Source organism: Mesorhizobium sp. M0244, from assembly GCF_040321795.1.
Lineage (GTDB): Bacteria > Pseudomonadota > Alphaproteobacteria > Rhizobiales > Rhizobiaceae > Mesorhizobium.
This window is the reverse complement of record NZ_JAMYSE010000037.1, coordinates 1-55,231: the sequence shown is the minus strand read 5'-3', so window position 1 is coordinate 55,231 and position 55,231 is coordinate 1. Positions and strand designations below refer to the sequence as shown.

54 protein-coding genes, 2 tRNA genes and 1 pseudogene (1 of these 57 cut by a window edge) are annotated in these 55,231 nt (G+C 62.6%); 26 read left to right on the top strand and 31 right to left on the bottom strand.

Features of this window, described 5'->3' with window-relative positions; translation table 11 throughout:
- A protein-coding gene (locus NKJ08_RS21245; RefSeq protein ID WP_352528797.1) for a TfoX/Sxy family protein crosses the window boundary here: on the bottom strand, window positions 1-311 show its 5' portion. Its footprint begins 13 nt before the window's first position; only the first 311 of its 324 coding nucleotides appear in the window; it begins with the start codon at window positions 309-311; its stop codon lies off the left edge, out of view.
- A 90-nt stretch (window positions 312-401) separates the two neighbouring features.
- On the opposite strand from NKJ08_RS21245, the gene NKJ08_RS21240 reads away from it, so the two are divergent.
- Complete coding sequence (locus NKJ08_RS21240) at window positions 402-899, top strand: GFA family protein (protein ID WP_352528795.1); 498 nt, start codon at window positions 402-404, stop codon at window positions 897-899.
- 162 nt (window positions 900-1,061) lie between these two features.
- On the opposite strand, the gene sufA is transcribed toward NKJ08_RS21240, so the two are convergent.
- The 7 genes from sufA to NKJ08_RS21205 all read right to left on the bottom strand — a co-directional run bounded on the left by sufA (window position 1,062) and on the right by NKJ08_RS21205 (window position 8,325).
- Window positions 1,062-1,442: a Fe-S cluster assembly scaffold SufA gene (gene sufA / locus NKJ08_RS21235; protein WP_006206001.1), complete on the bottom strand. Its 381-nt coding sequence runs from the start codon at window positions 1,440-1,442 to the stop codon at window positions 1,062-1,064.
- Between the two features lie 110 nt (window positions 1,443-1,552).
- The gene (locus NKJ08_RS21230; protein ID WP_352474719.1) at window positions 1,553-1,945 is read right to left on the bottom strand and encodes an SUF system Fe-S cluster assembly protein; all 393 of its coding nucleotides are present in this window, start codon (window positions 1,943-1,945) and stop codon (window positions 1,553-1,555) included.
- Between the two features lie 5 nt (window positions 1,946-1,950).
- On the bottom strand, window positions 1,951-3,192 hold the full coding sequence (locus NKJ08_RS21225) for a cysteine desulfurase (protein ID WP_352528793.1): 1,242 nt from the start codon (window positions 3,190-3,192) through the stop codon (window positions 1,951-1,953).
- Window positions 3,193-3,361: 169 nt separating this feature from the next.
- Window positions 3,362-4,630 carry a Fe-S cluster assembly protein SufD gene (gene sufD / locus NKJ08_RS21220; protein ID WP_352528791.1) on the bottom strand — a complete coding sequence of 423 codons (1,269 nt, stop codon included), beginning with the start codon at window positions 4,628-4,630 and terminating at the stop codon, window positions 3,362-3,364.
- Between the two features lie 25 nt (window positions 4,631-4,655).
- Window positions 4,656-5,411, bottom strand: coding sequence for a Fe-S cluster assembly ATPase SufC (gene sufC, locus NKJ08_RS21215; protein ID WP_352528789.1), 756 nt, complete (start codon window positions 5,409-5,411; stop codon window positions 4,656-4,658).
- Window positions 5,412-5,440: 29 nt separating this feature from the next.
- Window positions 5,441-6,958: a Fe-S cluster assembly protein SufB gene (gene sufB, locus NKJ08_RS21210; protein WP_352528787.1), complete on the bottom strand. Its 1,518-nt coding sequence runs from the start codon at window positions 6,956-6,958 to the stop codon at window positions 5,441-5,443.
- 188 nt (window positions 6,959-7,146) lie between these two features.
- Entirely contained in the window at window positions 7,147-8,325 is a 1,179-nt protein-coding gene (locus NKJ08_RS21205) for a cysteine desulfurase family protein (RefSeq protein ID WP_352783182.1), read from the bottom strand.
- 255 nt (window positions 8,326-8,580) lie between these two features.
- On the opposite strand from NKJ08_RS21205, the gene NKJ08_RS21200 reads away from it, so the two are divergent.
- Together NKJ08_RS21200 and NKJ08_RS21195 are read left to right on the top strand one after the other, a co-directional pair.
- Window positions 8,581-9,255 (top strand): alpha/beta hydrolase, encoded by a 675-nt coding sequence (locus NKJ08_RS21200; protein WP_023717356.1) that lies wholly within the window; start codon window positions 8,581-8,583, stop codon window positions 9,253-9,255.
- 12 nt (window positions 9,256-9,267) lie between these two features.
- Window positions 9,268-9,936, top strand: a complete 669-nt coding sequence (locus tag NKJ08_RS21195) for an FMN-binding negative transcriptional regulator (protein WP_352777540.1) — start codon at window positions 9,268-9,270, stop codon at window positions 9,934-9,936.
- A 41-nt stretch (window positions 9,937-9,977) separates the two neighbouring features.
- Here the strand turns inward: NKJ08_RS21195 and NKJ08_RS21190 are convergent, their stop codons facing one another.
- On the bottom strand, window positions 9,978-10,310 hold the full coding sequence (locus tag NKJ08_RS21190) for a lipid-A-disaccharide synthase N-terminal domain-containing protein (RefSeq protein ID WP_023717355.1): 333 nt from the start codon (window positions 10,308-10,310) through the stop codon (window positions 9,978-9,980).
- The gene (locus NKJ08_RS21185) at window positions 10,303-11,031 is read right to left on the bottom strand and encodes a glycosyltransferase family 2 protein (protein WP_352777537.1); all 729 of its coding nucleotides are present in this window, start codon (window positions 11,029-11,031) and stop codon (window positions 10,303-10,305) included. Before NKJ08_RS21185 ends, NKJ08_RS21190 begins: the two co-directional genes overlap by 8 nt.
- Before the next feature lie 289 nt (window positions 11,032-11,320).
- Here NKJ08_RS21185 and tyrS point away from each other — a divergent pair, with 289 nt between their 5' ends.
- Complete coding sequence (gene tyrS, locus NKJ08_RS21180) at window positions 11,321-12,574, top strand: tyrosine--tRNA ligase (RefSeq protein WP_352777535.1); 1,254 nt, start codon at window positions 11,321-11,323, stop codon at window positions 12,572-12,574.
- Window positions 12,575-12,671: 97 nt separating this feature from the next.
- On the opposite strand, the gene NKJ08_RS21175 is transcribed toward tyrS, so the two are convergent.
- A complete protein-coding gene (locus NKJ08_RS21175; protein WP_352783178.1) occupies window positions 12,672-16,049 on the bottom strand; it encodes a hypothetical protein in 3,378 nt (1,125 codons plus the stop codon).
- Window positions 16,050-16,145: 96 nt separating this feature from the next.
- Here NKJ08_RS21175 and NKJ08_RS21170 point away from each other — a divergent pair, with 96 nt between their 5' ends.
- From NKJ08_RS21170 to NKJ08_RS21105, 14 genes are all read left to right on the top strand, one after another.
- On the top strand, window positions 16,146-16,613 hold the full coding sequence (locus tag NKJ08_RS21170) for a peroxiredoxin (protein WP_352528774.1): 468 nt from the start codon (window positions 16,146-16,148) through the stop codon (window positions 16,611-16,613).
- A 139-nt stretch (window positions 16,614-16,752) separates the two neighbouring features.
- The gene (locus NKJ08_RS21165; RefSeq protein WP_352528772.1) at window positions 16,753-18,048 is read left to right on the top strand and encodes a M23 family metallopeptidase; all 1,296 of its coding nucleotides are present in this window, start codon (window positions 16,753-16,755) and stop codon (window positions 18,046-18,048) included.
- A gap of 196 nt (window positions 18,049-18,244) precedes the next feature.
- Window positions 18,245-19,681, top strand: coding sequence for an FAD-binding oxidoreductase (locus NKJ08_RS21160; RefSeq protein ID WP_352777532.1), 1,437 nt, complete (start codon window positions 18,245-18,247; stop codon window positions 19,679-19,681).
- Window positions 19,678-20,418 (top strand): FadR/GntR family transcriptional regulator, encoded by a 741-nt coding sequence (locus tag NKJ08_RS21155; protein WP_352783173.1) that lies wholly within the window; start codon window positions 19,678-19,680, stop codon window positions 20,416-20,418. Before NKJ08_RS21160 ends, NKJ08_RS21155 begins: the two co-directional genes overlap by 4 nt.
- A 2-nt stretch (window positions 20,419-20,420) precedes the next feature.
- Window positions 20,421-20,858: a VOC family protein gene (locus NKJ08_RS21150; protein WP_352528766.1), complete on the top strand. Its 438-nt coding sequence runs from the start codon at window positions 20,421-20,423 to the stop codon at window positions 20,856-20,858.
- Between the two features lie 92 nt (window positions 20,859-20,950).
- A complete protein-coding gene (locus NKJ08_RS21145) occupies window positions 20,951-21,979 on the top strand; it encodes an ABC transporter substrate-binding protein (RefSeq protein ID WP_352528809.1) in 1,029 nt (342 codons plus the stop codon).
- A complete protein-coding gene (locus NKJ08_RS21140) occupies window positions 21,979-22,752 on the top strand; it encodes an ABC transporter ATP-binding protein (protein ID WP_352528764.1) in 774 nt (257 codons plus the stop codon). The genes NKJ08_RS21145 and NKJ08_RS21140 overlap by 1 nt, the downstream gene beginning before the upstream one ends.
- Window positions 22,749-23,504 (top strand): ABC transporter permease, encoded by a 756-nt coding sequence (locus tag NKJ08_RS21135; RefSeq protein ID WP_352783170.1) that lies wholly within the window; start codon window positions 22,749-22,751, stop codon window positions 23,502-23,504. Before NKJ08_RS21140 ends, NKJ08_RS21135 begins: the two co-directional genes overlap by 4 nt.
- Window positions 23,505-23,621: 117 nt before the next feature.
- Complete coding sequence (locus NKJ08_RS21130; RefSeq protein ID WP_352783167.1) at window positions 23,622-24,788, top strand: ROK family transcriptional regulator; 1,167 nt, start codon at window positions 23,622-23,624, stop codon at window positions 24,786-24,788.
- Window positions 24,785-25,549, top strand: coding sequence for an ATP-binding cassette domain-containing protein (locus tag NKJ08_RS21125; protein ID WP_352528759.1), 765 nt, complete (start codon window positions 24,785-24,787; stop codon window positions 25,547-25,549). Before NKJ08_RS21130 ends, NKJ08_RS21125 begins: the two co-directional genes overlap by 4 nt.
- Window positions 25,550-25,588: 39 nt before the next feature.
- Entirely contained in the window at window positions 25,589-26,629 is a 1,041-nt protein-coding gene (locus NKJ08_RS21120) for a sugar ABC transporter substrate-binding protein (RefSeq protein ID WP_352783165.1), read from the top strand.
- A 163-nt stretch (window positions 26,630-26,792) separates the two neighbouring features.
- Entirely contained in the window at window positions 26,793-27,788 is a 996-nt protein-coding gene (locus NKJ08_RS21115) for an ABC transporter permease (protein WP_254817612.1), read from the top strand.
- Entirely contained in the window at window positions 27,785-28,570 is a 786-nt protein-coding gene (locus tag NKJ08_RS21110) for an SDR family oxidoreductase (protein WP_352528755.1), read from the top strand. Before NKJ08_RS21115 ends, NKJ08_RS21110 begins: the two co-directional genes overlap by 4 nt.
- Entirely contained in the window at window positions 28,567-29,223 is a 657-nt protein-coding gene (locus NKJ08_RS21105; RefSeq protein ID WP_352528753.1) for a GNAT family N-acetyltransferase, read from the top strand. Before NKJ08_RS21110 ends, NKJ08_RS21105 begins: the two co-directional genes overlap by 4 nt.
- 179 nt (window positions 29,224-29,402) lie before the next feature.
- Here NKJ08_RS21105 and NKJ08_RS21100 read toward each other — a convergent pair whose 3' ends face one another.
- Window positions 29,403-29,774, bottom strand: coding sequence for a hypothetical protein (locus tag NKJ08_RS21100; protein ID WP_352783162.1), 372 nt, complete (start codon window positions 29,772-29,774; stop codon window positions 29,403-29,405).
- A gap of 360 nt (window positions 29,775-30,134) precedes the next feature.
- Window positions 30,135-30,210 (bottom strand) — tRNA-Val (locus NKJ08_RS21095).
- A gap of 216 nt (window positions 30,211-30,426) precedes the next feature.
- On the opposite strand from NKJ08_RS21095, the gene NKJ08_RS21090 reads away from it, so the two are divergent.
- Window positions 30,427-30,503: transfer RNA gene (locus tag NKJ08_RS21090), tRNA-Asp, on the top strand.
- 205 nt (window positions 30,504-30,708) lie between these two features.
- Here NKJ08_RS21090 and rbsK read toward each other — a convergent pair.
- From rbsK to NKJ08_RS21075, 3 genes are read right to left on the bottom strand one after another with little or no spacing between them, the layout of a single operon-like run.
- A complete protein-coding gene (gene rbsK, locus NKJ08_RS21085; protein WP_352528749.1) occupies window positions 30,709-31,635 on the bottom strand; it encodes a ribokinase in 927 nt (308 codons plus the stop codon).
- A 4-nt stretch (window positions 31,636-31,639) separates the two neighbouring features.
- The gene (locus tag NKJ08_RS21080) at window positions 31,640-32,092 is read right to left on the bottom strand and encodes an RbsD/FucU family protein (RefSeq protein ID WP_352528747.1); all 453 of its coding nucleotides are present in this window, start codon (window positions 32,090-32,092) and stop codon (window positions 31,640-31,642) included.
- Window positions 32,093-32,124: 32 nt separating this feature from the next.
- On the bottom strand, window positions 32,125-33,183 hold the full coding sequence (locus tag NKJ08_RS21075; protein ID WP_352495328.1) for an ABC transporter ATP-binding protein: 1,059 nt from the start codon (window positions 33,181-33,183) through the stop codon (window positions 32,125-32,127).
- Between the two features lie 291 nt (window positions 33,184-33,474).
- On the opposite strand from NKJ08_RS21075, the gene NKJ08_RS21070 reads away from it, so the two are divergent.
- From NKJ08_RS21070 to NKJ08_RS21060, 3 genes are all read left to right on the top strand, one after another.
- Window positions 33,475-35,139, top strand: coding sequence for an ABC transporter substrate-binding protein (locus tag NKJ08_RS21070; protein WP_352528745.1), 1,665 nt, complete (start codon window positions 33,475-33,477; stop codon window positions 35,137-35,139).
- A gap of 126 nt (window positions 35,140-35,265) precedes the next feature.
- The gene (locus NKJ08_RS21065) at window positions 35,266-36,387 is read left to right on the top strand and encodes a carbohydrate ABC transporter permease (protein WP_352528807.1); all 1,122 of its coding nucleotides are present in this window, start codon (window positions 35,266-35,268) and stop codon (window positions 36,385-36,387) included.
- 13 nt (window positions 36,388-36,400) lie between these two features.
- Entirely contained in the window at window positions 36,401-37,318 is a 918-nt protein-coding gene (locus tag NKJ08_RS21060) for a carbohydrate ABC transporter permease (protein ID WP_352783158.1), read from the top strand.
- A 47-nt stretch (window positions 37,319-37,365) separates the two neighbouring features.
- On the opposite strand, the gene NKJ08_RS21055 is transcribed toward NKJ08_RS21060, so the two are convergent.
- On the bottom strand, window positions 37,366-38,109 hold the full coding sequence (locus tag NKJ08_RS21055) for a creatininase family protein (RefSeq protein ID WP_352528741.1): 744 nt from the start codon (window positions 38,107-38,109) through the stop codon (window positions 37,366-37,368).
- 5 nt (window positions 38,110-38,114) lie between these two features.
- Window positions 38,115-38,681 carry a 6-phospho-3-hexuloisomerase gene (gene hxlB / locus NKJ08_RS21050; protein ID WP_352528739.1) on the bottom strand — a complete coding sequence of 189 codons (567 nt, stop codon included), beginning with the start codon at window positions 38,679-38,681 and terminating at the stop codon, window positions 38,115-38,117.
- A gap of 184 nt (window positions 38,682-38,865) precedes the next feature.
- On the opposite strand from hxlB, the gene NKJ08_RS21045 reads away from it, so the two are divergent.
- On the top strand, window positions 38,866-39,888 hold the full coding sequence (locus tag NKJ08_RS21045; protein WP_352528737.1) for an aldo/keto reductase: 1,023 nt from the start codon (window positions 38,866-38,868) through the stop codon (window positions 39,886-39,888).
- A gap of 88 nt (window positions 39,889-39,976) precedes the next feature.
- Here NKJ08_RS21045 and NKJ08_RS21040 read toward each other — a convergent pair whose 3' ends face one another.
- From NKJ08_RS21040 to clpP, 4 genes are all read right to left on the bottom strand, one after another.
- Window positions 39,977-40,249, bottom strand: a complete 273-nt coding sequence (locus tag NKJ08_RS21040) for an HU family DNA-binding protein (RefSeq protein ID WP_023674657.1) — start codon at window positions 40,247-40,249, stop codon at window positions 39,977-39,979.
- Between the two features lie 195 nt (window positions 40,250-40,444).
- On the bottom strand, window positions 40,445-42,856 hold the full coding sequence (lon, locus tag NKJ08_RS21035) for an endopeptidase La (protein WP_352528805.1): 2,412 nt from the start codon (window positions 42,854-42,856) through the stop codon (window positions 40,445-40,447).
- 281 nt (window positions 42,857-43,137) lie between these two features.
- A complete protein-coding gene (gene clpX, locus NKJ08_RS21030; RefSeq protein WP_352528735.1) occupies window positions 43,138-44,412 on the bottom strand; it encodes an ATP-dependent Clp protease ATP-binding subunit ClpX in 1,275 nt (424 codons plus the stop codon).
- A 305-nt stretch (window positions 44,413-44,717) separates the two neighbouring features.
- Window positions 44,718-45,347 carry an ATP-dependent Clp endopeptidase proteolytic subunit ClpP gene (clpP, locus tag NKJ08_RS21025; RefSeq protein WP_352528733.1) on the bottom strand — a complete coding sequence of 210 codons (630 nt, stop codon included), beginning with the start codon at window positions 45,345-45,347 and terminating at the stop codon, window positions 44,718-44,720.
- Between the two features lie 346 nt (window positions 45,348-45,693).
- Between clpP and NKJ08_RS21020 the strand changes: the two genes are divergently transcribed.
- The gene (locus NKJ08_RS21020) at window positions 45,694-46,284 is read left to right on the top strand and encodes a hypothetical protein (RefSeq protein WP_352528731.1); all 591 of its coding nucleotides are present in this window, start codon (window positions 45,694-45,696) and stop codon (window positions 46,282-46,284) included.
- A gap of 4 nt (window positions 46,285-46,288) precedes the next feature.
- On the opposite strand, the gene NKJ08_RS21015 is transcribed toward NKJ08_RS21020, so the two are convergent.
- Window positions 46,289-47,392: an NAD(P)/FAD-dependent oxidoreductase gene (locus tag NKJ08_RS21015; protein WP_352528729.1), complete on the bottom strand. Its 1,104-nt coding sequence runs from the start codon at window positions 47,390-47,392 to the stop codon at window positions 46,289-46,291.
- A gap of 97 nt (window positions 47,393-47,489) precedes the next feature.
- Here NKJ08_RS21015 and NKJ08_RS21010 point away from each other — a divergent pair, with 97 nt between their 5' ends.
- Window positions 47,490-48,737, top strand: a complete 1,248-nt coding sequence (locus NKJ08_RS21010; RefSeq protein ID WP_352783152.1) for a cytochrome P450 — start codon at window positions 47,490-47,492, stop codon at window positions 48,735-48,737.
- A 164-nt stretch (window positions 48,738-48,901) separates the two neighbouring features.
- Here the strand turns inward: NKJ08_RS21010 and NKJ08_RS21005 are convergent.
- The 3 genes and pseudogenes from NKJ08_RS21005 to NKJ08_RS20995 form a co-directional block, all read right to left on the bottom strand.
- Window positions 48,902-49,801: pseudogene (locus NKJ08_RS21005) on the bottom strand (LysR family transcriptional regulator).
- A 142-nt stretch (window positions 49,802-49,943) separates the two neighbouring features.
- Window positions 49,944-50,177, bottom strand: a complete 234-nt coding sequence (locus NKJ08_RS21000) for a hypothetical protein (protein ID WP_352528725.1) — start codon at window positions 50,175-50,177, stop codon at window positions 49,944-49,946.
- 96 nt (window positions 50,178-50,273) lie between these two features.
- Entirely contained in the window at window positions 50,274-50,873 is a 600-nt protein-coding gene (locus NKJ08_RS20995) for a hypothetical protein (protein WP_352528723.1), read from the bottom strand.
- Window positions 50,874-50,931: 58 nt separating this feature from the next.
- On the opposite strand from NKJ08_RS20995, the gene NKJ08_RS20990 reads away from it, so the two are divergent.
- Window positions 50,932-51,384, top strand: a complete 453-nt coding sequence (locus tag NKJ08_RS20990) for an LVIVD repeat-containing protein (protein ID WP_352777514.1) — start codon at window positions 50,932-50,934, stop codon at window positions 51,382-51,384.
- Window positions 51,385-51,542: 158 nt separating this feature from the next.
- Here NKJ08_RS20990 and NKJ08_RS20985 read toward each other — a convergent pair whose 3' ends face one another.
- The 5 genes from NKJ08_RS20985 to NKJ08_RS20965 all read right to left on the bottom strand — a co-directional run bounded on the left by NKJ08_RS20985 (window position 51,543) and on the right by NKJ08_RS20965 (window position 55,181).
- On the bottom strand, window positions 51,543-51,899 hold the full coding sequence (locus NKJ08_RS20985) for a cupin domain-containing protein (RefSeq protein WP_352528719.1): 357 nt from the start codon (window positions 51,897-51,899) through the stop codon (window positions 51,543-51,545).
- A complete protein-coding gene (locus tag NKJ08_RS20980) occupies window positions 51,899-53,179 on the bottom strand; it encodes an O-acetylhomoserine aminocarboxypropyltransferase (protein WP_352528717.1) in 1,281 nt (426 codons plus the stop codon). The genes NKJ08_RS20985 and NKJ08_RS20980 overlap by 1 nt, the downstream gene beginning before the upstream one ends.
- Window positions 53,180-53,329: 150 nt before the next feature.
- Entirely contained in the window at window positions 53,330-53,851 is a 522-nt protein-coding gene (locus tag NKJ08_RS20975) for a CoA-binding protein (RefSeq protein WP_352528715.1), read from the bottom strand.
- 76 nt (window positions 53,852-53,927) lie between these two features.
- Window positions 53,928-54,350 (bottom strand): VOC family protein, encoded by a 423-nt coding sequence (locus NKJ08_RS20970; protein ID WP_352528713.1) that lies wholly within the window; start codon window positions 54,348-54,350, stop codon window positions 53,928-53,930.
- Between the two features lie 9 nt (window positions 54,351-54,359).
- Entirely contained in the window at window positions 54,360-55,181 is an 822-nt protein-coding gene (locus NKJ08_RS20965; protein WP_352528711.1) for an enoyl-CoA hydratase, read from the bottom strand.
- Between the last annotated feature and the right edge of the window lie 50 nt (window positions 55,182-55,231).

The following is a 55,231-nucleotide window of genomic DNA, read 5'->3' as shown; positions in this document are numbered from 1 at the left end:
CGCCGTCCCGCCTCATAGGCCCGGCGCGCCCAGATCGCCATCTCATCGGGATCGTCGAAAGCGCTTTCTGGAACGCTCCAATAGGGCATCGATACGAGCTTGCCATGGCGCGAGCCGGTATAGGTCCATTGCCGGCAACCGGCCGCTTCGAAATCCGGGGCGCTTTCGGCGTCGGCCTTCAGCATCAATTCGCCGCGGATGACGATGGCGACGATGACGCCGTCGAAGTAGATGCCTTTACCGCCGAACAGCTTGCGGATGCTGACCGGCCCGAGGCCTTCGAAAAGCTCTTCTATGCGCTCGTTGTCCATGCGGCGATCATGTCATCGGGATTTCCCCTTGTCATCGCCGCAACCGGCACCATCCTGACAAGTTCAGAATCAATTTCGTCGGAGTTTTTCATGCCGCTTCTGCTCAAGGGATCCTGCCGGTGCAATGCCGTGCGTTTCGAGGTGGAGAGCCACACGCCGGTGCCGTTCATGCTGTGCTACTGCTCGATCTGCCGCAAGCAGCAGGGCGGCGGCGGTTTTGCCATCAATCTCGGCGCCGATTACGAGACGCTGAAAATCGAGGGCAAGCGCCATCTCGGCGTCTACCGGGCTGAGATCGAGGACGACGAGCACCCGCAACGCGAGATCTCGTCAGGCCAGCGGAATTTCTGCAGGAAATGCGGGGCAGCACTCTGGCTCTACGACCCGACCTGGCCGGAGCTGGTGCACCCCTTCGCCTCGGCGATCGACACAGACCTGCCAAAGCCGCCGGAGAAGGTTCATCTGATGCTGAAATACAAGGCGAACTGGGTCGAGCCCGATATCGGCAAGGGCGACAAGGTCTTCGACGTCTATCCCGAGGAATCAATCGCCGACTGGCACAAGAGGACGGGGATGTGGGTGGATTAGGGTTCTTCGGCAGTCCCCCTCATCCGGCCCTTGGGCCACCTTCTCCCCGGAGGGGAGAAGAGACTGGCTCGACCGACCTCTTCTCCCCTCCGGGGAGAAGGTGGCCGCGAAGCGGCCGGATGAGGGGGTCTCGCGAAAGCCTACTTAAAGAAAAGAAAATTCTCAGGCTGAAGCGCGCGCCTCGGCCAGTGCCTTCAAATCAGCCGGCTTCAATTCGACCGATTCACCGCAGCCGCAGGCCGAGCTCTGGTTCGGGTTGCGGAAGGTGAAGCCGGTGCGCAGTGTCGTCTGCTCGAAATCCATCTCGGTGCCGAACAGGAAAAGTGCCGCCTCCGGCGCGACATAGACATGCGCGCCGTCGCGCTCGATATGGTCGTCCTTGGTGTTGGGCTCGGTCACCAGATCGACCGTATATTCCATACCAGCACAGCCGCCCTTCTTGATGCCCAGGCGAATGCCATGTGCATTCTCACGGGTCGCGACGATCTCGCGAACCCGGTCGGCGGCCTTTTCGGTCATGGTGATGACGGCGAAGCGTCCCATCTTTTTCTTTCTCCATTCCTTGCAGGTTCAAGGCCTGCCGAATGATTCTCACCTAAAATGGTGAAGTTTCCTGCCCGGCGCAAGTCCGCCGATCTTTGTCCGGTCGGATGCTAATACCACCCAACCGCCACCTGCGCCTCTTCCGACATGCGGTCCGGCGACCAGGGTGGGTCGAAGGTCATGTTGACCTCGACGCCGGAGACGCCTTCGACGGCGCCGACGGCGTTTTCCACCCAGCCAGGCATTTCGCCAGCCACCGGGCAGCCCGGCGCGGTCAGCGTCATGTCGATCTTGACCGAGCGGTCGTCCTCGATGTCGATCTTGTAGACGAGGCCGAGCTCGTAGATGTCGGCCGGGATTTCCGGGTCATAGACCGTTTTCAGCGCCGAGACGATGTCGTCGGTCAGCCGCGCCAATTCGTCGGCGGGGATTGTCGATCCGGAAACCGCCGCATTGGTCGTCGCTTCCGAATTTGTCTCGGCGGTGTGGCTGGCATCGTCCATGATCGTCACCCGAAGAACTTTCGCGCTTTTTCCAGCGCATCGGCCAAAGCATCGACTTCGGCCCTGGTATTATACATGCCGAACGATGCCCTGCATGTGGATGTTACGCCGAAGCGTTTCAACAGCGGCTGGGCGCAATGGGTGCCGGCGCGGACCGCCACTCCCTGCCGGTCGATGACCATCGACACGTCATGGGCATGGATGCCCTGCAGCTCGAAGGAAATGATAGCGCCCTTGCCGGGGGCATCGCCGAAGATGCGCAGCGAGTTGATGGCGCGCAGCCGCTGATGCGCATAGTCCTTCAAATCGGCCTCGTGCGCGGCGATGCGCTCGCGGCCGATCTTTTCCATATATTCCAGCGCTGCACCAAGCCCGATCGCCTGCACGATCGGCGGCGTGCCGGCCTCGAAGCGGTGTGGCGGATCGTTGTAGGTGACGATGTCTTGCGTCACCTCCTCGATCATCTCGCCGCCACCCATGAACGGGCGCATGCGCTCCAGAATGTCCTTCTTGCCGTAGAGCACGCCGATGCCCGATGGGCCATAGACCTTGTGGCCGGTGAAGACGAAGAAATCGCAGTCGAGATCCTGCACGTCGATCGGCATATGCACGGCGCTCTGGCTGCCGTCGACCAGCACCGGTATGCCGCGCGCATGGGCGATGCGCACGATCTCCTTGATTGGAGTCACCGTGCCGAGTGCATTCGACATGTGGGTGATGGCGACGAGCTTGGTGCGGTCGGTCAGCCGCTTCTCGAACTCCTCGATGTGGAAGACGCCGAGATCGTCGACCGGCACCCAGACCAGCTTGGCGCCCTGCCGCTCGCGGATGAAATGCCAGGGCACGATGTTGGAATGATGCTCCATGATCGACAGGACGATTTCATCGCCCTCGCCGATGTTCGGCATGCCGAAACCGTAGGCGACGGTGTTGATCGCCGCCGTGGTGTTCGAGGTGAAGACGATGTTGTCGGTATCAGGCGCGTTGAGGAAACGGCGCACCGTCTCGCGCGCCTTTTCATACGCGTCGGTTGCCGCATTCGACAGGAAATGCAGGCCACGGTGGACATTGGCGTATTCCTGGGAATAGGCGTGCTGAATGGCGTCGAGCACCGCCTGCGGCTTCTGCGCCGAGGCGCCATTGTCGAGATAAACGAGAGGTTTGCCGTAGACTTGCCGCGACAGGATCGGGAAGTCGCGGCGGATCGCCTCGACGTCATAGGGGATGTTTTCGACTTTCTGGTCCACAGCAATCAACCTTCCAATGTGGCTCTCCCTCACCCGACCTCCGCTTCGCTACGGCCACCCTCTCCCCGCTGGGGAGAGGAGATCGCCAGCGTCGCCGCCTGTCTCTTCTCCCCTTGGGGAGAAGGTGGCCGCGAAGCGGCCGGATGAGGGGGCCTCGCCCTATGCCGCTCTACCCGTGCGCCACGAACCAGTTGTCGAGCCTCGCCTCCAGCGCCTCGACGATGGCTTCGTCGTCCAGTTCCTCGATCACTTCGGCGACGAAGGCCTTGACCAGCAGGCCACGCGCCGTCTTCTCGTCGATGCCGCGCGCCATCAGGTAGAACAGATGGCTGTGGTCGATCTCGGTGACGGTCGCGCCATGGCCGCAGACGACGTCGTCGGCAAAGATTTCCAGCTCGGGCTTGGTCGAGAACTCGCCGTCATCCGACAGAAGCAGCGTATTGCAGGCCATCTTGGCGTTGGTCTTCTGCGCATATTGATGGACGTTGATGCGGCCCTGGAAGGCGCCGCGCGCCTTGCCGGTCACTACGTTGCGGATCACTTCCGTCGAGGCGGTGTGCGGTACGGCGTGGTCGAGCACCATGGTGACGTCGGTATGGGTGTCGCCGGCCAACAGGTTGATGCCGCGCAAGGTGAATTCGGCGCCTTCGCCGGTCGTCTTCACAACGACTTCCTGGCGCACAAGCTTGCCGCCGGCATTCATGACGAACAGCGTCAGCTTCGAATTCTTGCCGAGATGCGCCTTGAACTGGGCAAGGTGCGTTGCCGTATCCGGCTGCTCCTGCACGATCAGCCAGGTCACTTCGGCGCCCTCGTCAAGCAGAAGCTGGCTGACCGAACTGACCAGCGCCGCCCCCTCGCCAGCCTGGCGCTCGACGATAACAGCCTTGGCGCCGGTGCCGACGCGGACGTCCAGGCGCACATGCGTCTGTCCACCGGCCTGCAAATTCTGCAATTCGAGCGGCTTATCCAGTTGGGCACCGTCGGCGATGTCGACGAAATAGCCGTCGGCAACAAAGGCGGTGTTGAGCGCGCCGATGGCGTCGTCGCTGCCATAAGAATCGAGCCCAGGTGCTGCGCTGCCGTCGGTCAGCTTTTCCGACAGGCGCTGCACGGCAACGCCATCGATGCTAGCGAGCTTCGCGCTCGAAACGCCGTTCAGCACCGGCAAAACGCTGGAGCCTTCGACGATCGGCGCAATGGCTTTCGCGACCGCTGCCGGATCGAAGTCCGGCACCGAAGTCAGCAGACGACGCAGGTCCGTATAATGCCAGGATTCGATGCGCCGCGTCGGCAGGCCGCTCTTGATCGCCTCGATGGCGTCGTCGCGCTTCAGCATCACCGCGCCGTCGCCCGGCAGCAGCGACAGCCGCTCGCCGAAGGCGTCGATCAGCGCCGTTTCGGCTAATGTTCGCTGGGGTGTCGTGTGCATATTCATCAGTTTCGTCCTGCCTTCCGGCATCTCACGCGGCTTGCCCGATCACGCCGGCATAGCCATTGGCCTCGAGATCGAGCGCCAGCGACTTGTCGCCCGACTTGATCACCTGGCCCCTGTAGAGCACGTGCACGGTATCAGGCACGATGTATTGGAGCAGGCGCTGGTAGTGGGTGATGACGACGATGGCGCGGTCCGGCGAGCGCAGCGTGTTGACGCCGTCCGCGACGATCTTCAGCGCATCAATATCGAGACCGGAATCCGTCTCGTCGAGCACGCAGAGCTTTGGCTCCAGCAGCTTCATCTGCAGAATCTCGGCGCGCTTTTTCTCGCCGCCGGAAAAGCCGACATTGAGCGGCCGCTTCAGCATCGCCATGTCCATGTTGAGCGAGGCGGCCGCCTCCTTCACGCGCTTGAGGAATTCCGGGATTTTCAGCGGTTCCTGGCCGCGCGCCTTGCGCTGCTCGTTCATCGCAACTTTCAGGAATTCCATCGTCGCCACGCCCGGTATCTCCATCGGATACTGGAAGGCGAGAAAGATGCCGGCGGTAGCGCGCTCGGCCGGATCCATGTCGAGGATCGACTGGCCGTTATAGAGGATGTCGCCCTCGGTGACCTCATAGTCCTCGCGCCCGGCGAGGATGTAGGACAGCGTCGATTTCCCCGAGCCGTTCGGGCCCATGATGGCGGCGACCTCGCCGGCCCTGACCGTCAGGTTCAGGCCGCGGATGATCTCGGTGCCGTCATCGACGATGCGGGCATGCAGGTTTCTGATTTCAAGCATTCTTCTTTTTCCTGAAAATTCTATTCCGGTCAGCCGACCGAGCCCTCAAGCGATATCCCGATCAGCTTCTGCGCCTCGACCGCGAACTCCATCGGCAGCTGCTGGATGACGTCCTTGACGAAGCCGTTGACGATCAGCGCGATCGCCTCTTCCTCGGGGATGCCGCGCTGCATGACGTAGAATTTCTGGTCCTCGGAAATCTTCGACGTCGTCGCTTCGTGCTCGAACTGGGCCGTCGAATTCTTGGCTTCCATGTAGGGCACGGTGTGTGCGCCGCACTGGTCGCCGATCAGCAGCGAGTCGCAATTGGTGAAGTTGCGGGCGTTGGTCGCCTTGCGGTGCGCCGAAACTTGGCCGCGATAGGTGTTCTGCGAAAAGCCGGCGGCAATGCCCTTGGAGATGATGCGGCTCGACGTGTTCTTGCCGAGATGGATCATCTTGGTGCCGCTGTCGACCTGCTGATAACCGTTCGACACCGCGATCGAATAGAACTCGCCGCTGGAATCGTCGCCGCGCAGGATGCAGCTCGGATATTTCCAGGTGATGGCCGAGCCGGTCTCGACCTGCGTCCACGAAATCTTCGAGCGATGGCCGCGGCAGTCGCCGCGCTTGGTGACGAAATTGTAGATGCCGCCCTTGCCTTCGGCGTCGCCGGGATACCAGTTCTGCACCGTCGAATATTTGATCTCGGCATCGTCGAGCGCGACCAGCTCGACCACCGCGGCGTGAAGCTGGTTCTCGTCGCGCTGCGGCGCCGTACAACCTTCGAGATAGGAGACGTAAGCACCCTCCTCGGCGATGATCAGCGTGCGCTCGAACTGGCCGGTGTTCTTCTCGTTCATGCGGAAATAGGTCGACAGTTCCATCGGGCAGCGCACGCCCTTGGGCACGAAGACGAAGGAGCCGTCGGTGAACACGGCCGAATTCAGCGTCGCGTAGAAATTGTCGGAGGTCGGCACGACCGAGCCGAGATATTTCTTCACCAGCTCCGGATGCTCGCGGATCGCTTCCGAGATCGAGCAAAAGATGACGCCGGCCTGCGCCAGCTCCTTCTTGAAGGTGGTGACGACGGAGACGGAATCGAACACCGCATCGACGGCGACGCGGCCTGACTTGTAGACGTTGTCGCTGGCTTCCTCGAGCTCCGACGCATCGGTCTTCTGCACGCCGGCAAGGATTTCCTGTTCCCTGAGCGGAATGCCGAGCTTCTCGTAGACCTTCAGCAGTTCGGGATCGACCTCGCTGAGCGAAGTCGGCCCCGGCGTGCTCTTGGGCGCGGCGTAATAGTAGAGATCCTGGAAATCGATTTTGGGATAATGGACGCGCGCCCATTTCGGCTCATCCAGCGTCAGCCAGCGGCGATAGGCTTCCAGGCGCCATTCCAGCATCCAGGACGGCTCGTCCTTCTTCGCCGAAATGAAGCGGATAATGTCTTCGCTCAGGCCCTTGGGGGCCTTGTCCATCGCGATTTCGGTCTGGAATCCGTATTTATACTGGTCGACATCGATCTTTCGAACTCGATCGATCGTCTCCTGCACAGCAGGCATCAGCGTTCTCCATCCACGCCGGGGTCAAGGCCCGGCAGTTTTCAAACTATGGCACCGCAAACGTGCACCCATCAGGCACCCGAGGCGGCGTAAGTTTCATATAGTGCGTTCATGCCGGAAATTCACCCGGCCAAATGCGAACGCACGGCTCTACCAGGCCGCAAGGCCCTACATTTCGTCTGCCGCGCTCAGGCGGCTCGTTCCCTGCTTGCCTTTTCCTTACCGGCTTGCCGCGCGACGATCGTCGCCAGCGCCGCGCGAAACAGCTCGATATCTTCGGCGCTGGTCGCGTGGCCGATGGACACGCGCAACGCGCCAAGGCTGTCACCATAACCCATGGCTTTCAGCACATGGCTCGGGCCGACCTTGCCCGACGAACAGGCCGATCCGGCCGACAGCGCCACGCCGGCCAGGTCGAAGGCGATCTGCGCCGTCTCGGCCTTGATGCCGGCAATAGCGAAGAACGTGGTGTTGGCAAGCCTTGCAGCGCTGGTCCCGAAGATTTCGGCATCCGGCACCAGCGTTTTCACGATCGCCTCAATTTCCTCGCGACGCTGCCGCACCGCATCGATCGTTTCCAACCCGGCAAGCGCCTCACGCGCCGCCGCGCCAAACCCGGCGATCGCCGCCAGGTTTTCAGTGCCGCCGCGATGGCCCTTTTCCTGGCCGCCGCCGCTGACCAGCGGTTTTGGCATCATCAGGTCCGACGCCGCGACAATGGCGCCGACGCCCTTGGGGCCGCCGATCTTGTGCGAGGACAGAATCAAATAGTCGCCGTAACCCGCCGAGATATCGAGCGGAATGCGGCCCGCCGCCTGCACCGCATCGACAACCAGGACGCCGCCCGCCGCCTTGACGATTTCGGCGATGCGGCCGACTGGCTGGATCACGCCGGTTTCATTGTTGGCGGCGTGGATCGCCACCAGCGGCAAGCCTTCGGCCTTGTCATGTGCGGCGAGCGCTGCCGCCAAGGCGTCGAGCCTGACGATGCCGTCGGCGTCGACGCCGATCCGCGCCAGCTGCGCCCCCGGGAAGCCCCCGCCATTCAGCAGGCAAGGATGATCGGCCTCGGACACATAGAGCCGGCTCATGCGGACGGCACCGCGCCCCATCCGCCAGTCCGGCGTCAGCAGCGTCGAGGCAGCTTCCGTCGCGCCGGAGGTGAATACGACATGCTCGGCCCTGGCGTTGACCAGTCGCGCCACGACGCGCCTGGCATCCTCGATCAGCCGCCGCGCGGCGCGGCCCTCGGCATGGACCGAGGACGGGTTGGCGGCGACGTCGAGCGCAGCGACCACCGCCGCGCGCGCCGAGGCAAGCAGCGGCGCGCTGGCGTTGTAGTCGAGATAGGCGCGTGCTCCGGCCATTTCCGTCCAACTGGTCCCTTCAAAAGCTGTTCCGCGAAGATAGCGCGTTATTTCCTTGAAATTGCAAGGCAAGACGTCCTATTTACGCGGCTTGCGGCGCGGGTGGCCGAGCCACAATTTTTGGCCGCCCAGTTTTGAACAATTCTAAACTAGCTTCTAGAAAGACGCTCGCCCTGCGTCAAGGCCTAGGGAAGAGTGGGGCCAGAGGAAGAGTTGTTCCGGGCGCCGCGCAATTTATGCCAAGTGGAGTATTTCATGCCTGAGGTCATTTTCACCGGTCCGGCCGGCCGTCTGGAGGGTCGCTATCAGCCCTCGAAGGAAAAGAGCGCGCCGATTGCCATCGTCCTGCACCCGCACCCCCAGTTCGGCGGCACGATGAACAACAAGATCGTCTACGACCTCTTCTACATGTTCCAGAAGCGCAATTTCACCACGCTGCGCTTCAATTTTCGCGGTATCGGCCGCAGTCAGGGCGAATTCGACCACGGCACCGGCGAGTTGTCTGACGCCGCCGCGGCGCTCGACTGGGTGCAGTCGCTGCATCCAGATTCCAAGAGCTGCTGGGTCGCCGGCTATTCGTTCGGCTCGTGGATCGGCATGCAGCTCTTGATGCGCCGGCCCGAGATCGAAGGCTTCATCTCGATCGCGCCGCAGCCCAATACCTATGATTTCTCGTTCCTGGCGCCATGCCCGTCGTCCGGCCTGATCATCCATGGCGACGCCGACAAGGTCGCGCCGCCCAAGGACGTACAGGGCCTGGTCGACAAACTGCACACGCAAAAGGGCATCACCATCACCCAGAAGACCTTGCCCGGCGCCAACCATTTCTTTGCCAACCATGCCGAGCTTCTGATCGAGGAATGCGCGGACTATCTCGATCGCCGGCTGGCCGGGGAACTGTCCGACCCACGGCCGAAGCGGCTGAGATAATCGGGAACGACGATGTACCAGCCGCCTCATTTCCAGGAAACCCGGCAGGACGTCCTGCACGGGCTGATCCGGGCGCATCCGCTTGGCCTGCTGGTCTCGAATGGTGCCGAGGGGCCGGTCGCCAACGCAATTCCCTTCCTGCTCGACGCCCCCTCCCTGCTCAACGAGGAAGTGCCGCCGAACGGCAGGCTACGCGCCCATCTAGCCAGGGCCAATCCGCAATGGCGGCTTTTGGCCGACAATCCCCTGTCGCCCGTGCTGGTCGTCTTCCAGGGCGCGGACGCCTATGTGACGCCGTCCTGGTACGAGACCAAGCGCGAAACCGGCAAGGTGGTACCGACCTGGAACTACGCCATCGTCCAGGTGCGCGGCATCGTTACGGTGGTCGAGGACCAGGATTGGCTGGCTGAGCAGATTTCCGATCTGACAATGTCGCAGGAGGGCAATCGCGCGACGCCGTGGGCGGTGACCGACGCGCCAGCACCCTTCATCCAGTCGCAGATCAAGGGCATTGTCGGCCTGGAAATCGAAATCACTGAAATCAGCGGCAAATGGAAGGTCAGCCAGAACCGGCCGGCCGCCGACCGCATCGGTGTCGCCGAGGGGCTCGAGAGCGAGGCTGCCAGTTCGGCCGACATGGTCCGGCTGGTAAGATCCTACGGCGGGCTGGACAGCAAGTAATCTGGATTGCTTGCTCGACCGGTTTAGGGCCGGAAGCGGGCTCAATCGACCTTCGTCATCGCCGCCTTGCGCTCGTTGGCGATCAGCCAGAGATTGCGGATATAGATCAACAGGCCCATGGCCTGGCCAGCGATGAACACCGGATCCTGACGCTGGATGGCATAGACCAGCAGCAGGCCGCCGCCGAACAGCGAAAAGAACCAGAAGGCGATCGGCACGACACTGCGCTTGGCCTTTTCCGACGCCACCCACTGCACCAGAAACCGCATGGTGAAAAAGAACTGGGCGACGAAGCCGAGCAGTACCCAGGCATCGAATTGCTTGACGAAAACATCGTGAAGCCAGGTCGCCAATTCCTGAAGCACGTTACCCATGCGTGATTTCCTCTACTTTGGGCATTCTGCGGCGCCTGCGGCGCAGCCACCAGACACCGGCAAGATCGAGCACGCCCTGCAGGCCGCGATCGAAGATGCCGTAGTTCGATTTGCCGTGACGGCGGGAGCGGTCGACGACGTCGCAATGAACGACGCGGTAGCCCTCCTGGATGACCAGCGCCGGAACAAAGCGGTGGGTGCCGTCGAAGAACGGCAATTTCCTCAAGATGTCGGTGTGGATCGCCTTGAGGCCGCAGCCCGTGTCCCGCGTCTCGTCGTGCAGGATGGCCTTTCTCAGCCCGTTGGCGAAACGCGACGCCAGCTGCTTGATCTTGCTGTCGCGGCGCTTCAGCCGCTGTCCCTGCGCGGCCCCGACGTCGGGACCAGCCTGCCGCAGCGCATCGATCAACATTGGGATGTAGCCGGGATCGTTCTGGCCGTCGCCGTCGATGGTGGCGACGATATCGCCGCGCGCTGCCCAGGCGCCGGAGCGCACCGAGAGCGACTGGCCGGCAGATTTTTCATGCCTGAGGTGGCGCAGCGGAAACGCGCGAAGTGCCGCCTGGGCGGCGAGCACCGAAGGCGTGTCGTCGGTCGAGCCGTCATCGACGACGATCACCTCGAAGTCGCGCCCGGCCATGGCAGCGCCGATCTCGTCGAGCAGAAGCGGCAGGTTCGCCGCCTCGTTCCGGCAAGGAATGACGATGGATATCTCCGGCATCTCGACTCTGTCACAGGATATGGCATTCGATCGATGCCGCGCGGTCCAGCGGAAGAGCCCCGCTGGCGCGGCGCCTCATTACGCCAGCCGAAACGAGGACGCAAGCATAGGGAATGTCATCCGCGGGAACGCAAAACCGGATTCCACTTTTGCTGATCGCGCAAACCCATCCGAAGCGCGATCGGACGCAAAACCGGATTCCACTTTTGCTGATCGCGCTTGGATGCTAAACGCCCGCCTTCATGCACATCCCGAGCCGCCGCGGCCGGGCGCTTCCGGGAAAGAAACGATGTCCGCCTTCAAATCCGATTTCCTGCGCACAATGAGCGAGCGCGGTTTCATCCACCAGACCTCGGACGATGCCGCCCTCGACCAGCTTTTCGCCACGGAAACGGTGAGCGCCTATATCGGCTTCGATGCCACCGCGAAGAGCCTGCATGCCGGGTCGCTGATCCAGATTATGATGCTTTACTGGCTGCAGCAGACCGGCCACCGGCCGATCGCGTTGATGGGCGGCGGCACCTCGATGATCGGCGATCCGTCGTTCAAGGACGAGGCGCGCAAGCTTTTGACGCCGCAGGACATCGAGAACAATCTGGCCGGCATCCGCCGCAACTTCGCTCCGTACCTCAAATTCGGCAGCGGCTCGAACGACGCCGTCATGATCAACAATGCCGACTGGCTGATGGATATCAACTACGTCAATTTCCTGCGCGATGTCGGCCGGCATTTTTCGGTCAACCGCATGCTCACCTTCGATTCGGTCAAGCTCAGGCTGGAGCGCGAGCAGTCGCTGTCGTTCCTGGAATTCAACTACATGATCCTGCAAGCCTACGACTTCGTCGAGCTCTACAAGCGCCTCGGCTGCCGGCTGCAGATGGGCGGCTCCGACCAGTGGGGCAACATCGTCAACGGCATCGATCTCGGCCATCGCATGGAAGGCGCGCAGCTTTACGCGCTGACGACGCCGCTGCTTACTACCTCGTCCGGCGCAAAAATGGGCAAGTCGGCATCGGGCGCGGTCTGGCTCGATGCGGAGATGCTGTCGGCATACGAGTTCTGGCAATATTGGCGCAACACCGAGGATGCCGATGTCGGCCGGTTCCTGAAGCTTTACACGACCTTGCCGCTCGCCGAGGTCGCGCGCCTCGAACGGCTCGGCGGCTCGGAGATCAACGAAGCCAAGAAGATCCTCGCCACCGAGATCACCGCCATGCTGCATGGCCGCGAGGCGGCGGAGAAGGCCAGCGAAACGGCGCGTAAGACGTTCGAGGAAGGGGCGCTCGCCGAAACACTGCCGACCGTCGAGGTGGGCAGGGCCGATCTCCAAGCCGGCGTCGGCATATTGTCGCTGTTCGTCACCGCCGGGCTGGCAGCGTCCAACGGCGAGGCGCGGCGGCATATCCAGGGCGGCGCCGTGCGCCTCAACGACCAGCCGGTATCCGACGACCGCCGGATGGTGACGCTGCAGGATCTCGGCCCGGAAAACGTCGCAAAGCTGTCGCTCGGCAAGAAAAAGCACGTTCTGGTGCGGCCGGTTTGAGTGTCTGAGATGCTGTGCAGAGCCCTTGATGTCGGCAGGACAGAGGGGGGCGCGAAGGATCGCTACAGAGCGACTTTATTCCGAACCCCGACCCGCCTCACCGGTATTCAAAGATCGACCTGAAAATGCCGGGCGCGATCACCGATAGCGGATTGACGTCGAGGGTCGGCTTGTTGGCATTGCCCCTGAGCCTGTAGGTGACGCCGATCAGGCCGCGGTCGCGGCCATTGCCGAGCAGCGCGCCGATCAGCGGCAGTTCGCCGAAGATGCGGTTTACACCGTAGGCCGGCATGAACGTGCCGGTCATGTCCATATTGTTGTTCTGATCATAGAGCGTGCCCTGGAAGGTGGTGCCGATGCGCGAGCCGCGCAGCACGCCGTTGCGCAGCTTCAGATAGCCGCTGCCTTTGTCGATTTCGCTAAAACCGCGCTCGAACTTCACCCTCGACGTGTCGAGATTGCCCTTGACCGCCTCATTGAGGCTGCGGCTGTCGCCGGCCGGCGTCGTCGACACGATCGAGGCGAGCTTCGGCTCGTTGACGATAAAGAAGTTCTTGGCGTCGACCTGGCCTTTCATCGGCCCGTCGCCGGCCCCAGTGAGCGCCAGCGTGATCGAGCCGCCTTCCATATGCTCGTAGATGTTGAGGAAGCGCAGTATGGCGCCGGCGTCGGCCGACTTCATGTTGAGTGTGCGCAAGCCGCCGCCGGTCGTGTTGCTGATGGTGATCGCGGCTCCCGAATCTGCCGTGGCGCTCACCTTGAGCCCGTTCACCCTGGAGCCGGCGCCGCTGTAGTCGAGCTTCAAATTCGACAGCACCTCGTCGTGGAAGCCGGTCAGGGAACTGACGTCGGCGCTGACCGAGATCGCATCGACGCCGGTGGTCTTGGTGGCGGTGTCGACGTCGGACGTGAATTGCTTGATCAGCGAGCGTGCGTCCAACGCGCTGCCGCTGACCTCGACCGCATAGGCCTTGCCCGACCGCTTCACCGAGACGGCGACGTCGTCGCCCCTGTTCAAGGTGACCTTGCTGAACCGGGCCGAGGACAAGGCGCCGTTGACCAGCACGGCGCTGCCGTCGATGGAGAAGGTCTTGCCGTCGAGTTCGAAATTGGACAGCGTCGTGGTGTCGCCGGTCTTCGCCATGGCGAAGACGACCTTGGCGGGAATGCCGGGGCCCTTGCTCCAGCCGGCCCAGGGAATGTCCAGCCTGGCATTGGTCAGGTCGGCCGACACGTTCTGGTTGCCGGCGCCGCTCTTGTCGATCGCCACCTTGATGGTTCCGGAAAGCAGCGTCGACAGGCCAGGCATGGCGGTGGCGCGCGTCTTGTCGTCGAGCACCAGCGCTACTTTACGACTGCGCGGCGGGCCGCCATCCCTAAGCGGTTCGATCAGGTCGAGCTCGGCCGGAATGCCGTTGAGCAGCGCCTTGGCCGAGATCACCGCCCGGTCGGGCGCGACCGTGATCGAGCCGTCGGCATGGCTGACCGTCTGGCCCTCGAACGGCTTGCCCAGCGACAGATCCTTGTAGTCGAGTGCCACCAGCCAATCGAGTTTGGACGAGTCGACGCCGGACTGCAGCGGAATATCGGCCTTGACGTGGCCGGTCACCGTTCCGGACAGGTCGTCCGGCAGCAGGCCGACATGGCGCATGGCGTTGATCGGGTCAAACGATGCCAGTTCGGCGATTGCCGGCGCCTCGCCGGCGACATCGATGTCGAGCGCGCCGATCACCGGCGGATGATTCGCCGCCTTGACGGTGAGCGTGCCGTTGCTCGCCGCCACGGTACGGCCGCTCGGCATATAGACGCTTCCCGAGGACAGCGCGACGTCGACGTCGTTGCCGTGGAAGCCGACGACGCCGACGGCATCGCGGATCGGCGGGATGCGGCCGGCCGTGTCGAAGCGCGATCCTTCAACCTGGAATCGGCCGAACACTTCATCGGCGGAAAGCGGCACGCCGTTGCCGAGCCGTCCGGGTACGACCTGGAACTGCAGGCTGCCGTCGACGACGCGGCCGCCGAACAGGTTCTTAAGCACCCACAGCCTGGCATTCCGCGCCGAAAACCATGGCCATAATTGCTTGACGTGCGAGACCGGCATGTCGTGAACGTTGAGCGCGACCGATATGCCCGGCGCCTGGTTGGCGACAAATGAAACCGAGGCCGTGCCCAGCACTTCGCTGGCCGGCCCGGACCGGACGCCGATCTGCTCGGCGATCAGCTTTTGGCTCGTCGGCTGGTAGACGCCGGCAATACGGGCAATGAAGCTGAGCGCCGGCTCCGGCGAATCCGAAGGCGCCAGGGTCGAACCGTCGCTGGTCAGGTCGTAACGATAGGATGGCTCCTCGCCGGCTGTGCCAGTAGCCGGCTTCGGCCCGATCGAACCGGCGAAATCGAAGGTCGAGCGGCCGGTCTTCACCAGCAAACTGTCGACCTGGATCTTGTTCGAGCCGGCGACGAGCGTCGCATCGAGATCGACGTCGGCCGGAAGCAGGCCGCGCGGCCCGAGATCGAGCACCGATCCAGTCAGCGACAAGGCAGCGGTCAGCCGCGAACCATTGTCGCCGACGCCTTCCGACCCCGCCAGCTTCAAGGCGATCGCGCCCAATTTGCCACCTGCCGCCGCAGTGTCGGGGTCCGCCGCCTCGACGCTGGCGTCCAGCGCGGTGATGCGTCGCGTCGCCGGATCGCGGGTGGCGGAAGCGGCGATGGTGAGCGCCCTGCCGTCGACATCCGCGTCGGATGAAAACTCCATGCTTCCCGGTCCCGACTGCGACACGGAGGCGTCGGCGATGGTGACCGATTTGACCGATCCGGTCTCGGGCAGTGCCAGCTCGACGTTGCGCAGATCGATCTGGCGCATCGAATCCTCGCGCACCGCATCAAGCGCGCGGTTGATGTTGGCGAAGACGGCGGCGGAAAGTTTTTCCGGATCGATGAGGCCGTCCCGGTTGCGCAGCCCGGCCGTCCAGTCGCCGCCGGACGGCATTGCCGCCATAACGACGTGCGCGTCGGAAATCCTGGCGCTGGTCAGCCGCACCTCGCCCGAAAGCAGCGGGATCAGCCGGATGCCGAAGCGAACCTGGCCGGCATCGGCCATCGGCTTGCCCTTGGCGGTCTTGAGGCTGACGTCGCTGACCTGCAGCGCAATGAAACTCGACCCGTCAAGCGTCAGCCGGGCCGGCCCGACGGCAACGTCGACATCGAAGCCGGCCAACCTCTCGATTGCCGTTTCGGCCTCCGCACGAAGCCGCTCCGAGCCGAAGCCTGACACGCCGATCGCATAGACGCCGGCCGCAGCCAGCAGCACAAGGGCGACAAGGCCGGCAAACAGCCGCGCCATCAAACGAACGCCGCGACCGATCGACGCCTGGCCGAGCGGCGGTACGCGGCATGCGGACGGAAAGGTCCCCAGGTCGGTGATCTCGTCACGCCTGAACCTGATCTTCTCGTGCTGCGGTAGCTCCTGATCCACGCAATCTTCCGTTGAAACGAATTCGATCGTGGACGAATCCCCGCTCGACATTATATCGGTGCAGCCTGGCGCGTAACCTCAAACAAGGGCATCGGTATGGCTGACCTCGACGTGGGCGATATTGCGCCGCAATTCGATCTTCCGCGCGACGGCGGCGGCTCACTCAGCCTCGCCGCATTGCTGGGAAAACCCATCGTACTCTATTTCTACCCACAGGACGACACCACAAGCTGCACCAACGAGGCGATCGGCTTTTCGCAGTCGAAGCCGGAATTCGAAAAGGCCGGCGCTGTCGTGATCGGCCTGTCGCCGGACAGCGTCAGGAAGCACGACAGGTTCAAGGCGAAATACGATCTGAGCATCGATCTGGTCGCCGACGAGGAACGCAAGGTGATCGAGGCCTACCATTTGTGGGTCGAAAAGAAGCTCTACGGCCGCACCTATATGGGCGTCGAGCGCGCGACGTTCCTGATCGGCCGGGACGGACGCATCGCCAGGATCTGGCGCAACGTCCGCGTCAAGGGTCATGCCGAAGAGGTGCTGGAGGCGGTTCGCGCGCTTTGAGTGCTGCGGCACGCCGCTGCAACTCGATGCGCGTTTTGCGCGAAGACCTTTGCCTGGGCGTTCGATCCGGCAAAACTTTGTTAACCCTAATAATGTGTAATCAGGCTCGTCGTTGGTATCGTAACGAAAGCTTGGTCCCGTGAACGTAACCAGTCAGTCAGCGGTCTTCGGCAGGCGCAGAGAGCCCCACACGGTCATCATCGCCCGGGGCGACCAGATAAGGCATTTCACCATACGTCCGTGGCTGGCCGCATTTTGCGGCTCGGCGCTGGCGGCGATCGTCATAGGCTACCTGCTGGCGACCTCTTATCTGGTGCTGCGCGACGATCTGATCGGCGCCACGACGGCGCGGCAGGCGCGCATGCAGCAGGCCTACGAAGACCGCATCTCGGCACTGCGCAGCCAGGTCGACCGCATCACCAGCCGACAGCTTCTCGACCAGCAGCTGATGGAAACCAAGGTCAGCGAGTTGCTGGAGCGGCAGAGCCAGCTCAGCCTGCGTCACGGCCGCCTCGGCCCGATCCTCGAACGAGCCGAAAATGAGGCCGGAACGCCGCCCGAACCGACGGCAAAGCCGGACGAACATGCCGATGCGACCGGCAGCATCGCACGGCCGACGGCCTATTCCGTCGCCAGCCTTGCTGCCCCGCTTGCCGGCCCTGTGGACGTCGACGACACGAGGCCGTTCTCGCTGTGGTCGACCCGCGCCGATCCGCTGCCGAGCGAGAGCACGGCCGACCGGGCAGACAAGCTCTTCGTTTCGATCAACAACTCGCTCAAGGCGATCGAGAGCCAGCAACTCACCCGCATCGCCACACTTGCCGACAATGCCTATAAGAGCGCCGACGCGATCTCGCAGGCGCTCGAGGCCGCCGGCCTGCCGCCCACCAGCGAATTCGAAAAGAGCGACGTCGGCGGCCCGCTGATACCACTTGACAGTTCGTTGACCTTTGACAGCAAGGTCAAGGAGTTGGACGAGGCGCTTGACGCGCTGGATCATCTTAAAAAGGAAGCGCGCCGGCTGCCGCTCGCCAACCCCGCGCCCGGCCATAGCGTCACCAGCCCGTTCGGCGTGCGCACCGACCCCATCCTCGGCACGGCCGCCTTGCATTCCGGCATGGATTTCAGGGCGCCGATCGGTATGCCGGCCAAGGTCACGGCAGCCGGCGTGGTCGTCAAGGCCGGCTGGAACGGCGGCTACGGCCGCATGATCGAGGTCGACCACGGCAATGGTTTTGTGACGCGTTACGGGCATCTCAGCGAAATCGACGTCGCCGTCGGCCAGAAGCTCGATGCCGGCGACATCATCGGCAAGACCGGCAACAGCGGCCGCTCGACCGGCCCGCACCTGCACTACGAGGTTCGCCACAATGGCGAGGCGATCGACCCGCTGCGGTTCCTGACCGTCGGCAAGAAGGTCGAGCGGTACCTCTAGGAGCCGGGCTGCTCCTCAGACGGACCAGCAATTGAGTGGCAACCTCGCCTAAGCATCCGCCGGCGATCGCCCTTCGCTCTGTCCTCCCCAGCAAACATTCGGCTCCAGCCCTTGAGGGCTTGTGCCCACGGCGTTGACTCCGATGCAGTTGTAGGATGATATGTATAAGCCTATGCCTTAGCTCAACAGGCTTGTAATGACCGTTCATGGTATCCCGCCTGAAATTCTGAATGCCCTGGAGGGCGCTGTCGGACAAAGCGGCGTGGCCGCCGACGCTGCCGGCATGGCGAAATACCTTGGGGACTGGTCCGGGGACCATCGCGGCGGAGCCCTTGCGGTGCTGAAGCCTGCTTGCGTCAGCGAAGTCCAGGCTGTGGTGCGGCTCTGCGGTACGCTCGGCCTCGGAATCATCCCACAGGGCGGGAACACAGGACTGGTGGCGGGCGCAATCGACCTCGACACCCGTGGCGCGGTGGTCGTCAGTCTGGAGCGGTTGAACGGCATCCGTCTCGTCGACGCCGACAATTTCATCCTGCAGGCCGACGCCGGCTGCATCCTGCAGCACATCAAGGATGCGGCAGCGGCACAGAATTGCCTGTTTCCGCTGGCGCTCGGCGCGCAGGGAAGCTGCCAGATCGGCGGCAATGCGGCCAGCAATGCCGGCGGTACCAACGTGCTGCGCTATGGCATGGCGCGCGATCTCATCCTCGGCCTCGAAGTCGTCCTGCCCGACGGCGAGTTGTGGAGCGGCTTTTCCGGCCTGCGCAAGGACAATCGCGGCTACGACCTGAAGCAACTTTTCATCGGCAGCGAAGGAACGCTCGGCATCATCACCGGCGTCGAGCTCAAGCTGTTTCCGAAACCGATCCGGGTCGAGACCGCCTATCTCGGTCTCGCTTCGTTCGAAGCGGCCATCACCCTGTTCCGGCAGGCTCGCCGGGCCTCATCCGATCTGATTTCGGCCTTCGAGATCATTGGTTCGGAGTGCATCGAGCTCGCGCGCTTGATCGACGCCGACGTCGTTTCGCCGGTCGAAGCTCCCGTCCACGTGCTGATCGAACTCTCCGCAAGTGCTGCGGTCGACCTGCGCTCCATGCTGGCCGATTTCCTGGCCGGGGCCATGGAGAGCGGTCTGGTGGCCGACGCCGTCCTTGCTGAAAGCATCGCGCAGGCCAGGGCGTTCTGGGCCATTCGCGAGGGCTTGGTCGAGGGCCAGGCAAAGCGCGGCTACCATGTGCGCACCGACCTTGCGGTCAGGATATCGGACATCCCTGCCCTCATCGGTCAGGCCCGCCAATTCGTGGTGCTGGAACATCCCGGCTGGCTGCCGCAGGCGTATGGCCATGCCGGCGACGGCAATATCCATTTCAACGTCCTGCCACCGCACGGGCTCGCCGAGGCTGAAGCTCGTGCCGAAGGCGCGGAGATCACCGCCGGACTCTACCAGATCGTCGGCGCGCTTGGCGGCTCGATCAGCGCCGAGCACGGTATCGGCCGCACCCGTCATCGCACTTTCTGGGCCGGCCTGGCGCCTGCCCATCGCCGGCTCATCACTGCGCTCAAAACAACGATCGACCCTCAGGGGTTGATGAATCCCGGCTGCCTTCTGCCATCGACGGAGACGTTTCCATGAAGCAAAGACTGGCCGCTATCGGCACGGTGGAGGCGCTGCCGCATCGCGTCGCCGCATTCCTCAGCCGCGAGATCGAATCCGGCGAGCTCAATCCGGGCACGCGGCTGCCGACCGAGCAGCAGCTCTCGGAAAAATTCGGAGTCAGCCGCAACGTGGTGCGCGAGGCGATCGCCCAGCTCAGGGCCGATGGCATGATCGAAGCCAGGCAAGGCGTCGGAGCCTTCGTGCTGGCGCCAGAGCAGCGCGCGTCGATCCGGCTCGACGGCGAGGCGCTGAAAGCGACCGGGAATATGGAGCGGCTGTTCGAGCTGCGTTGCATACTGGAAGCCGAGTCAGCCGCGCTCGCCGCCGAACGGCGCGGGCAGGAGCACCTCGACGCAATCAAGGCGGCGCTCGACCGGATGAGCGGCGAGGAGCGCTGGGAAGAAGGCAGCATCGACGCCGACCTGCTGTTTCATCGCGAGATCGCGCGGGCGACCGGCAACAATTACATCCACACCTTTATTTCCTTCGTTTGCGAGCAGATCCGCCGCTCGATCCACTACGCGCGCCTCACCAATCCGCTGCACGACTTGGTCGAAGTCAATGTCGGGGAGCATGTGCGCATCTACGAGGCACTGGTCGCCGGCGATCCCGCGGCCGCCGAGGCGGCGATGCGCGCCCACATCGTCGGCGCCGCCGGTCGCGTCGGCGTCAAGTTGCCGGCATCGCGCCTCGCGCGCAGCACAGGGAGGTAGCCATGCCGGTCGGAGGCGCACATGCGATTTCGGACGTCTGCCTGCTCGTCGAGAATATCGAGCGGACGGTTGAATTCTATGTCGAAAAACTCGGCTTCCGCCTGCGGCGCCGCGCCGAGGGCTTTGCCGACTTCCATGGCGAGGGGATCACGCTGGCGGCCTGGGAGATCGACCATATCAGCCGGCACGCCGGCATCTCGAAACTCAGGTCGCCGCGCCAGGCGCACAAGGTCTGCGTGGCGGTCAGGCTTGACGCGCCCGGCGAGATCGACCGGCTCCACGGCGAACTGGCGGCCAAGGGCGTGCCCTTCTACGGCCCGCCGGAGGATTATGTCTGGAATGCGCGCTGCGCCTATTTCACCGATCCCGATGACACGCTTTGGGAACTATACGCCTGGCTCGACGGCGGCCCCGGCGACTATCACGACGAACAGCCGTAGACGACGCCGCGCCACTGGGAAACGGCGCGCAATGAAGAGACGAGAACGTCTTGCAACAGGAGCGAAAAATGAGTGGGAACAGGCACTACGACATGAACCGCCGCAGCTTCATGAAAGCCGGCTTCGCCGCCGTCGCGGCAGCATCGGCCGGAATGCAGCTCGTGCTGACGCCGGGCGCCAGGGCTGCCGGAAAGGTCGTCATCCAGTACGACTGGCTGATGTCCAACGGACAGATCGGCGACATCGCCGCGGTCGCCAACGGTTATTTCAAGGAGGTGGGCCTCGAGGTGGAATTCAGCCCGGGCGGTCCCAATGCAGCGACGGTGCCGCCGGTGATTTCGGGGGCCGCGCAACTCGGCCAGTTTTCCGAAACGCCCCAGCTCTACGCGGCGCGCGCCAGCGGCGTGCCGGTGAAGATCATCGCCTGCGGCTTCCGCACCGGTCCTTATGCCTTCACTTCGAAGCCTGCCAAGCCGATCCGCGGCGTGGCCGATCTCAAGGGCAAGAAGATCGGCATCCAGCCGACGGCGCGCTTCGTCATCGATGAGATCCTGGCCAAGAACGGCATCGATCCGTCCGAGGTCACTGTCGTCAATGTCGGCTTCGACAAGGCGCCGCTGGTGCGCGGCGACGTCGACGCGATTGGCGGATGGATCACCAACACCCAGGCGCTGAGCGTCGTCGGCGATGACAGGATCGATCTTCTGGTGCGCGATCTCGGGCTGAACTCCTATGCCGACGTCTATTTCGCTAGCGACACCGCGATCGAACAGGATGCGGAAACGCTGGCGAAATTCATCGGCGCCGTCGCCAAGGGCTGGGGCTGGGTGCACGCCAATCCGCAGGAAGCAGTCAAGAAGATGGTCGAGGCCTATCCGGAGATGGACCTTGGGTGGGAGCAGAAGACGATCAATCTGGTGCTGAAACTCTCCTTCGACGGTGCAACCGCCAAGGACGGATGGGGAACCTTCGATCCCGCCTCGATCGAGGAGCAGCTGGCGCTGCTGGACAAGGTCGGCCAATACCCGAACGGCCGGCCCGCGGCAGCCGACGTCTACACCACCAAAATACTCGAATTGTCGGCCGCCGACCGACCCAAGCTCGACGCGCCCGCCGCTTGATGGCGAACGCGATCGAGGCCCGCGGCCTGGATGTCGGCTATGGCGGCCGGCAGCCGGCGGTGAAAGTGCTCACCGGTCTCGACTTGTCGGTCGCGGCCGGCTCCTTCCTGTCGATCCTTGGACCTTCGGGATGCGGCAAGTCGACCCTGCTCCGTGTGGTTGCGGACCTGCTCGATCCGCTCAGCGGCTCGATCAGCGTGCTTGGCGACACACCGCATGCGGTCCGTTCGCGGCGCGACGTCGGTTTCGTCTTCCAGGACTCGACCCTGCTGCCCTGGCGCACCGTGCGCGACAACGTGCACCTGCCGCTCGATGTCGGACAAGGCCGGCTTACCCGGACAATAGACGACCGAACCGACGAACTGCTTGATCTGATGGGGCTTGCCGGGTTCGGCGAGCGTCTGCCGCACCAATTGTCCGGCGGCCAGCGCCAGCGCGTGGCGATAGCCCGGGCACTGCTTGGGCAACCCAGGCTGCTTTTGATGGACGAGCCTTTCGGCGCGCTGGACGAGATCACCCGCGACCGTCTCAACGACGAGCTTCTGTCGTTGTGGCGGCGCACCGGCGCGACCATCCTTTTCGTTACTCATTCGATCGCCGAAGCCGTCTATCTCGGAGAACGGGTCATCGTTCTCGCCGCCAATCCGGGCCGCCTGGCCAGGGACCTCGATATGCGGCCGTTCAAGCAGGAGGGCAACCGCTGTTCGCGCGAGGATCCGGCGATCGTTGCCGTGATGGCCGAACTGCGCGGCGCGCTGGAGCAGGCCTCATGAGGCAGGCGCCCTTGCCATCGGCGCTGGCCGTCGCTCTGCCCGTTTTTGGCGCGGCCTCGATCCTGATCGCCTGGCAGTTCGTGCTGCCATGGCTCGGCGTGCCGGCCTATATCGTGCCGACGCCGACGGCCATATCAGGCGTGTTCCAGAGGAGTCTTGCTTTGCTGCTCAGCAACCTCTGGCCGACGCTGATCGAGGCGCTGGCAGGATTTTTCATCGGCAATCTCGCCGGTGTGCTGCTGGCGGTGCTGTTCGTGCACAGCCGCATCCTGCAGGCCGCGTATTTTCCGATCGTGCTGTTCTTCAACACCATTCCCATCCTGGCGCTGTCGCCGATCATCATCCTGATCTTCGGGCTCGGCATGACGCCGAAGATCGTGATCGCGGCGGTGATCTGCTTCTTCCCGACACTGGTCAACATGATTCGGGGGCTGGACTCGGCCAGCGACAACGAGCACGAACTGTTCCGCGTGCTATCGGCTACGCGGTGGGAAATATTCTGGAGTCTGCGCCTGCCAAGAGCATTGCCGATGTTGTTCTCCTCGCTGAGAATCGCTTCGGCGACGGCGGTGATCGGCGCCATTGTCGGCGAGTGGATCGGGTCGGACAAAGGTCTCGGCGCGCTCATCATCCAAGCGACCTTCAACTCTCAGTCGGACCGGCTCTATGCGGCGATCGTGCTGTCGTCGTCCTTGTCAATCGCGATGTTCTCAATCGTGGTGCTGCTGGAGCGACGTGCCATCCGCTACTGACCATGTCGTGAGCGGCCATCAGCTAGGTTCGCTCCGCACGGCTCTCAATTATTTTTGAATTCCATTTGACTGAATAAATCTTCGGTGCCAGTCTGGCCTCTCTCGAGGGCGCAAGGCATGGCACTGCGGGGAACCAATCAGGAGTTCGGGCGGCCGTATAATCGGCGCATCGTGCTCGAATCCATCCGCCTTCACGGGCCGATCGCCCGCGGCGACATTGCCAGGCGGGTCGGGCTCACCGTGCAGACCGTGTCGACCATCGTTCGCGAGTTGGAAGAGCACGGTTACGTGCTGTCGCTGCGCGAAGAGCCCAAGGGGCGCGGTTTGCCTCCGGCCACGCTGCGGATCAATCCGGAAGGCGGCTATGCCGTCGGCATCCACGTCACCCCGCTGGGCATCAACGCCGCCCTGATCAACCTCAGCGGCGACGTGATCGAGAGCACCTACCGCCAAGCCTCCAATGCAACGCCCAACCACGCCTTCGAGCTGATCGGCGCCATGGTGCTCGAACTGACCGCGTTGCGGCCCGGAGGCCGCGTTCTCGGCATCGGCATGGCCTTGCCCGGCCCGTTCGGCGTGGAGTCCATGAGCTTTGTCGGGCCGACCACCATGACCGGCTGGAAGGACGTGGCGCTGCGCGAGCGGCTGGCCGCATCGACCGGGCTGCCCGCCTTTTTCGAAACCGACATGGCGGCCGCGGCCATCGGCGAGCGCCTCTACGGCCTTGGGACGGCATATTCCGAATATTACTATCTCTATTTCGGCGTCGGCCTCGGCGGCGTCATGGTGCATGACGGTGCCGCACTACGCGGCGCCTGGGGGAATGCCGGCGAGATCGGGCACATCCCCGCGGTGCCGGGCGGCGAACCCTGCCCCTGCGGAAATCGCGGCTGTCTCGAACGGTATCTCTCGCTCGAGGCGCTGCGCCGCCGCAACATCGCCGACGCCGACTGGGTCAGCGAAATCGCGCCGATCTTCCGCAACGCCGTCACCATCATCGAAAACCTGTTCGACCCCGAAACCATCATCCTCGGCGGGCTGGCCTCCACCGATCTGCTCGAAAGGCTGGCCGGCGCGGCTGTGAACCTGCCCAACTCGGTCTCGGCGCGAAGCGCCAGCAAAACGCCTCGCGTCAGCGTCGCGCGCGGCGGCCAGCATGCGGTGTTGCGCGGCGCCGCCGCACTTGCCGTCTCAGGGGTGCTTTCGCCGCGCTTTGGCCAGATCTTCACCGCCGAGCGCGAGCGCGGGCGAGACCTCCTGCATAATAAGGGGATCGCCGCATGAGCGAACCGCTGCTGGTGCTCGACAACGTCACCAAGAACTATGGCGCGATCGAAGCGCTGAAAGGCATCAGCTTCTCGATCGGCAAGGGCGAAGTGGTGGCGCTTCTCGGCGACAACGGCGCCGGCAAATCGACGCTGGTCAAGATCATCGCCGGCGGCCTCGAGCCGACCTCCGGCCGGATGCTGTTCGAAGGCAAGGAATTCCTCGCCAAATCCCCCGCCGAGGCCAAGGCCGCGGGGATCGAGACCGTCTACCAGGACCTGTCGCTTTGCACCAATGTCGACGTGGTCGCCAATTTCTTCATGGGCCGCGAGATCACCAGGAAGGTTCTCGGCATTCCGGTGCTCGACGAACCCGCCATGGAGCAGGTCGTCGAAAAGGCGCTGGCCAGCGCCGGCACGCGCATCCCATCACTCAGAACCAATGTCGAGCACCTCTCGGGCGGTCAGCGGCAGGCCATCGAACTCAACCGGTTCGTGCATTTTGGCGGCAAGCTGGTGCTTCTCGACGAGCCGTTCGCAGCCCTTGGCGTCGAGCAGACGCGGCGCGGCCTCGACATGATCCGCCAGGTGGCGAGCCAGGGCATCGGCGTCGTCATCATCACCCATATCATGCAACAGGCCTTCCAGGTCGCCGACCGGATCGTGGTGATCCGGCAAGGCGTCGTGGCGGGCGACGTCGCACGCAGCAAAACAAGTCCCGACGCGGTGATCAACATGATCACCGGAGAGACGCTCGCCGGTGCCGGACCGGCGAGCTGAGGGACAAATGAGGGGTCCGGCGCAAGAGGAGCGAACGACATGAAGAAAATACTTCTTTCCGTCTTCGGTATCCTGGCACTGGCCTTTGCCACGCTCACGCCGGCATTCGCCCAGTCCAAGGGCACCGTCTATTATATGGTGCCGACATTGCTCGATGAGTTCCAGACCGGCTCGGTGAGCGCGCTGGAATTGTTCCTGAAGCAGGTCGGCTACGAGATGAAGACGCTGAACGCCGACAACAAGACCGACGCTCAGCAATCGCAGATGAACGACGTCATCGCGCTGAAGCCGGCGGCGATCATCCTTGCCGCCGTCGATTTCAATGCGCTGAAACCATCGATCGAGGCCGCCCGCGCCGCCGGCATCCCGGTCGTCGAGTTCGACCGCCAGATCACTTCGACCCCGTCCGACTTTACCTCGGTGGCCGGAACCGTCGAGATCGGCTACGTCGCCGCCGATCAGGCGCAAAAACTCCTGACCGCGAAGAACGGCTCGGTGAAGGGCAAGATCCTGCAGGTGCTCGGCGATCCGGGCGACCCCTACACGCTCGATATCCAGAAGGGTTTCGAGGAGAAGATGAAGGCATTCCCGGACGTCAAGATCATCTCGCTGCCGGCCATGCAATGGGCGGCGGATGCGGCCGGGACCATCGTCAACGACCAGATTCTCGCCAACCCTGATATCGACCTGATCTTCAGCCATGCGGCGCACCTCTCGGTCGCTGCCGTCGCCTCGCTCGAGGCGGCCGGCAAGAAACCAGGCGACGTCATGCTGATGAGCTCGAACGGCGCTCCGGTCGGCCTCGACCTGATCCGCAAGGGCTGGCTCAACGTCGAAGTCGAGCAGCCGCTCTATGCCCAGGCCGCTGCCGTCGCCATGTTCATGGACAAGGTGGTCAACAAGCAGGAGATCAAGCCCGGCGAATACGACGTGCTCGGCCTGAAGTCGACCGTGACCAAGGAAGCCTGGGGGCCGAACATCAAGATCCCCGGCGCTGCGATCACCAAGGAAAATGTCGATAACCCGGCCTTCTGGGGCAACATGAAGCCGCCCTCGGACACCGTAAAGCCGGTCGAATAGCAAAGTCGCCAAGCGCTCCGGGCCACGCCGGCCCGGAGTCCAGCCCTGCAGCTGTGCGCGTTAGAACGGACGCGCATGGGAACGCTGCAGCAATTTTCAACCGCGCCTGATCTTTCCGAAGACCGAGTGGTTTTTCGGGGTGACGCGCCAACCGGATCCGCAGATGAACCCCCGCACGCGCCAAACCCTCGAGTTCATCCTCGACAATCTCGTCTGGTTCATGCTGGTCTTCGTACTGGTGGTCTTTTCCATCCTCATCCCGAACTATTTTCAACTCGGCATCTTCGCCAACATCATCGAGGCGTCGAGCGTGCTCGGCGTCATGTCGATCGGCCTGGCGCTGGTCATCATCGCCGGCCATATGGACCTGTCGGTCGAATCGGTGGCGGCGCTCAGCGCCATGGCGGTCGGCATCCTGTTCTGCTCATCGGGCATCGGCCTTGGCATCCAGTTGCAGCCGCAATGGCTGATGGTTCCGGTTTCGCTACTCATCGCCCTTGCCGTCGGCGGCCTCATCGGCGTCATCAACGGCTACCTGGTGGTCAAGGTGAAGATGAGCGCCTTTATCATCACGCTGGCCTCCTACATCTGGGTGCGCGGCCTGGTGCTGGTCATTTCCGGCGGCCGCTCGGCACAGGACCTTGCGCCGGCAATCCGCTGGTTCGCCATCCAGCGCCTGGGCGGCCTGCCGCTGACCGCCTGGATCGCCATCGCCTGTTTCATCGTCTTCTCGCTGATCATGGCCAAGACACCTTTTGGCAGACATCTCGTCATGATCGGCGGCAACGAGACGGCGACCTTCCGCGCCGGCATCCGCGTCAATCGCAACCTGGTCATAGCCTTCGTTCTCGCCGGTGCCATTGCCGGCCTTGCCGGCTGGCTGCTGGCGATCCGCACCTCCGGCGCCACCGCCAATCTCGGTGTCGGCCTGTTGTTCAACGCCTTCGCCGCGGTCGTCATCGGCGGCGTCAGCCTGAAAGGCGGCGTCGGCACCTTGCCCGGCGTCTATGCCGGCGTGCTGCTGCTCTCGGCCATCAATACGGCGATCAACCTGATGGGTCTGCCGGCCAACTTCACCCAGGTGATCCACGGCCTGCTGGTGCTCGCCGCAGTGCTGCTCGACGCGTTCAAGCAAACCATCCGCCAGAGGCTGGCATGAGCAGCCGACCGCAAACCGTGAGACTTTTTGGCAAGGTGGCGCTGGTCATCGGCGCGGCCCGCGGCATTGGCAAGGCGATCGCACAGCGCTTTGCCGAGGAGGGCGCGAAGCTCGTCCTGGCCGATACCGAGGTTGAGGCCGGGCAAGCGGCCGCGGATGAACTCGGTGCCGCATTCATCTGCACCGACATCTCGCAGATGGCCGATGCGCAGGCCGCCGTGGCGCTGGCGCTCGACCGTCACGGCCGGCTCGACATCATGGTCCAGAATGCCGGCATCTATCCCTGGCAATTGCTGGAAAACACCAGTCCCGACGACTGGGACCGGGTCATGGCGGTGAACTTGCGTGGCAGCTTCATCGCCGCACGCGCGGCGCTGGTGCCGATGAAGGCGCAGCATTTTGGCCGCATGCTGTTCACCTCCTCAATCACCGGCCCGCATGTCACCAGCCCCGGTCACGGCCATTATTCGGCGACCAAAGCCGGCATCAACGGGCTGATCCGTTCGGCCGCGCTCGAATTCTCGGGCTATGGCATCACCGTCAACGGCGTCGAGCCCGGCAATATCCTCACCGAAGGCATAGAGCAGCATCGCGGTGCGGCCTTCATCAAGAACATGGAAGACGCGATCCCGCTCGGCCGCCTCGGCAGCCCGCGCGACGTGGCCAACGCCTTCCTGTTCCTGGCCTCGGACGACGCCAGCTACATCACCGGCACGACCATCATCGTCGACGGCGGGCAGCTTTTGCCCGAGGGCAAGGATTTCCGGCTGCTGCCGCCATGATCCTCGATTTCGGCGGCGGTTTCTTCCTGCGCCGGGCGACCGCCGCCGATCATCCGGCACTTGCGATGATCTGCCTCAAGACCGGCGACGCCGGCAAGGACGCCAGCGGCCGCGAGGACGACCCGGATCTGCTCGGCCTCGTCTACACCATCCCCTACCAGGTCCTCGAACCCGAGCTGGCCCTCATTGTCGATGGGTCCACAGGTCCGGCCGGATATCTGCTTGGCGCAGCCGACACAGCCGCTTTCAATGCCAGCCTGGCGACAAACTGGTACCCGGCACTGCAGGGTCGCGTGGCTGAACCCGGACCCGACAGCTCGCATTGGCGCGGCAGCGATTGGGCGCGGCACCAGATCCATCATCCCGATTTCGCTGTCCCGCCTGTGCTGGCCGCCTACCCGTCGCACGGCCATATCGACCTGTTGCCGCAAGCGCGCGGGAAAGGCGTCGGCAGGCGCGCGATGGAATTTCTCGAGCAGCGGCTTGCGGCGAGCGGCTCAACCGGCGTCCACCTCGAAGTTATGCCGCACAATCACGGTGCGCTGAAGTTCTACAAGGCGATCGGCTTCGAGGTGCTGCAGGACGCTGATCCGCCGAAGCATTGCATCTTTGTTGCAAAACGGCTTGCTCATGCGGCGGAAGCTGCAGGCTGAGCCGCGGCAAGCAATTGCATGAGTTGCACGGAACACAGTGACCGGGAGGTTTATAGAAGTACAATGCTGCGGTGCTGCAGCAACAAGTTGCCCCGCGCGAAACACCTTTGCCGCACGAACCAAACCTTCGTCGCGGCAACGGACATTGAAGGGCCGCCGCATCAACGCGGTGCGGCTAATCAGAGTCTTGGCGGAGCGTCTACTAGTTCAGCGTGGGGCAGAGGAACATCCGCGACTGTTTCGCCGACCACAATGGAGAACACATAAAGCAGATAAATGGTTAATACCACTAACGCGAGGAATGAGCCTCTGGCAAAGATTCCTGCAACCGTGGCGCGGGGATGAGGTTCAACTTTTTCCTTCTTAAAGGTGTCTTCTTCGCTAGGGGTTGTCTTCACAACCCATTCGCCTGGAAGCCGGTTTTTTTCAGCCTCCTTCGATATCTTATCCGCGAGATCTCCTGCGATCACGGCATCATTAGGAAGATGACTCGTAAGCCATCCAGGAATATCTTCGCTCCCGCCCGTGCCCATGTGCAGTAAATACTGCAAGTTTTAACTTTCGGCAATCGTTTGCCTTATGGGAGGCAAGCAGGTCAGACTTAAGTCTTACGGAAAGACAGTTCGAATCAGACCAAAGTCCGAGTTGCGTAGTGGTCGGATGCGTCTCACCCGGGCCGTGAAGCGTTTGCGAGCGGAAGATACGGCAACAACGACGAATCCATTGGTTGCGATCAGAGGTTGCGCCGGGACGGTCAGCATGAGGGGTGTAGCCCCGGTGCACGCAGATTGGCAGAAATGGACTGCCAGTGGGGCTGCGTCGACCAACGCCGATTGGGCGATTCTCCTGCAGTGCAGGCATATGAACCTGATGTTGCACGGACATGTCTGGATTGAACACATCGCGGAAAATGGTGGGCGATGACGGGCTCGAACCGCCGACATCTTCGGTGTAAACGAAGCGCTCTACCAACTGAGCTAATCGCCCGCTCCGGGCGGACCTTTAAGCAGTTAGGACCGGCTTCGCAAGGCCAAATGAGCGGCCAGCGGCTTGGCCAGGAGCCGGTTTCGGCAACAAAGTTCTGCTTGTCAAAAAACCTTCTGCTGTTTGCCGTTATGCTGTCCGGGTCCGCTTGACACCCGGTGGCTTACCCCTTATCCACCGCCCCAACGACGAACACGGCTGACACGTGCTCGTCAATGCGCGGGTGTAGCTCAGTTGGTTAGAGTGCCGGCCTGTCACGCCGGAGGTCGCGGGTTCGAGCCCCGTCACTCGCGCCATTTCTCCTTGGGGTCACGGCCCCTTGATGTCGGAGAAATGTCGACGTTGATTGTCAAAAACCGTCTTTTTTCATGAGGTAATCCAGATTCATTGCTTTCGAATCTGAGATTGATTCTCATACATCAACCTACCAGCCCTGCTTGCTTGCGGCCGAGCCAGAAGACAACAGCTCCCCGCCCACAGTCTGGTCCCGCAGCTACGGCCTCACCCCTTGGCGAGCAGCGCCTCGACTTCCTGCAGCGTCGGCATCGACGGCGCGGTGCCTGGGCGCGTCACCGAAATGCCGGCGACGGCGCAGGCGAAGCGTACCGCCTGCAAGGGTTCGATCCCTCTCGACAGCGCTGCCGCCAGGCCGCCGTTGAAGGCGTCGCCAGCGCCTGTGGTCTCGACCACCGGGCCGGCAGCGACCGCAGCGGCATGCTCGGAACGATCGGCCGTGTGCAGCAGCGCACCCTTTTCGCCGAGCGTCACGATGGCGGCGCCAACGCCCTTCTCGAGCAGATTGTCAGCGGCGCGGCGGGCATCGTCGATGGAGGAAACCTTGATACCGGTCAGCTCCTCGGCCTCGGTCTCGTTGGGGGTGACATAGTCGCAAAGCGTATAGATGCGGTCCGGAAGCTTTGCCGCCGGCGCCGGGTTGAGGATGGTGGTCACCCCTGCCCCGCGCGCGATTTCCAGCGCCCGCATCGCCGCCTCGATCGGCTGTTCGAGCTGGGTGACGAAGATTCCGGCCGCGCGGATCAGCCCGGCATTTGCCTCGATGTCGGCGGGCGAGATCAGCATCGCCGCGCCGGGACTGACGATGATGGCGTTGTTGCCGCTCGTCTCCTCGATGAAGATATAGGCCGCACCGGTATAGCTCTGCGGCGTCTCGACGACGGCGCTTTTCACGCCCGCCTGCGACCAGGTCTGCCTCGCCATATCGGCGAAGGGATCGACGCCGAGGCGGGTCAGGAAGGTGACGTCGGCGCCGAGCCGGCCGGCCGCCACGGCCTGGTTCGAGCCCTTGCCGCCGGGGCCGAGTGTGAAGGACGTACCCAGGATCGTCTCTCCCATGCGCGGCTGGCGGGCGGCGCGGTAGGCGGTGTCGGCGACGAAGACGCCCAGTATGACGATCGGTCTGCCCGGCATATCGCTACTCCGCATCCGGCGGCACGACGCCCTTGCGGAATGCGAAGCAGCCGTAGAAGCGGCGCTCGCCGGTCTGGATGACGCAATAGGCCTTCTTGGCGCGTTCGTAGAAGGCGTAGCGCTCGACCGAGATCATCGGCCAGGCCTTGCCCTCGGCGGTGTCGATCTCTTTTTGCACTTCCTTCTGCACGGCGGGAATTTCGTCCGGCTTGCCGACGATCTCCATGCGGGCAGCCGCATCGTCAACGAAGGTGTCCAGCGGATAGAGCGACAGCACCGCCTTGGCCACGTCGGCCGCCGGCGCATCGATGCGCAGCAGTCTGCCAAGCACGGTCTGGCGCGCCACGGAATCGGACGGGAAATTGGTGTCGGCGATAATCAAATCGTCGCCGTGGCCCATCGCCCGCAGCGCCTGCAGCACATCGGCATTGAGCAGCGGATTGATTCCTTTGAGCATGGTATTCCTCGCGAGGCTTGCTGGGGGCGAAATCAGAGCCGCTTGCCGGTCTCTGCGTCGAAGAGATGCACCTGGTCGAGCCGCGGTTTCAGGTGCAGTGTGTCGCCCGGCTTGAAGTCGTGGCGCTCGCGGAACAATGCCACCATCTCGCCCTCGCCGAAGCGCAGGAAGACCAGCGTTTCGGAACCGGTCGGCTCGACCACCGAAATCTTCGCCGGAACACCATCGGGATGGATTTCGAGATGCTCGGGCCGCACGCCGTAGACGACATTGCGGCCATCTTCCACGGTATTGCTCGAGGCGATCGGGAACGGCGTCCCGGCGATCTCGACGACGGGCTTGTCGCCCTTGCGCACGACCCCCTTGAGCAGGTTCATCGAGGGCGAGCCGATGAAGCCGGCGACAAACAGATTGGCCGGCCGGTCGAACAATTCCAACGGCGCGCCGACCTGCTCGATGCGACCGTCGCGCATCACCACGATCTTGTCGGCCATGGTCATGGCCTCGATCTGGTCGTGGGTGACGTAGATGGTGGTGGTCTTCAGTCGTTGATGCAGTTCCTTGATCTCGGTGCGCATCTGGACACGCAGCTTGGCGTCAAGATTGGAGAGCGGCTCGTCGAACAGGAACACCTGCGGGTTGCGGACGATGGCGCGGCCCATGGCGACGCGCTGGCGCTGGCCGCCCGAGAGCTGGCGCGGATAGCGCTTGAGGTAGGGGTTGAGGTCGAGGATATCGGCCGCGCGCTTGACCCGCTCAGTGACCACCGCCGGGTCGGTTTTGCGCAGCTTGAGAGCAAAGGCCATGTTCTGCTCCACCGTCTTGTGCGGATAGAGCGCGTAGTTCTGGAACACCATGGCGATGTCGCGCTTGGCCGGCGGCAGATGATTGACGACGCGCTCGCCGATGGCGATGGTGCCACCGGAAACGGTTTCCAGCCCGGCCACCATCCTCAGCAACGTGGACTTGCCGCAGCCCGAAGGGCCGACCAGCACCACGAATTGCCCATCGGCGATGTCGACGCTGACATCGTGCAGAACCTTGACGGTTCCGAACGCCTTGGCCACATTGCGGATCGCGACTTGAGCCATCATTCCCCCTTCGGTTGCCGTGAAGCTAAACAACGCAAACCGCGAGGGCAAGTCAGTCTCTTATAGATAAAAAACCCATTCTGTTGACACGGCACTTCGTTGTGAGAATAGTGACGGTGCTCGGGTTATGACCTTGTTCCGGGCGCACCGGCACGCTTGTCCGGCAATGAATGCGAAGCGTCGCGGGAGGGAGAATTCGGGCCGCTATTTCCGGGAGTCGCTGCTTTTGGGGAACATGATCGGCGCTCCACTATCCGAACCAATTCACAATGATCTTCTGGGAGGAACGAGATGAAAACCAGCCTTTATAACCAACTTGTCCGCGCGGGGGCCACCCGCCGCGACGTGCTGAAGGGAGCGGCCAGCATGGCCGCCCTCACCGCGGCCTCAAGCGCCGGACTTGGCGCCCTGACGCGCCCTGCTGCGGCCGCCGATGATCTGCGCGCACAAATCCTGCAGATCCCCGGTGTCGGCAAGGGCCAGCCGACCGATTCCGACTTCCAGCAGGTCGGCGAGCTTTGCCTGGGAGCCACCAAGGCCAATGTCAAGGAAGGCGAATTCGCCGGTGTCGAACTCACCTTCATGGGTCTCAACAACCAGAACCTGCACAATGTGCTGTTTCGCGGCTTTCTGAAGCCGTGGGAGACCTATACCGGCGCCAAGATCAACTGGATCGACCTGGCGCAGGCTGACTACAACGCCCGCCTGCAACAGTCGATCGCGACCGGCACCGTCGATTTCGACATCATCGAAATGGGCGCGCCGTTCGAAGGCGACGTCTGCGGCAAGGGTCTCACCTCCGAAATGCCGGACTGGGTCAAGGACCAGATCGACATGAAGGACGTCGTGGCCTATCTGCAGCCGCCGGTCGGCACCTGGGACGGCAAGCAGTATCGCGTCACCGTCGATGGCGACGCGCATAATTTCAATTACCGCACCGACGTGTTCGCCGATGCCGACCTCGCCAAGGCGTGGAAGGACGGCGGCGGTGAAGGCGAATGGGGCGTGCCGAAGACTTGGCAGCAGGTGCAGGCGGTGACCAAGTTCCTCAAGGGCAAGCAGGTGAAGGGCCAGGACGTCTTTGGCTATCTCGATGCACCCAAGCCCTGGGGCGGTTTCGGCTTCTACTTCCTCGGCAGCCGCGCCAGCGCCTATGCAAAGCATCCCGATGACAAGGCCTGGCTGTTCGATGCCGACACAATGAAGCCGCGCGTCAACAATCCGGCATGGGTGCGAGCGATCCAGGATGTCATCGACGCCCTGCCCTCCGAGCCTGCCGACCAGATCAACGCCGACCCGAACACCACCGCCTTCCAGCAGTTCCTGGCAGGCACCGGTTCGATGGTCACCTGGTGGGGCGATGTCGGTTCGAACGTCAAGACCAACGATTCCTCGGTCGTCGGCGACGTCACCGGCTTCTCGATTCTGCCGGGCTCGGACGATGTCTATAATTCCAAGACCGGCCAGTGGGACAAGCTCGCCAGCGGCCCGAACCATGCGCCGAACTGCGCCTATCTCGGCTGGGGCGTCTATGTCATGGCCCGGGTCGACAGCGATGAAAAGAAGAAGAAGGCGGCGTGGTCTGCCGCTGCCCATCTCGGCGGCAAGGACCTGTCGCTCTGGTGCGCAGCCTATCCGTCGGGTTTCCAGCCCTACCGCAACTCCCATTTCAACATTCCGGAATGGGTGGCGGCCGGCTATGACGAGGCGTTCATCACCTCGTATCTCAAGTCGGAAGCCGACAGCTACAATCATCCGAACGCGGCGATCGAGCCGCGCATTCCCGGCATCTTTCAGTATTACAGCGCCGCCGAGGACATTCTGGCCAACACCTTTGCCGGCAAGATGAAGGCGCAGGAAGGCGCCGACGCCATCGCCGCCGCCTGGGAGAAGCTGACCGATCAGATCGGCCGCGACAAACAGGTCAAGCTCTACAAGGCTTCGCTGGGCATGTAGGCTGAGATAGTGAAACTGGTTCGGCGGCGCACGGCCGCCGGACCTCCCTTGACCCGCTTGGCCCTCATCGGCTCGGTCGGTCATCGAGACTCCTGTGAACGGGCAAGACGCGTGGCTGACCGGACCTTGGCTGACCAGACTTTGTCGACAAGTGAATGGCCGGCAAACGCCGTCCCATCCGACCTGCTACCGCCGGGCCGCAAGCGGCTTGGCTGGGCGCTGATGGCTGTTGCCACGCTCGGCCTTTTGGCAGTGATTGCGCTGCAGATCCTCTACAAGAGCGATATCGACGCCATCGGCTTCGAGACCTGGCGGCCGGTCGTCTACGCCTATGTGCTGTGGGGTGTCGCACTCGGCATCGGCCAGGTGCTGACGCGCGGCGAGGATGGCCAGCGCGCGCTGTTCCTGCTGCCGGCGCTTTTGTTCACCATCGCCATGGTGATCTTTCCGACGCTGTTCGGCTTCTATATCGCGCTGACCGACTGGAACCTCAGCTCCTTCTCCGGGCGGACGTTCAACGGGCTCGACAATTTCTGGCAGATGCTGAACGACGCCTATTACCGCAACGCGCTGTTCAACATGGTGCTCTACGTGCTGGCGGTGTTCGTCGAATATATCATCGCGTTCGGCCTGGCGCTGTTGCTCAACGCGCAGATCCGGGCACGCAAATTCTTCCGCGTCGTCTTTCTCATGCCCCTGATGCTGTCGCCGGTGGCGGTGTCGTGGATGATCGGCAAGTCGCTGATGGAATATCGCTTCGGGCCGGCTGCAACGCTGGCGCGGCATCTTGGCTGGGAAAACCCGGCATTCTTCTCCAACCCGATCACCGCCCGCATCTCGATCATGGTGCTCGATGCCTGGACCTTCATCCCGTTCATGATGATCATGCTGCTCGCCGGCCTGCAGGCGATGTCGCGCGAGGTGCTCGAGGCAGCGCGTGTCGATGGCGCCACCGCCTGGCAGACTTTCTGGCAGGTCACCTTCCCGCTGATGCTGCCGGTGTCGGTCACGGCGGTCATCCTGCGCATCATCTTCAAGCTGAAGCTTGCCGATATCATCATCACCGTCACCTCCGGCGGGCCTGGAGGTGCTACCGATTCGGTGTCGAGCTTCATCTACCGCGAATATCGCGACCGCTCGAATGTCGGCTACGGCACCATGCTGGCGATGGCCTACCTCATCATCATCATCGTGTTCGTGACCTGGCTGCTGAAATTCGCCAGCCGCTTCGTGCGCAACGTCAATTGATCGGGCCGGCAAAATGAGCGTTCAAACCACCGACTATGCCGCCTCCGAAATCCGCTCGCCGGCGGCGTTTTTCGCCAACCGAGTCTTCATCTACGGCGCCCTCATCTTCTGGGCGTTCATCTGCCTGTTCCCGATCTATTGGACGATAACCACCTCGTTCAAGACCGCGGTCGACGTCACCCAGGGCCATCTGATCCCGTTCGTCGACTTCCAGCCCGACTGGAAAGGCTGGCGTTCGCTCGGCCTTTCGCCGGACTCGATCTTTCGGACATCGACGGTGCGGGACGAATTTATCAAGCGCTTCATGAATTCGGTCATCACCTCGGTCGGCGCGTCGAGCCTAGCCATCGTCATCGGCAGCCTCGCCGCTTACGGGCTGACCCGCTACCGCTACAAGTTCGCCTGGTTCAGGAACGAGGACATTTCCTTCTTCTTCCTGTCGCAGCTGATCCTGCCGCCGGTGGTGCTGGCCCTGCCCTTTCTCGTGCTCTACCGGGAAGTCGGGCTGCTCGACACGCGCGTCGGGCTGATCCTGCTCTACACGCTGATGGTGCTGCCGATCGTCATCTGGATCATGCGCGATCAGTTCAACTCCATCCCGGTGGAACTGGAGGAGGCAGCACTCGTCGACGGCCTGTCGATCTGGGGCGCCTTCTTGCGCATCGTCATGCCGATCGCGCTGCCGGGCATGGTCGCCGCCTTCATCCTGGCGATGGTGCTGTGCTGGAACGAGTATTTCTTCGCCGCGCTTTTGACCTCGACCGACGCCAAAACCATACCGGTGATGGTGGCGAGCCAGACCGGCTCGCAAGGCATCAACTGGTGGTCGATGGCGGCCCTCGCCACCGCCGCCATCACGCCACTCGCCGTCATCGGCATCGCGCTGGAGCGCTATCTGGTCATGGGCATGACGGCGGGCGCGGTGAAGTAACTGGGCCGATCTTCCCTTCTCCCCTTGTTGCGGAAGCGAAAGCCGCGCTAGCGCAAAAGCGTTGCACGCAGATGATCGAGGATCATAGCGACGCCCTGTCGTCCCAATTCCGCCGAGGCTTCGAGGGCGCTTGCCGTGTACCAGCCGGTGTTGTCGGCGAAATGGTCGGCATCGACCGCTTCCGGGCACAGCGCCAGCATCAGCGACGTCTCGCCGATGCCGGCATGGTCGAACGGGTACTGGCTGTGCATTGAAGCCGGCATCAGCGGATGCACCTGCACCCAGTTGAAGAAATTGCTGCCCTCGGCGTGCTCGGCATAATAGTCGGCCATCGCCGCAGAGCCCCACCAGCCTTCGCCGCGTTCTTTCTCAAGGAAGCGGAAAATGGCCTGCCGACCGGCGGCCTTGAAGGCGAGATCGGTCGGCATGCCGGCGGCAAAATTCTCGGTCTGGTGGTGAATGATGGCGTGGATGTTGCGGAAGCCGATGCGCAGCAGGCTGTAGAACAATTCCTCCGCGAATGGTGCCAACACATTGCCGCCGACCTGCACCGAGCCGCTGCCTTCCGGCGCCGCAACGGCATAGCTTGCCGCGCCGTAATAGAAGGGCGGCAGAATGACGATTTCGGCCTCCGTTTTGAACAGTTCCAGGATCTTGACCACCGCCAGTGTGTCCATGCCGACGGCCATGTGCTCGCCGTGATATTCGAGCACACCGAGCGGCAATACGACCGGCCAGTTCTCGGCGATCGCCTTGCGGATCTGATGCGGCAGCATCAATTCGTAGCGCATGACGCCTACTCCATATTGGTGTGACGGGCGCGCATCGCTTCCGGCGATACGCCCGTCAGAGCCCTGAGCTTCAGCACCATCACTTCGAAGAGGACGAACAGAGCACCTTCGAAAACCGAGCCCATCGGCAGGACGGATGTCTTTTCCGGGCCTTGGTCGTCGGCCATGGTCTGAGCAGGGATAAGCAGTGTGAAGTCGGCCAGCTTTGCGGCAGTGCTGCCGGCTTGCGCGGTCAGCAGCAGGACGGCGGCACCGGCATCGCGCGCGATCTGCATCAAAGTCAGCACGGTCGACGTCTCGCCCGGGCCGGAACTGACGAGGAACACATCGCCCGCGCCCAGCGGCGGCGTGATCATGTCGCCGACGACCGACACCGGCAGACCGAGATGGTAAAGCCGCATGGCAAAACCCTTGACCTGCAGCGCCTCGCGGCCGCAGCCATAGGTGACGATCTTTCTCGCTTCGGCCAAGATGGCGCAAGCGGCGTCGATGCGGCTTTCGTCGATGCGCTCCAGCACGGTGCCAAGCTCGTTCAGCGCAATCCCAAACAGGTTTCCGCCGGCGTCCATCATAACATTTGCACCAGCTTGCATGTGCAGGAGAACCACTTGAATATCTCGGTCACATTTACCTCGAACAGCTTGTTTTCATTCATGCTATCACCGCGAAAATCGGTGTCCAACGGCACGCGGTGCTTTTGATGCGCCACAGCCGTGATAGTGTCACGGCAAATCGCAAATGAGGAAACGGCAGCATATGAAGACACGGCGTTTCGACCGCATCGGCAATGGCGGCATCAATTTCACCGAGCTCGGCTTCGGCACGGCGCCGCTCGGCAATCTCTACCGCGCCGTCTCCGACGAGGATGCCAATGCCACGCTGGAGGCGGCATGGCGGGTCGGCTGCCGCTACTACGACACCGCACCGCTCTATGGGCTGGGCCTTGCCGAAACGCGGCTCAATCCGTTCCTGCGTTCGAAGAAGCGTGACGACTACGTGCTGTCCAGCAAAGTCGGGCGCATCATGCGCGCCTGCCCGCCGGACCAGCGCACCGGCATCGGCAAGTTCTTCGACACGCCGTCGCGCCGCGAGGTCTACGACTACAGCTATGACGGCGTTATGCGGTCCTTCGAAGCCTCTCTGGAACGGCTCGGCGTCGACCGCATCGACATCCTCTTCGTGCATGATGTCGACATTTTCACCCATGGCAGCAAGGAAGCCTCGGACCAGCGCATCCAGGAATTCATGAGCTCCGGTTATTACGGATTGCTGGCGTTGCGCGACCAAGGCGTGATCAAGGCGTTCGGCGGCGGCATCAATGAGTGGCGGGTTGCCCAGACGCTGGCCGAGCGCGGCGATTTCGATCTGTTTCTGCTTGCCGGGCGCTACACGCTGCTGGAGCAGGAAGCGCTGCAGTCTTTCCTGCCTCTATGCCAGCAACGTGGCATCGGCATCGTTCTCGGCGGGCCGTACAATTCCGGCATCCTGGCAACCGGGCCGAAGCAAGGCGCCTATTACAATTATTCGGAGGCGCCGCAGGACATCATCGACCGCGTTACCCGCATCGAGGCCGTCTGCAAGCGCCACGGCGTGCGCCTGATCGAGGCGGCGCTGCAGTTCCCGCTGCTGCACCCTTCGGTCGTGTCGGTAATCCCCGGCGGCCAGCGGCCGGGCGAAGTCGAAAGTAATCGCTCGCTGCTCGACGCGAAGCTGCCACCGGCGCTGTGGGCCGATCTCAAGAAAGAAGGCTTGATGCGCACGGATGCGCCGACGGCATAGCGCCGCCTTTTCCAACGACCCTGCGGGGCCTAGAAAAGAAAAACCGGATAGCCGGCTTTTCTTTTCTCTGAAAGACTTAAGGAGGCGCTTAGTTGACCGCGTCCTTGAGGCCCTTGCCGGCCGAGAACTTCGGCACGGTGCGCGCCGGGATCTTCACTTCCGCACCGGTCTGCGGATTGCGGCCGGTCGACGCAGCGCGTTGTGACACGGTGAAATTTCCGAAACCGACAAGCCGGACATCGCCGCCCTTTTTCAGTTCGCCGGTGATGACGGAAAACACCGCATCAACCGCCGACTGCGCGTCACCCTTCGAAATACTCGCGGCATCGGCGACAGCGGACACCAGTTCGTTCTTGTTCATAAAAATTCCCTTCCATGAGAAAACCGGAACACTCGACTCATCCGGCAGGAAACGGACTTTAGAAAGAAGCGCTCCGGCAACCAAGTCGAAAAGCGCCAAGAAAGTCGAAAAAAGCCCGGAAATCCGGGGTTCTTCACATGAAAAGCCGGGCTCAAGGCCCGGCTCTCTCTTTGTGCATTGCAACTTTAGCAGGAGCTAATGCGCCAGCGATTTGCCAGCGTCGTCTCCGACATCCACCACCGCCGGCGCATTGACGGGTTCGACCCACTGGATCGGTTCCGGCATGCGCACCAGCGCATGGCGCAGCACTTCGCCAACCCGTGAGACCGGAATGATCTCCATGCCGCTCTTCACGTTCTCCGGAATCTCCGCCAGATCCTTGGCGTTCTCTTCCGGGATCAGCACCTTCTTGATGCCGCCGCGGAGTGCGGCGAGCAGCTTTTCCTTGAGGCCGCCGATCGGCAGAATCCTGCCGCGCAGCGTGATCTCGCCGGTCATCGCGACATCGGCCTTGACCGGGATACCGGTCAGCACCGAGACGATCGCCGTCGCCATCGCCACGCCAGCCGACGGTCCGTCCTTGGGGGTTGCGCCCTCTGGCACATGGACGTGGATGTCGCGCTTGTCGAACAACGGCGGCTCGACGCCGAAATCGATGGCCCGCGAGCGGACGTAAGAGGCCGCCGCCGAGATCGATTCCTTCATCACGTCGCGCAAATTGCCGGTCACGGTCATGCGGCCCTTGCCGGGCATCATGACGCCTTCCACCGTCAACAGCTCGCCGCCGACTTCCGTCCAGGCGAGCCCGGTGACCACGCCGACCTGATCGTCGCTCTCGACCTGGCCGAAGCGGAAGCGCGGAACACCAAGATAATCGGCAAGATTGTCCGCCGTGATGTTGATCGTCTTCTTCTTCGTCTTCAGGATCTCGGTCACCGCCTTGCGCCCGAGCTTCATCAGCTCGCGCTCCAGGCTCCTGACGCCCGCTTCACGGGTGTAGGTCTGGATGATGCCACGGATCGCGTCCTCGCCGACGGAGAACTCCTTCGGCTGCAACGCGTGGTCGCGGATCACCTTGGGCATCAGGTGACGTTTGGCGATCTCTATCTTCTCGTCCTCGGTGTAGCCGGCGATACGGATGATCTCCATGCGGTCCATCAAGGGCGCAGGGATGTTCAACGTGTTCGCCGTCGTCACGAACATCACGCTCGACAGGTCGTATTCGACCTCGAGGTAATGGTCCATGAACGTCGAATTCTGCTCGGGATCGAGCACCTCAAGCAAAGCCGATGACGGATCGCCGCGGAAATCCTGGCCCATCTTGTCGATCTCGTCGAGCAGGAAGAGCGGATTGGATTTCTTCGCCTTTTTCATCGACTGGATGACCTTGCCGGGCATCGAGCCAATATAGGTGCGCCTGTGACCGCGGATCTCGGCCTCGTCGCGCACGCCGCCCAGCGCCATGCGGATGAACTCGCGGCCGGTCGCCTTGGCGATCGACTTGCCGAGCGAGGTCTTGCCGACGCCGGGAGGTCCGACGAGGCACAGGATCGGCCCCTTCAGCTTCTTCTGGCGGCTCTGCACGGCGAGGTATTCGACAATGCGGTCCTTGACCTTGTCGAGCCCGAAATGATCGGTATCGAGCACATTCTGGGCAAAGGCCAGATCCTGCTTGACCTTGGAGTTCTTACCCCACGGGATCGACAGCAGCCAGTCGAGATAGTTGCGCACGACGGTCGATTCAGCCGACATCGGCGACATCGTCCGCAGCTTCTTCAGTTCGGCTTCCGCCTTTTCGCGGGCCTCCTTGGAGAGCTTGGTTTTCTTGATGCGCGCCTCGATCTCGGCGGCCTCGTCGCGGCCGTCCTCGCCTTCGCCGAGCTCCTTCTGGATCGCCTTCATCTGCTCGTTGAGGTAGTATTCGCGCTGCGTCTTCTCCATCTGGCGCTTGACGCGCGAGCGGATGCGCTTCTCCACCTGCAGCACCGAGATTTCGGCTTCCATGAAGCCCATCGCCTTTTCCAGCCGTTCCTTGACGGACAGCGTGGCGAGCATCTCCTGCTTCTCGGGGATCTTGATGGCAAGATGCGAAGCGACCGTGTCGGCGAGCTTGGAATAGTCGTCGATCTGGCTGGCGGCACCCACCACTTCGGGCGAGATCTTCTTGTTCAGCTTGACGTAGTTCTCGAAGTCGGTGACGACGGAACGGGCCAGCGCCTCGACCTCGACCTCTTCCTCCTCCGGTTCGACCAGCGCCGCAGCACGGGCCTCATGGAAGTCGGGACGGTCGGTGAACGCGACGATTTTCGCACGCGAGGCGCCTTCGACCAGCACCTTTACGGTGCCGTCCGGCAGTTTCAGCAATTGCAGCACATTGGCGAGCGTGCCGATATCAAAGATGGCATCGGGCTCTGGATCGTCGTCGGCGGCATTCATCTGGGTCGCGAGCAGGATCTGCTTTTCCTGACCCATCACTTCTTCCAGCGCCTTGATCGACTTTTCACGCCCGACAAAGAGCGGAACGATCATATGCGGGAACACCACGATGTCGCGCAGTGGGAGGACTGCGAAAACGCCGTCGCTGGGAGCCTTGGATACTTTGGCCATTGTCCAACCTTTCATGTCGCGGCCGCCAATGGGCCAACCGCGAATCTCATATTAACGACCGGGGATCGTTCCGCCTACCACCGTTTGTGACGGGAGTTTTACAGCACAGAATTCGGCACCACGGCCTTCTGCCTTTAGTTGGAGGCACGGGGGGTAAAGATCAAGGGTCAACACGGTCCGTCCCTCCAATCTGCAGCCATTACGCGGCGCCGTTACGCGGTGTGCGACAGCAAAACGGCGCCCTGCGGCGCCGTTTCAGAAAAATCCATTGCCGGCTCACGTCAGGCGCTGACGTTGCCTTTCTTTTCCTTCTGCTCGGAATAGATGTAGAGCGGCCTGGCGTTGCCTGACACCACCTCTTCCGAAATAACCACTTCGCGCACGCCTTCCAGCGCCGGCAGTTCGAACATGGTGTCGAGAAGGATCGCTTCCATGATCGAACGCAGGCCGCGCGCGCCGGTCTTGCGGTCGATGGCGCGCTTGGCGATCGCCGACAGCGCGTTCTCGTGGAAGGTCAGGTCGACATTCTCCATCTCGAACAGCCGCTGGTACTGCTTGACCAGCGCGTTCTTCGGCTCGGTCAGGATCTGGATCAGCGCCGGTTCGTCGAGATCCTCGAGCGTCGCCAGGACAGGCAGACGGCCGACGAACTCGGGAATGAGCCCGAACTTCAAGAGATCCTCAGGCTCGACCAGGCGGAAAACATCGCCGGTGCGGCGATCCTCGGGCGAAGCGACAATGGCGCCGAAGCCGATCGAGGTCTTGCGGCCGCGATCCGAGATGATCTTGTCCAGCCCGGCGAATGCGCCGCCGCAGATGAACAGGATGTTGGCGGTGTCGACCTGCAGGAATTCCTGCTGCGGATGCTTCCTGCCGCCCTGCGGCGGCACCGAGGCGACGGTGCCTTCCATGATCTTCAGCAAGGCCTGCTGCACGCCCTCGCCCGACACGTCGCGGGTGATTGAGGGGTTGTCCGACTTGCGCGAGATCTTGTCGATCTCGTCGATATAGACGATGCCGCGCTGGGCACGCTCGACATTGTAGTCGGCCGACTGCAACAGCTTCAGGATGATGTTCTCAACATCCTCGCCGACATAGCCGGCCTCGGTCAACGTCGTCGCGTCGGCCATGGTGAAGGGGACGTCGATGATGCGGGCCAGCGTCTGCGCAAGCAGCGTCTTGCCGCAGCCGGTCGGGCCGATCAGGAGGATGTTCGACTTCGCCAGCTCGACGTCGTTGTTCTTGCCGGCATGGGCGAGGCGCTTGTAGTGGTTGTGGACGGCCACCGACAGCACGCGCTTGGCGTAGGGCTGGCCGATGACGTAGTCGTCGAGAACCTTGAGGATCTCCTGCGGTGTCGGCACGCCCTCGCGCGACTTCACCATCGAGGTCTTGTTCTCCTCGCGGATGATGTCCATGCACAGTTCGACGCATTCGTCGCAGATGAACACCGTCGGCCCGGCGATCAGCTTGCGCACTTCATGCTGGCTTTTGCCGCAAAACGAGCAATAAAGCGTGTTCTTGGAATCGCCGCTGTTGCTGCCGACCTTGCTCATTTTCATGTCCTTTCATGGCCGCCCGCCGATGGTCTGGTTGAAAGGGCGCATAATTCAATCTATCGCGGGAATCCGCCGCCGCCAGTGTTCCGGCTCTCGCAACGCATTCCGTACGAAACACAAATCGGAAAACGGGGCAACGATTCGAACAACCCCACGCAAAGCTAAGCCGTCGAAAATCAACATAGCCTTAACGTAGGCAATTGCACCCGTCGAGGGAACAGCCAATTGTGGCCGAAATGCCGCAAGCCGCGCCAAAAGCGCGTGATCCCGCCACTCACTGCCACCGCGGGGCCACCGCGGGCCTATAGGGCAATGCCTTCGACCGGTTCACGTGACGAAATGACTTTGTCGATGAGGCCGAAATCCTTGGCCTCGTCGGCAGTCATGAAATGGTCACGGTCGAGCGTTTTTTCAATCTCATCGTAGCTCTTGCCGGTGTGCTTGACGTAAACCTCGTTGAGGCGGCGCTTCAGCTTGATGATGTCCTGCGCATGGCGCTCGATGTCGGAAGCCTGGCCCTGGAAGCCGCCGGAAGGCTGGTGGACCATGATGCGAGCGTTCGGCGTGGCAAAGCGCATGCCCTTTTCGCCTGCGGTGAGAAGCAGCGAACCCATCGATGCGGCCTGGCCGATGCAGAGCGTCGACACGGCAGGCTTGATGAACTGCATGGTGTCGTAGATCGCCATGCCGGAGGTGACGACGCCGCCGGGCGAGTTGATATAGAGGTTGATTTCCTTCTTCGGATTCTCCGCCTCGAGGAACAGCAGCTGCGCGCAGACCAGCGTCGCCATGCCGTCCTCGACCGGGCCGGTGATGAAAATGATGCGCTCCTTGAGGAGCCGCGAGAAAATGTCGTAGGCCCGCTCGCCGCGATTGGTCTGTTCGACCACCATCGGAACGAGGTTCATGTAGGTTTCGACGGGGTTCTTCATGGACTATCCCTTTTTGAGGATGGGATTCCGGCGCCGGAGATTTGCAATCGGGCAGAATCGGTTCTGGATCGTTGTTCTGTAAATAGGATGCCGGCTCACCCTAGCGCAAGGCCGCCTCTCCTAGCCATCCGGTTAAGTCGAATCAAGGCTTCCAAAGCAAGTTTCGCCCGTCGCCGCGCCGGCAGCCCTCTGCTACCGCCGGAAGGGCGCTCATGCCTGGCCGTTGTTTAGCGATTTCTTAACCGCATCGCTTAACGAAAAGCGGTAAAACCGCTTTTTCCTGTCACGGCTTGCCCTACAATCCAACGTTGAACCCGCTCCACGCAGTTCAAACAGGGGGAGTGCAATGATCAGGAAAACAGCTTCCTTGGCTATTACAGGCGTCGCCGTTCTCGGCATGGCGTCCGAAACGGCGGCCGGCGGACGCGCGGTCGAATGCTACGAGCAGCTCAACCGGCCGGCCGTCTACGACACGGTCTATGAGGATGTGCTCGTCAGTCCCGCCGGCCAGCAGGTCGAGTATGTTGCACCGATCTACGGAACGCGCGAGCGCGTGGTGCAGATCGCGCCGGCGCGCGTCAGCTACGAGATCGTGCCCGCCATCACCCGAACCATCTGTCGCACCGTGAGGGTCGATGACGGCGGTTATTCCTGGGAATGGCGCATCATCAATGGCCGCAAGGTGCTGTGCAAGGTCAGGCACAAGGCGCGTTATGAACGCGTGGCCGAAATCGTTGTGGTGCAGCCGGAACGCCGGCGGCGCGTCGTCCTCCCCGCCGAGTATGAGAGCGTCGCCGAAGAGGTTCTCGTGCGACCCGAGCAACGGCGCATCATCGACGTGCCCGCTTCCTACCGGACGGTGGCCCGACGCGTGGTGGTCAGGGAAGGCTCATCCAGCTGGCGGCGCGTGCATATTCCGAGGCATTGCCAACATTAGCCGCTCAGGCCAGTTCGGCCCTGAGCCACTTCTTCAGGCCGGCGACATCGCCATTGCCGACGCAAGCCGCAACGCGCCGGCCGACCGCCGCGCCGAACTTGTAGCCGTGGCCGGAGCAGGCCGAGACGATCAGGCATTTGTCTTTCTGATGCGCGAGGAACTTCTCGTCGGCGGTAAAGGTGTAGGCGCAGGTGACCACTTCGGTGACCCTGTACTCCTCAATGTGCGCGATCGGCGGCGAAAACAGGTTGCGGATCGCCTCGCCTTCGCCCGGCACCGGCTGGCGGTTCCAGTCGGCGTCGCTGGTTGGCACCCTGTGCAGGCCTGAGCCGAATTTCATGCCGGCGCCGCCGGAGGGCGGGATCACGTAGCCGTCGACACTGCCGCCAATGTCGAGAACAACTGGTGCAGCCCGCCACGCCTCTTTCAGATCCGCCGGCGGCTCGACATAGGCGAGCGCGGTGCGCCAGGTTTTCAGTTCCCCATCGAGCTCCGGGAATAGTTTTAGCACCCAGGCGCCGGCAGCGACGACGATCCGGTCGGCCTGCATCGTTTCGCCGCTCGCAAGCACGATATGTCCGGCCTCGGCGTCGATCTCGGCCACCTTGCTGTTTTCGTAGACATTGGCGCCGTTCGCGCGCAGCCATCTGGCGAGGCCCGAGGCGATCTTGCGGCAGTGCAACGCGCCACCGTCCGGCGAAAAATACGCATAGCGGAACGAACCGGGCTGCAGGAACGGCCAGCGTTCGACCGCGGCGTCCGGCTCGAGCAGCTCGAACGGATAGTTCCCCTCCTCCAGCCCTTCGCGGTATTCCTCGGCCTCGTCGCCCGGCTCGCGCGAAATACAGATGAAGCCGCGCGGGTCGAGATGGCTTTCGCCGAGATCGGCCCACATCTCGTCCCACGCTTCATAGGCTTCGGTGATCAGCCGGCCATAGCCCGTTCCGGCGCGATAGGCGCGGCGGATGATGCGATGATGGTCGCCGGACGCGGCAAGCGGATTGGGGATCGGTCCCTGCTCGACGATCGAGACGAGGTGACCGGCCTTGACCAGAGACCACGCCGTGGAAAGCCCGGCAATGCCTGCACCGACCACGATCACATTCATGAAAACCGTCCTTCCGCAACCGCTTCCGCTGCTCACCTCACGGGAGGGCCAACATACGGTCTGGCACCAGACTGGCAAGCCGCGCTAATGGTCTGGCATGACCGAATTGAAACCACCCTGCCTTGCCTTTGATCCAGCCACGCGCAGCCTGCGGCTCGATCCGCACGAGCCTGCTTTCTTCCAGCATCCATACGAGGCCTACGCCTTCCTGCATGGCGCATCGAATGTCTTCTTCTGGGAGGAGTTTGGCTTCTGGTGCTTTGGCGGCTTCGACGACGTCAACCGGCTGCTGCGCGATCGCCGCTTCGGCCGCCAGAACCCGGCCGGCATTCCGGACAGCCGAGGCATCGGCCAGAACCGTACGCATCTCAGCGCTTTCGACGGCGTCGAAGCCAATTCGATGCTGGAATTGGAGCCGCCTGTCCACACGCGACTGAGAACGCTGGTCAACCGCGCCTTCGTCTCGCGCCAGGTCGAGCGGCTCAGGCCGCGTGTCGAAGCGCTGGCCAACGAACTGATCGACCGTTTCGAGCCAGGAGAAGTCGACCTGCTGCCGGCCTTCGCCGCTCCCCTGCCGATCACCATCATAGCCGAAATGCTCGGCGTGCCGGTCGAAATGGGACCGCAACTGCTCGACTGGTCGCATCAAATGGTCACCATGTACATGCATGGACGCACCCGCGCGACGGAGGAGACGGCCAACCGGGCCGCACGCGACTTTTCCGATTTCCTGCGCGGCTACGTCGCTGAGCGGCGGAAGAGGCCCGGCGAGGATCTTCTGTCCCTGCTGATTGCGGCACAGGAGGACGGCCAAAAACTCTCGGAGGACGAGTTGGTGTCCTCGGCCATTCTTTTGCTCAATGCCGGCCATGAAGCAACTGTCCACCAGACCGGCAATGCGGTGCGTTCGATCCTTGCGCAAGGCGGCGACCCGCGCCGCTTCTTCGCCTCGCCGGAGGCCACCGCAGCGACTGTCGAAGAATGCCTGCGCTTCGACGCGCCGCTGCACATGTTCACGCGCTACGCCTATCACGCGGTCGAGGCCGGGCCGGGGATCATCGTCCCACCGGGCGAGACGATCGGGCTGCTGCTTGGCATGGCCAATCATGACCCTTCTGCGTTTACCGAGCCCTTCGCCTTCAGGCCGGACCGCGCGGACCAGAAGAACGTGTCGTTCGGCGCCGGCATTCATTTCTGCATCGGCGCACCGCTCGCTCGGCTCGAATTGCAGGTGTTGCTGAAAACCTTGTTCGAGCGGCTACCGCGGCTTCGTCTTGCGGAACAGCCGCGCTTCCGCGACACGTATCATTTCCACGGGCTGGAAACGCTTGCTGTCAGAATCTGAGGACGGCTTCCGACGACAGGCTTCGAAAGCCTGCTCCGGCGAATTCCGGTCAAATAGGCAACATCTCAAGGTCGCGAGTGCCAAATAATCGCTGATCGAACGATGAAGCTAACCGGAAGCAGGACCTCACACATAACAATCTCCGGATGGCGATAGAAATTCGGTCATGAAGCTTGAAGAGAGACCGGATTTGAATCTGTTTGCGTCGTCTCGCGGACGATGTCGAGGAAGGCCTTCAGCACCGGCGAGGGTTGTTCACGCCGGTAGATGATTGAAGTGTCGATGGACAAGGTTCGTCCCTGGATAGGGCGATAAACGACGCCGCTCCGGCGCAAATTTTGCAGACAGGCGGGCAGCAGCGAGACGCCCAGCCCGACGGATACAAGTCCGATAATTGTCTGCTTGGGCGTTGCTTCTCGAACGATCCTCGGGCTGAACCCGGATGAACGTCACAGCCCGACGATCTCGTCATAGAGGGATGGACTGATGCTGCGCGGGAACTGAATCAACGCTTCGGAGGCCAGGTCGGCCAGCGCGACCTCTGCTTCCGAGGCCAGCCGATGCGTTTCCGGCAAGGCGACGATCAGGGGTTCGACCAGTATGCTTTCGACCCTCAATGCCTCGTGAACGACGGGAGGATGAACAAAACCGATATCGAGCTGGCGTTCGGCCACTGCCCTGACCTGATTGGGAATGCGCAGATCGGTCAGGCTCAACTCGACCTCGGGATAGCGCTTGGTGAAGCGTTGGACGACAGAAGGCACCACGCTGTAGATAGCCGCGTCGATGAATCCGACAGCAAGATGGCCGGTTTCGCCACGATCGGCTTTGCGAGCAAGCTCCACCGCCTGCTCTGTCTGCTGAAGCACGGCCCTAACCTCATCAAGGAACACACGCCCCGCCGCAGTCAGTTCGACCTTGCGCTTGGTGCGCTCCAGCAAGCGCACACCCATCGCCTGTTCCAGTTGCTGGATCTGCTTTGTCAGGGGCGGCTGTGAGATATGCAAGCGCGCCGCCGCGCGCCCGAAATGCAGCTCTTCGGCGACGGCCAGGAAGGACCGCATCAGCTTGTGGTTCATCTTCAGCCTTTAATTTCCCAAATAGAATTACTCATGGCTCAAACGATATTGGACGGAAAGTATCGGAATCTGCAAAATCCGGAAAGCTGCAAAATCCGGGAGACGCGCTTTGAAAGATTCCGAGATTTCACGCCGCCAGATGCTGAAAGTGCCACTCATCGGTGCGACGATCGCGGCGGCATCTCAATCCGGTCTTGTCTGCGAGGCGCTTGCCCAACCCGTTCCAGCTTCGTCGCCAGCGCCCCCTGGCGCTTTCGCCCACAATGTCGAAGCAGTGGGCTATACCGATCTCGATCATCGCCCAGCCTTCAAAATGGCGATCAGGCAGGTTGGCGAACGTTGGTATCTCTACACTGGGCATTTCTGGCACTCCGGCTGGAGCATCGTGGATGTGACCGACCCGGCCAAGCCCGAGACGGTCAAGTTCGTGCCCTATCGCGGCACGAATACCTGGACTCTACAAATAGATTTGTCCGGCGACACGATGGTGACCGCCCTCGAAAAGCCCTTTGCTCATTTCGGCGGTGACCCCGACGCACCGTTTGGCGAAGGCGTTCTGATCTGGGATATCGCCGACCCCATCAATCCGAAACAACTCAGTCACTACCGTACCGGCGGAAACGGCACGCATCGCAACCTCTATCCCGGTGGACGTTATGTCCACCTTGCCGCCGGCATGCCGGGTTACAGGGGCAACATCTACGTCATCCTCGATGTTTCGGATCGCTCGAGTCCGCGCGAAGCCGGACGCTGGTGGGTGCCGGGCCAGCACGAGGCCGGCGGCGAGAGCTTTGCAGCCGCGAAGCCCACCGCCGACCAGGAGACCGCCGATCGCTACCGGTTGCGACTGAAGCCGCAATGCATGTGCGGCGCCTTCTGCGCCAGCACGGGCGAGGATGTCTCGCTGCACGGCCCGCCTTATGTCACCGGCGATCTTGTCTATTTGCCTTATGGTGCGGCGGGTATCATTGTGCTCGATATCAGCGACGTCTCCCAGCCGAGGCAGGTCGGCGGCCTGAGCTTCAGCCCTCCGTTTCATTCGCGCTTCGGTGTGCATAGCGTGCTGCCGATTCCAGAGCGCGGCATTGCCTTCGCCAATTCGGAGAACGTCACCTATGGACGTGGTCCGATGCATCACGCGTCGATCGTCGATATTTCCGATTCCAGTGAACCCTTCCTGCTGTCGCTGTTGCCCGAAACCCGTGCCACCCGAAGGCGCTCCCTATTCGGATTTCACAACTCGTGGCGGCTGGCGCGGGCCGCACAACATCAACCACCACCAGCATCATCCCGATGTCCAGAAACAAGGCGATCTGTTCTACATCGCGCACTTCAACGCTGGGCTCAGGGTCTACGACGTCTCGAATACTCGGCTTCCGCGCGAGGTCGGCTACTTCATCCCGCCGGAGCCAGTCCGACGCTACGGCCCTATGCCGGAAGACAAGCTGGTTGTTCAGACCGAGGACGTGGTCGTGGACCGGCGCGGCTTCATTTACATAAGTGACAAGAACCAGGGGCTCTGGATTCTCCGCTACACCGGCCCGCGGCCGGAAACGGATCGAACGTGACGGTCACATTCACCCTGAATGAGGCCTTAGTCTGAGCGCTGAAGCGGAGGCAGTCATGATTTGCTGGGAAGTTTCATGGCACCGCGACATGATGAGCGGATACGGATTTTCCGACACGGACATCGATCGCCTTTTGTAAAGTCCGGCGCGATGCGAGATCAAAGCTTGATCACATACTCCTTGCGCGTCGTTTCAAGCACTTCCCAGCTTCCTCTAAAGCCCGGCCTGAGCACAAAACTGTCGCCGGCCCTGACGGTGCGCGCCTCGCCACCCTTCTCGGCGATCACTGAAACGCCCGACAGTATGTGGCAAAACTCCCACTCGTCATATTCGATGCGCCATTTGCCGGGCGTTGCTTCCCAGACACCGGCATAGAGGCCGCCGTCCTGTTCCTCGACGTTCCAGGTGCGGAATTTCGGATCGCCCGAAATCAGGCGATCCGGCGCCGGTGCGCCAAGTTCCGGTTCGACGGTGTCGACGCCGACGGAAAGAAATTTCGGCGTGGTCATGGCCATCAAACCTTGACGAGGGCCTGTTCCAGATCGGCGACGATGTCGTTAACGTCCTCGATGCCGACCGAAAGCCTGACGGTGTCCGGACCTGCCCCGGCGTTAATCTTCTGCTCGTCGGAAAGCTGGCGATGCGTGGTCGATGCCGGGTGGATGACCAGCGACTTGGTGTCGCCGACATTGGCCAGGTGCGAGAACAGCTCGAGCGCCTCGACGAATTTGATGCCCGCCGCATAGCCGCCCTTTAGGCCGAAGGTGAACACCGCGCCAGCGCCGAGCGGCGAGTACTTCTTCTGCAGCGCATTGTTTTTGTCGCTGGGCAGGCCGGGATAGGACACCCAGGCAACCTTGGGATGGTTGGAGAGCCAGCCGGCCACGGTGACTGCATTGTCACAATGGCGCTGCATCCTGAGCGGCAGGGTTTCCAGGCCGGTCAGGATCAGGAACGCGTTGAACGGCGAAATCGCCGCGCCGATGTCGCGCAGGCCGAGCACGCGGGCGGCGATGGCGAAGGCGAAATTGCCGAAGGTCTCGTGAAGGACGAGGCCGCCATATTCGGGGCGCGGCTGCGACAGCATCGGATATTTGCCCGACTTCGACCAGTCGAAGGTGCCGCCGTCGACGATGGCGCCGCCGATCGAATTGCCGTGGCCGCCGATGAACTTGGTCAGCGAATGCACGACGATGTCGGCGCCATGCTCGATCGGCCGCAGCAGATAGGGCGAGGCCAGCGTGTTGTCGACGATCAGCGGCAGGCCGTGCTGGCGGGCAATGTCGCCGATCTTCTCGATGTCAACGAAGACGCCGCCCGGATTGGCCAGGCTTTCGATGAAGATCGCCTTGGTCTTGTCGTCGATCTGGCTCTCGAAGGTCGAGATATCGTTGGTGTCGGCCCAGCGCACCTGCCAGCCGAAATTTTTGAAGGCGTGGCCAAACTGGTTGATCGAGCCGCCGTAAAGCTTTGTCGCGGAAACGAAATTGTCCCCCGGCTGCATCAGGTTGTGGAAGACCAGCACCTGCGCGGCATGGCCGGAGGCGACGGCAAGGCCTGCCGTACCGCCTTCAAGCGCGGCGATGCGCTCTTCCAGCACCGCCTGCGTCGGGTTCATGATGCGGGTGTAGATGTTGCCGAACGCCTTCAGCCCGAACAGCGAGGCGGCATGGTCGGCATCGTCGAAGACGAAGGAGGTGGTCTGGTAGATCGGCGTCGCTCGCGCGCCGGTCGCCGGATCCGGCTTGGCGCCGGCATGGACGGCGAGCGTGTTGAAACCGGGCGTGCGGGCCATCGAAAACCTTCCCTTTTAAACCTTCTGAAAAGCGCGGCGCATTCTTGGCGGAGCTCAGCTCCGAATGCAAAGAAGAAAATGCCCCTCCGCGCGTGATCTGCGAATGGGCTAGCCGGAAAATGCCGACAGAGCCGGAAATTAATTGCGTTTCTATTTCTGGCGAACGCCGAAGCTCTGGAACCCCGGCCGCATCAGCGGCTTCTTCGACGACAAAACGCCGGAATTGACGCCGGTCCAGCCGATCTCGCCAGACAGCTTGCCATATTCGATCTTGGGGCACCGGTTCATCACCACTTTGATGCCGGCGGCTTCGGCGCACGCGGCCGCCTGGTCATGGCGTATGCCAAGCTGCATCCAGATGACTTTCGGCAGCGGATCGAGCCGCAACACGTCGTCGACAATGCCCGGTACGGCAGCGGAAGCGCGAAAAACGTCGACCATGTCGATCGGCTGGGGAACATCGGCGAGCCTGGCATAGGTCATCTGGCCGAGGATCTCCTTGCCGGCCTGGCCGGGATTGATCGGAAACACCGAAAACCCTTTGCCGAGCAGATATTTCAGCACGAAATAGCTCGGCCGCACGTCATTGGCGGACGCGCCGACCATGGCGATGGTCTTCACCGAATTGAGGATGCCGGCGATGTAGGCATTGTCGTAGCTGTCGTGGTTCATGCCTCGTCATACAGCGCTTCAGAGTGAGGTGCCAACAGCCGAGCAAGTGGCTTGCAATGGGCCAGGGAGAACGTCGTCAGCCCGGCAGGGAAATCGATCCGTCTTCGGCGATCGGAAAAGCCGGATTGTGCGCCACTTCCCAGACATGCCCGTCCGCATCGGCGAAATAGCCGTACCAACCGCCCCAGAATGCGCGGCCAGCCGGCTTGACGATACGGCCGCCGGCCTTCTCGGCCATCGCCAGCACTTCGTCGACCTCGGCGTCGGAGCGGGTGTTGTAGGCGAGGTAGACGGCCGAAGGTGCCTTGCTGAAGGTCACGCCTGAATCCTCTTCGGCGCTTTGCCGCGGGAACAGGCCGAGAATGGCGCCGCCCATCTGGAAGAAGGCAACGCCCTCGGTGATCCCGGCATGGCGCTTCAGGCCCATCGCCTCGTAGAAGCGCACGGCGCGGTCGAGATCGTCCGTGGCGATGGTGATGATGGAGATGCGCGGTTCCATATCCGCCTCCTATTCCTCCGGCCATTCCGGCTTGCGCTTGCCGACGAAGGCGCCGATGCCCTCTTCCGCATCGCGCGCCAGCATGTTCTCGACCATGACGCGCCCAGTGTAATCATAGGCGTCGGCCAGCCCCATCTCGGCCTGCTCATAAAAGGCTTCCTTGCCGATCTTGACGACCAAGGACGATTTGGACGCAATGGTTTGCGCGTATTTGGTGACAATCTGATTCAGATATTCGCGCGGCACGACGCGGTTGACCAAGCCGAATTCCTTGGCGGTTGCCGCATCGATCGTCTCGCCGGTCAAAAGCATCTCCATGGCGTGCTTGCGCGAGACGTTGCGCGACAGCGCCACCATCGGCGTCGAGCAGAACAGGCCGATATTGACGCCAGGCGTGCAGAAGGTCGCCTCGTGCGAGGCGATGGCGAGATCGCAGCTGGCGACCAGCTGCAACCCGGCCGCCGTCGCCAGACCATCGACTTCGGCGATCACCGGTCTTGGGTGGCGAACGATCGCCTGCATCAGCGCGGCGCAGGCGGAAAACGTCTCTTCGAAGAAAGCCCTGCCGCGATCAGGATCGGCGCGGTGCGTGCTCAACTCCTTGAGGTCGTGCCCGGCGCAGAACACTTTGCCGGCCGCCCCAAGCACTATGACGCGGAGGGATTTGTCGGCCTCGGCGCGGTCGAGTTCCGCCGTCAGCGCCGCCATCATTGCAAGCGAAAGAGCGTTGGCCGGCGGATTGGCGAGCGTCAGGCGCAGCACGCCGTTGTCCAGCCCGGAGACGACCGGCCCTTCGGCAAGGGCCGGCTTGATGGCGACGATTTCGGCCATGGGTCGTTACTCCGCGAGTTCGGGATCGGTGATGGACTAATCTAGTATGC

Bases quoted from the DNA above. Each gene is read 5' to 3' on its own strand.
- NKJ08_RS21240 (WP_352528795.1), top strand. From the start codon at position 402: ATGCCGCTTCTGCTCAAGGGATCCTGCCGGTGCAATGCCGTGCGTTTC.
- sufA (WP_006206001.1), bottom strand. From the start codon at position 1,442: ATGGGACGCTTCGCCGTCATCACCATGACCGAAAAGGCCGCCGACCGG.
- NKJ08_RS21230 (WP_352474719.1), bottom strand. From the start codon at position 1,945: ATGGACGATGCCAGCCACACCGCCGAGACAAATTCGGAAGCGACGACC.
- sufD (WP_352528791.1), bottom strand. From the start codon at position 4,630: ATGAATATGCACACGACACCCCAGCGAACATTAGCCGAAACGGCGCTG.
- sufC (WP_352528789.1), bottom strand. From the start codon at position 5,411: ATGCTTGAAATCAGAAACCTGCATGCCCGCATCGTCGATGACGGCACC.
- sufB (WP_352528787.1), bottom strand. From the start codon at position 6,958: ATGCCTGCTGTGCAGGAGACGATCGATCGAGTTCGAAAGATCGATGTC.
- NKJ08_RS21205 (WP_352783182.1), bottom strand. From the start codon at position 8,325: ATGGCCGGAGCACGCGCCTATCTCGACTACAACGCCAGCGCGCCGCTG.
- NKJ08_RS21200 (WP_023717356.1), top strand. From the start codon at position 8,581: ATGCCTGAGGTCATTTTCACCGGTCCGGCCGGCCGTCTGGAGGGTCGC.
- NKJ08_RS21195 (WP_352777540.1), top strand. From the start codon at position 9,268: ATGTACCAGCCGCCTCATTTCCAGGAAACCCGGCAGGACGTCCTGCAC.
- NKJ08_RS21190 (WP_023717355.1), bottom strand. From the start codon at position 10,310: ATGGGTAACGTGCTTCAGGAATTGGCGACCTGGCTTCACGATGTTTTC.
- NKJ08_RS21185 (WP_352777537.1), bottom strand. From the start codon at position 11,031: ATGCCGGAGATATCCATCGTCATTCCTTGCCGGAACGAGGCGGCGAAC.
- tyrS (WP_352777535.1), top strand. From the start codon at position 11,321: ATGTCCGCCTTCAAATCCGATTTCCTGCGCACAATGAGCGAGCGCGGT.
- NKJ08_RS21170 (WP_352528774.1), top strand. From the start codon at position 16,146: ATGGCTGACCTCGACGTGGGCGATATTGCGCCGCAATTCGATCTTCCG.
- NKJ08_RS21160 (WP_352777532.1), top strand. From the start codon at position 18,245: ATGACCGTTCATGGTATCCCGCCTGAAATTCTGAATGCCCTGGAGGGC.
- NKJ08_RS21155 (WP_352783173.1), top strand. From the start codon at position 19,678: ATGAAGCAAAGACTGGCCGCTATCGGCACGGTGGAGGCGCTGCCGCAT.
- NKJ08_RS21150 (WP_352528766.1), top strand. From the start codon at position 20,421: ATGCCGGTCGGAGGCGCACATGCGATTTCGGACGTCTGCCTGCTCGTC.
- NKJ08_RS21145 (WP_352528809.1), top strand. From the start codon at position 20,951: ATGAACCGCCGCAGCTTCATGAAAGCCGGCTTCGCCGCCGTCGCGGCA.
- NKJ08_RS21140 (WP_352528764.1), top strand. From the start codon at position 21,979: ATGGCGAACGCGATCGAGGCCCGCGGCCTGGATGTCGGCTATGGCGGC.
- NKJ08_RS21135 (WP_352783170.1), top strand. From the start codon at position 22,749: ATGAGGCAGGCGCCCTTGCCATCGGCGCTGGCCGTCGCTCTGCCCGTT.
- NKJ08_RS21130 (WP_352783167.1), top strand. From the start codon at position 23,622: ATGGCACTGCGGGGAACCAATCAGGAGTTCGGGCGGCCGTATAATCGG.
- NKJ08_RS21125 (WP_352528759.1), top strand. From the start codon at position 24,785: ATGAGCGAACCGCTGCTGGTGCTCGACAACGTCACCAAGAACTATGGC.
- NKJ08_RS21120 (WP_352783165.1), top strand. From the start codon at position 25,589: ATGAAGAAAATACTTCTTTCCGTCTTCGGTATCCTGGCACTGGCCTTT.
- NKJ08_RS21115 (WP_254817612.1), top strand. From the start codon at position 26,793: ATGAACCCCCGCACGCGCCAAACCCTCGAGTTCATCCTCGACAATCTC.
- NKJ08_RS21110 (WP_352528755.1), top strand. From the start codon at position 27,785: ATGAGCAGCCGACCGCAAACCGTGAGACTTTTTGGCAAGGTGGCGCTG.
- NKJ08_RS21105 (WP_352528753.1), top strand. From the start codon at position 28,567: ATGATCCTCGATTTCGGCGGCGGTTTCTTCCTGCGCCGGGCGACCGCC.
- rbsK (WP_352528749.1), bottom strand. From the start codon at position 31,635: ATGCCGGGCAGACCGATCGTCATACTGGGCGTCTTCGTCGCCGACACC.
- NKJ08_RS21080 (WP_352528747.1), bottom strand. From the start codon at position 32,092: ATGCTCAAAGGAATCAATCCGCTGCTCAATGCCGATGTGCTGCAGGCG.
- NKJ08_RS21075 (WP_352495328.1), bottom strand. From the start codon at position 33,183: ATGGCTCAAGTCGCGATCCGCAATGTGGCCAAGGCGTTCGGAACCGTC.
- NKJ08_RS21070 (WP_352528745.1), top strand. From the start codon at position 33,475: ATGAAAACCAGCCTTTATAACCAACTTGTCCGCGCGGGGGCCACCCGC.
- NKJ08_RS21060 (WP_352783158.1), top strand. From the start codon at position 36,401: ATGAGCGTTCAAACCACCGACTATGCCGCCTCCGAAATCCGCTCGCCG.
- NKJ08_RS21055 (WP_352528741.1), bottom strand. From the start codon at position 38,109: ATGCGCTACGAATTGATGCTGCCGCATCAGATCCGCAAGGCGATCGCC.
- hxlB (WP_352528739.1), bottom strand. From the start codon at position 38,681: ATGATGGACGCCGGCGGAAACCTGTTTGGGATTGCGCTGAACGAGCTT.
- NKJ08_RS21045 (WP_352528737.1), top strand. From the start codon at position 38,866: ATGAAGACACGGCGTTTCGACCGCATCGGCAATGGCGGCATCAATTTC.
- NKJ08_RS21040 (WP_023674657.1), bottom strand. From the start codon at position 40,249: ATGAACAAGAACGAACTGGTGTCCGCTGTCGCCGATGCCGCGAGTATT.
- lon (WP_352528805.1), bottom strand. From the start codon at position 42,856: ATGGCCAAAGTATCCAAGGCTCCCAGCGACGGCGTTTTCGCAGTCCTC.
- clpX (WP_352528735.1), bottom strand. From the start codon at position 44,412: ATGAGCAAGGTCGGCAGCAACAGCGGCGATTCCAAGAACACGCTTTAT.
- clpP (WP_352528733.1), bottom strand. From the start codon at position 45,347: ATGAAGAACCCCGTCGAAACCTACATGAACCTCGTTCCGATGGTGGTC.
- NKJ08_RS21020 (WP_352528731.1), top strand. From the start codon at position 45,694: ATGATCAGGAAAACAGCTTCCTTGGCTATTACAGGCGTCGCCGTTCTC.
- NKJ08_RS21015 (WP_352528729.1), bottom strand. From the start codon at position 47,392: ATGAATGTGATCGTGGTCGGTGCAGGCATTGCCGGGCTTTCCACGGCG.
- NKJ08_RS21010 (WP_352783152.1), top strand. From the start codon at position 47,490: ATGACCGAATTGAAACCACCCTGCCTTGCCTTTGATCCAGCCACGCGC.
- NKJ08_RS21000 (WP_352528725.1), bottom strand. From the start codon at position 50,177: ATGCCCAGTGTAGAGATACCAACGTTCGCCAACCTGCCTGATCGCCAT.
- NKJ08_RS20995 (WP_352528723.1), bottom strand. From the start codon at position 50,873: ATGCACACCGAAGCGCGAATGAAACGGAGGGCTGAAGCTCAGGCCGCC.
- NKJ08_RS20990 (WP_352777514.1), top strand. From the start codon at position 50,932: ATGGACGTGGTCCGATGCATCACGCGTCGATCGTCGATATTTCCGATT.
- NKJ08_RS20985 (WP_352528719.1), bottom strand. From the start codon at position 51,899: ATGGCCATGACCACGCCGAAATTTCTTTCCGTCGGCGTCGACACCGTC.
- NKJ08_RS20980 (WP_352528717.1), bottom strand. From the start codon at position 53,179: ATGGCCCGCACGCCCGGTTTCAACACGCTCGCCGTCCATGCCGGCGCC.
- NKJ08_RS20975 (WP_352528715.1), bottom strand. From the start codon at position 53,851: ATGAACCACGACAGCTACGACAATGCCTACATCGCCGGCATCCTCAAT.
- NKJ08_RS20970 (WP_352528713.1), bottom strand. From the start codon at position 54,350: ATGGAACCGCGCATCTCCATCATCACCATCGCCACGGACGATCTCGAC.
- NKJ08_RS20965 (WP_352528711.1), bottom strand. From the start codon at position 55,181: ATGGCCGAAATCGTCGCCATCAAGCCGGCCCTTGCCGAAGGGCCGGTC.